Raw genomic sequence first — 57,671 nt, forward strand, 5'->3', positions numbered from 1 at the left:
TATTACTAATATGGAAATTGCACCTATAGCGCAACTGGATAGAGTGTCTGACTACGAATCAGAAGGTTGAAGGTTCGAATCCTTCTAGGTGCATTTAACAAATTAATACTTGTTATTATTTCGGGACGTAGCTCAGTTTGGTAGAGCACCTGGTTTGGGACCAGGGGGTCGCAGGTTCGAATCCTGTCGTCCCGATATTCATTCGCGGTGTAGCTCAGCTGGCTAGAGCGTCCGGTTCATACCCGGGAGGTCGAGGGTTCGATTCCCCCCGCCGCGATTAGCACAATGCGGATGTAGTACAATGGCTAGTGCTCCAGCCTTCCAAGCTGGGAATGCGGGTTCGATTCCCGTCGTCCGCTTTGATAAAACTCCGATAAACATTTATTATCAAGTGTTTATTGGAGTTTTTTTATGTATATACTTTCCTGTGTCATTATAAATTTATCTCAAATGCATCGTAAAAAGCAGCCATGTCTATCTACTAATTAATCATATATTAACAATCTCATATTTTGAATAATTTTCAATGTTTAGGTTAGGTTGATGCATGAAATTTGTGAGTGTTATATACTATACAGTATAAATATTTTTAGGGGAAAATTATGAATACGGTTATTTTTGATGTTGATGGTACGTTATTAAGTACAGAAAGTATGTATATGCAGTCACTTATTCAAACATTTCGTGACCGCGGGGTTGAAAAATCTTACGAGGAAGTGTATAAAATTTTTGGATTACCATCATTAGATGGATTAATTAGAATGGGTGTTGAAAATCCAGAAGAAATGCAATTAGCTTGGCAAAGCCATTATCATGATTTTTGGCATGAGGTTAAATTATTTGATGGTATTACTGAGATGCTTTCCAAACTTAAATTAAGCGGTAAAAAACTTGGCATAGTGACTTCAAATACACCAGAAGAATTTGATAGTCATAGTGATAGTTTTGATTTCAAGAAATATTTTGATGACTTTGTGTTTGCAGGACAGACACCTCATATGAAACCTGCAGCGGATCCAATTTTAAAATCATTGGATAATCTAAAAGCAGATAAAGCAACGGCAATGTATATTGGTGATTCTGTTCATGATATGCAAGCTGCGCATAATGCAGGCATTAAGTTTGGCATGGCTGCTTGGGGAGTTCGTGATCAATCTGTCTTTAACAATCAGGCAGATATGGTTTTTGGAACACCGTCTGACCTGTTAGCTTATATGCTGAATGATAAGTAGATATTATTGAAGGATACGGAAATTTTATAATTTAAAATAACTTTTTGAAAGAAGTGAAAAATATGGATAATCGTGCAATCGGATATTTAGATTCAGGTATAGGTGGTTTGTCCGTCGTCAAACAAGCTCTAAAACAATTACCAGATGAGCAAGTCTATTATATTGGCGATACTGCACGAATGCCGTATGGACCAAGAACATCAGATGAAGTTAAAAAATTTACTTGGCAGTTGGTAGATTTTTTAATGGAAAAAGACATAAAACTATTAGTTGTTGCCTGCAATACAGCTACGGCAGCGACTTTGGATGATTTAATCAAGTACTTACCAATTCCGGTTGTTGGCGTTATCCAACCAGGAGTGGATGCAGCTAGCCAGGTAACAGAGTCAAATAATATTGGTATTATTGCAACCCAGGGAACAGTTAATTCAATGGCTTACTATGATGGCTTGAAGAAGATTAATGCTGATTTTCATGTTTTACAATTAGCCACACCAACCTTAGTTAAAATTGCAGAGCAACCGGAAAAGAATGAACTAACTGTTAACCAGGTAGTTACAAAAGTTTTATTACCGATTAAAGCAAGTGGGATTGATACATTAGTATTAGGATGTACCCATTTTCCCTTGTTGGCAAAGTTTATACAAGAATCTGTGGGCGAACAGGTAAAACTGGTTGATCCAGGAACATCCACAATTGCGGCTGTCGCACAAATTTTGGATGATTTTAAAATTAGACATGAGAGTACAAATGGTCAGAAAAGAAATCTGGACAAGTATTTTACAACTGGCGATCAGAAAATTTTTGATCTTCTTGCAGAAAATTGGCTCCAGATTTCAAATTTAAATGTACAACACGTAAGTATTGTAGGTGAACAGCTAATATCTGTAAAATAAAATTTTTGGGAGAACAAGATAATGACTAAATTAATTTTTGCATCAAAAAATAATGGTAAAATACGTGAGTTTCGTGAATTTTTGTCGCCTTTTGGTGTAGAAGTTATTTCATTAAACGATTTGGAAGATGTACCAGAGATTGATGAAAATGGGTCTACTTTTTTAGACAATGCGACTATCAAAGCGAAGACGATTTCAGACACTTATCACTTGCCGGTGGTAGCAGATGATTCTGGATTGAGTGTTGATGCTTTAAATGGTGCGCCTGGTGTCCATTCTGCACGTTACGCAGGTGATCATGATGATCTTGCAAATAATAAAAAGTTACTATCAGAATTAACTAATGTAAAAAAACCAGATCGCACAGCGACATTTCATACAGTAATTGTTGGATTAAAGCCAACAGGAGAAAAAATTGTGGCAGATGGCTCAGTTAATGGTAGTATTTTATTTGAAGAACAAGGAACCGATGGATTTGGATATGACCCATTGTTCTATTATGAACCATTGCATAAAAGTTTTGCTGAATTGACAGCCACAGAAAAAAACAGTGTTTCACATAGAGGAAATGCTTTAAGACAATTTATCGTGTTATTTAAAGATTGGTGGGGAGATTAATTATGGATTATTTAATTGTATCTGATACACATGGTGATCGACAAATTTTGACTGATATTGTTGCGCATTACAAGGGAAAAGTTCGGGCAATGTTTTATAATGGTGATTCGGAATTACAACGGTCCGATGAACTTTTTGACACATTACTTCCAGTAATTGGTAATATGGATGATGACCCGATGTTTCCTGATGATCGTAACTATGAAGACGAATTTGTTAAAATTTATCAAACTCATGGTCACTTAGTGCATACTGAGATTTCTCTTAATCAATTGAGAGAAGTAGCATCGCATAAAGATGTGGATGTTGTCACGTCAGGCCACACACATATGTTGGGCGCTGAAAAGATTGATGGCAAGTTATTTATTAATCCAGGGTCAATTTCCCTTCCTAAAGGACCATATGCATACCTCAAGGGAACATATGCAATCCTTTCAGTAGAGCCTAAAAAGTTCATTGTGCAATTTTACACACGTGATTTACAGCCGGTACCAGGACTGAAATTTGAGTTTGATAGATAAAATGTATGTTAAATTAAATTAAAAAAAGTAGATCGCAATAAACAATTTACGTTAAATTGTTTATTGCGATCTACTTTTTGATTGTCTTAATTAGTACTTTCTTCATAGTTAACTAAATGAAGTGACGCATTGGTCGTTTTTTGACTCATGGATGAATTGAAGACGTGTGCTAAACCTTGAGATGAAAAATCTGTTGTTTGAAAGGCGTATCTGTTTTCAGTTGAATTATATACGACCATGGTAGGGTAGGTTACAATACCCATATTTGCCGCAATATTTTGATCATCTCTCAAAGCATTTAAGGTTGAAAGTGTATTATAATCTTCCAAAAAAATATTTTCATCTAAATTCAATTCAGCAATGGTCGACAAAACTAAATTTTTAGAGTAAGTTTTATTTGCTAATAATTGCGTCTGCATTTTAAAGTAAAATGCCCTGGCAGCTTTTCTTCCTTGAGATTGGACAGCTTTTGTATCTAATACTAATTGTGATAAATTATTTGCAACAGTTGCGTAATCAATGTTTTTGTAATTACGCTTTAATTCGTGGTACGTATCTCGTACTGACTGCATTGTGACAATTGGAATCAGCTTGTAGGAAACAAATTGATTCATTTCTTCAAAATAACTCATAATCATTTCCTCTGATGCTATACTTTCAGCTGAGAGGGGAGTGACGAAGTGGTACACTTCTAACATAACAAGCGACAACCTCCAAAAACGTTTTTATGCATACCCATCAATAGTACGCTATCATTGCTAGTGTGTCTATATGATCTTTCTTTTTATAACAGAACTAAGGATAACCCTTTTAGTGAAAAAATGCATAATATAAGTTTTCAAATACGGATTATTTATTAAATAACACTGGTAAGAACTCCTTAGTAATTGTAAAATTAAAGCATTGTGTTATTTGTTATAATAAGCTGACTTAATTATATAATTTTCACAACGAATACGATAATATTCCGCTTGTATAACCTATTATAGATACTCTGTGGTTAGTTATTTTAGCGTGTTAGTTTGAAGTTTTAATAGCAGGACACAAATAATAGTGAGACTTATGAAATTTTTGGGGGAGTAAAAATGACACAAGATGAGTGGGAAAAATTACTGCAACCTTATGTTCAAACAGTTGATGAATTAAAGGTTAAATTGCGTGGCATGCGCCAAGAATTTGAATTACAAGGTATACAAACACCGGTTGAATTTGTGACGGGAAGGGTGAAAACAATCCCGGCTATTGAAGAAAAACTTATTCGACGTCATATTAGCATAGATCGTATTGAGCAAGATATGGAAGATTTGGCTGGTGTTCGGATCATGACACAGTTTACCGAGGATATTTATCGAGTGGTTGACTTGTTACGTAAACGCAAGGATATGGTTATTCTGGAAGAACGTGATTACGTGACGAATGAAAAACCATCAGGGTATCGTTCATATCATATTGTCATTGAATATCCTGTTCAGTTAGTTACTGGTGAGAAGAAAGTACTAGCAGAAATTCAAGTTCGAACGATGCAAATGAATGTGTGGGCGACCATTGAACATGCCATTAATTATAAATACGACGGTGAATATACCGAAGAAATGCAAGAAAAATTAAAAAATGCTGCAGAGCTTAGCATAAAAGTTGATGAATTATTTTCTGAACTCCATAATGGACTATCAGAAAATGAAACGAATGGTAATTTATAAAAGCAAAAAGGAAGGCTGCTAAATGAAGATCGCTGTATATAGTAATAATGTACCTCATTCTAGGGCAGTAGTTTCCTTACTGAAAGAAAAACTCATTGCTCGGAGTGAGGGGCGAGTCATATTTGACAATGAAAATCCAGAAGTTGTCATTACGGTTGGTGGTGACGGGACATTATTGGGGGCTTTTCATCATTATACTGATCAATTGGATAAAATTCGTTTTATTGGTGTGCATACTGGGCATCTGGGATTTTATGCAGATTGGCAATATTTTGAATTAGATGAGCTGGTTGAGAGCTTGGTTAATCAAGAAACAACCGCTAAAACAGTTAAATATCCTCTCCTGCATGCTAAAATTCATTACACAGATGGACATGAGGAAAATATTTTAGCTTTAAATGAGGCAGCTATCAAACGCCCTCTTGGTACATTGGTTGCTGACGTTTATATTCAAAATGAATTGTTTGAACGATTTCGAGGAGATGGTTTGACAGCTTCGACACCAACTGGGTCGACAGCTTATAACAAAGCAATTGGTGGAGCAGTTATGCATCCGAGTTTACAAGCAATTCAATTAGCTGAAATTGCTTCAATAAATAGCAGGGTTTTTCGTACATTAGGGTCTCCTTTGATTATTGGTAGTCACGAGGTTGTTAAGGTACAACTAGAAAACGATGGTTCTGCTGTGACGTTTAGTTATGATCATTTAAATAAAATATCTTCGAATATAGATTGGATTTCTTTCCAGGTAGCTGATCAAAAAATTCAATTTGCTGAATACCGGCATATGCATTTTTGGCACCGTGTACAAGCTAGTTTTATTGGAACGGAGGTGAGATAAGTGGCTCATTTTAGTTGGAAAAATCAAAGTGATAGTACATTACGCATCAAAACCTTTTTAGCACAGCGTGGTGTTTCACATCGTATGTTTGCGATTATTAAACGTGGTGGTGGCCAAGTACTACTCAATCATAGACCAGTTAGAACATTAGATGATGTTGAGCCTGGTGACTTGGTTGAGGTGAAAATGCCAGCAGAAAAATCCAATGCAATTGTGGCTGCTTCTGACTTACCAATTAAGATTTTGTATGAAGATGAAAATTGGTTAGTGGTAGATAAGGTGGCAGGTGTCACTTCAGTTCCTGGAAAAGCTGATCGAGAGACAACCATGGTTAATCGTGTCAAAGGTTATTTGATTTCAGAAGGGGCAGAAGATCTTGTACCGCATGTTGTGACTCGATTAGATAGATTTACATCTGGTGTTGCCTTACTAGCCAAGCACCGGTTTGCACATGGTCTGTTAGATAAGCAATTGCAAACGCATACAGTAGATAAGCGCTATTATGCAATTGTTGATGGCATTGTCCCAGATGACCATGGGTTTATTGATGCACCAATTGGTCGGATGGATAATGATTTTATTAGACGTGAGGTACGTGCTGACGGTCGACCATCACAAACAGAATATTGGGTAGTGAATCGGATGCCTAATCAAACATTAGTGAAGGTTCAGTTACATACCGGACGCACACATCAAATTCGTGTGCATTTTAAATATATCGGACATCCATTAATCGGGGATGAAATATATGGTGGTCCTATGGATCGAGGAATCGAACGACAAGCATTACATGCCTATTGGTTGGAGTTCTACGATCCTTTTAGTGAAATAAAGCGCCATATTCAGAGTCCGTTGCCTGAAGATTTAAAGCAAATTTTGACAGATAATTCTACAGAAGATATGGTGAGCAAATCTTAGATAAATAAAAAATGGCGTGGTGAATAATGAAAGAAACATTACAAGAATTGACGGAAGAAATGCGTGATGAGTTATCAGAACAGGCCCATTATTTAGTTCAATATATTGAAAATAACGACAAAGATGCCTTTTTAAATAGTTTTGATGAATTGCATACATTTGATCAAGCGATCTTTTATGTTTCATTAACAGCGCAGTTAAGACATCAAATTATTGACTGGTTAAAACCAGTGGAGCTTGCGGATATTTTTGACGAGATTGATCCTGAAGACGTTGATTTTAATGATCTCTTATCTGAAATGTCTCCGCACTATGCGGCAGAAATGTTAGCTGAAATGTACACCGATAATGCGGTTGATTTGATGTCTGACTTAGACAGTAAACAATTAGCGCTTTATTTATCATTAATGCCGAAAAAAAGTGCTGAAGAAATCAAACGCTTTTTGAAATACGATGATGATACTGCGGGATCTCTGATGAGTACCGAGTTCATTGCTATTAACCAACAGCTATCAATTGGTCAAGCAATGGTAGAGGTTAAGCAAGCCGCCCAAGAAGCAGAACAAATCAATTATATTTATATTTTAGATGACAACGGTGTGTTGGTGGGGGTTATCTCACTGAAATCATTGATTGTGTGGCCAGATGCAGCAAAAGTTGCTGAGGTAATGGATACAAATTTGATTACTGTCAGTCCTGCAGATGATCAAGAGGAAGTTGCCAAAATTATGGCTGATTATAATTTTGTTGCAATTCCTGTTGTTGCCGAACAAAAGATGGTTGGAATGATTACTGTCGATGATATTGTTGATGTTATTGATGAAGAAGCTGCAGAAGATTATTCACGACTGGCTGGTGTGGACGTTGTCACTTTAGAAGATAATCCAATTAAGTCAGCAATGAAACGTTTACCTTGGTTAATTGGATTGATTTTTTTGGGGATGGGAACTGCGTCAGTGATTGATGGCTACAATTATTTAGTAGCAGAGACATCAATTCTAGCGGTTTTTATTTCTTTAATAACTGGTACAGCAGGAAATGCAGGTACGCAATCGTTGGCAGTTGCAGTTCGTCGCATTGCTTTACAGGAAAAGAAATCAATCTTTAAATCATTGTTGATTGAAATTTTGATTGGTGTAATGATTGGTATACTTGCAGGTGTAACGATTTTTCTAGTCATCTTAATTTGGAAAAACAATCTGTTATTGGGAATTGCGGTTGGTTTAGCAATGAGTGTTGCTATTTTGGTCGCTAATGTTGCCGGGGCATTTATTCCGTTAATTATGGATAAAGTTGGCGTTGATCCTGCAGTGGCATCTGGGCCATTTATTTCAACGCTATCTGATTTAACATCCGTTATTATTTACTTTAATGTGGCAAAAGCATTCATTGATCATTTCATGATGCATTGAAATATGAAGAGCTGTTACTTGCCTACAGGATAAATTCGTGATACTATAAAGTTTGTTAATGAATATGCTCTTAATTGAGTGGCCGGATTTCTTCTCGGCCGCTCATTTTTTTAAGGAGTTTATTAAATCGAGCGAATATTGATGCATGAAGGGAGGGTTAGAATGGCAAAAGTTACAGAAAATGTTCAAGCAATTTTAAAACCTATATTGGCTAAAAAGGGTTTTGATCTTTGGGATGTTTTGTATGAAAAACAAGACAGCGATTTTGTTCTTCGAGTACTTGTAGACCGTGTTGATGGAGAAATTAATATGGATGATCTCGTGATGCTAACGGAAGTTATCAGCGACGAGCTAGATATGATTACTCCTGATCCATTCCCACAGGCTTATCTTCTTGATGTTTCATCTCCAGGTGCTGATCGAGAATTACAGCAACCAGGAAACTTTGTTTGGGCAGTTGGAAAATTTATTGAGGTGATTTTAAATAATCCAGTTGCAGGTTTAGAAAAATTTACTGGCCAGTTGGTATCATTTTTAGATGACAAATTGACTATAGATGTTGCATTAAAAACAAAGCACCAATTGATTGAGATTGATTTAGATAATATTCAGAAAGCCAATTTATCTGTCAGCCAAGATCGTATTTTGACTACTGAAGAGGATTATGAATGGGCACGTCATAAATTAGTGCACATCTCAACTTATCAAAAAATTAATGGTCGCAAAGAATTTTTAGGTGAATTAAATAATTTTACACCAGAAGATCTAATCATTACTGATGAGTCCAATGATGAATTGCTGATCCCACGTCGCGCGGTTGCACAAGCACGACAATCAAATGATTTTTAAAAATACGGAGAAACAAAAAATGAGTAAGGAATTAGTATCAGCCCTTGATGCACTTGAAGAAGAAAAGGGTATTAAAGCCGAAGTTTTAATTGCAGCACTGGAAGAGGCCTTAAAAAAGGCGTACGAAAAAAACTATGACGAATCTGAAAACGTCGAAGTTCAATTCGATAAGAAAAAGGGTAGTATTAAGGTATATGCGGTTAAGACAGTCGTAGATGAAATTGAAGAACCCTATGAACAAATTAGTTTAGAAGAGGCCTTAGAATTAAATAAGGCTTACGAAGTTGGTGATGAAATTCGTTTTGAAGTCACACCAAAAGATTTTGGCCGTTTAGCAGCACAAACAGCAAAGCAAATTATTATGCAAAAAGTACGTGAAGCTGAACGTGGCGTTGTTTATGATAACTTTGTCGGTTACGAAGATGAAATTATCACTGGAGAAGTTGAACGGGAAGACTCACGTTACCTGTATATCATTTTGCCAGGTAATCAAATGGCAGCGATGAAGCCAAATGACCAGATGCCTAGTGAAAATTATCAAATGGGTGATAAAATCAAAGTTTTGGTTTCACAAGTACAAAATGAGCAAAAAGGCCCACAGGTTTTTGTCTCTCGTACTCATCCTGATTTGGTTAAACGACTATTCGAAGCAGAAGTACCTGAGGTTTTTGATGGTACTGTTGAAATTAAGTCTATTGCCCGTGAAGCAGGAGATCGTTCAAAAATTGCTGTCTACTCACATAATGAAAATCTGGATGCCGTTGGAACAATGGTTGGTCAACGCGGTGCACGTGTGCAATCGGTTGTTACTGAATTATCAGGTGAGAACATGGACATTGTTGAGTGGACAGAAGATCCAGCTGAGTTTATAAAAAATTCATTGAACCCAGCGGAAGTTGTTGAAGTGATTTTTGATCCAACTAATGATCGCGCAGCAACAGTCTTGGTTCCTGATTATCAATTATCATTGGCTATCGGTAAACGCGGTCAAAATGCACGTTTAGCTGCACGTTTGACAGGATTTAAAATTGACATCAAACCTGAATCAGCACGTGAAGAAGTTATCGCTGAACTAGAAAATCAATCAACAGATAATTCTGTTGCTGAAAATATTGAAGAAGTTGAATTAGACGATAATTCAGAAGAATAGGAGGTCGCATATGAAGCCACGTAAAATTCCAATGCGTAAAGATATTGTTACCGGAGAAATGGTGCCTAAAAAAGAACTTGTGCGTATTGTACGAACACCAGAAGGTAATGTCATTTTAGATCCATCAAATCGAGCAAATGGGCGTGGTGCGTACATCTCTCTATCTGTTGATGTGGCAGAAACCGCTAAGAAAAAGCGTATCTTTGATAAAGTATTTGAAACAAAACTTGAAGAGCAGTTTTATGATGAGTTAATTGCTTATGTTGATCATCAAGCAGCACGTAAGGAGCTTTTTGGCGATGCAAAATAAACAAAAATTATTAAACTTATTAGGCCTTGCTAGGCGTGCTGGTAAGTTAGTTACTGGTGAATCATTAGTTTTGAATGCAATTCGTTCTGGCAAAGTGAGTTTAGTTTTTTTTGCATCAGATGGTGGTCAAGCGAGCAAAAAGAAATTTACAGATAAAACAACGAGTTACAAAGTTTCGTTTTCGACAGCATTAACTCGACAAGAGTTGGCAGATGCAACTGGATTAGCACGAACGGTAATTGGAGTAGCTGATCAAGGATTTGCTAAAAAAATGCGAGAATACTTAGATAATTAGGAGGAAGTTATATGACCAAGCGAATTTATGAGTTGGCGAAAGATTTGAATGTTTCATCAAAGGATTTAGTGTCAATTGCAAATAAAGCGAACATGTCGGTTAAAAATCACATGTCTACATTAGATGATAAAGCAATTCAAACTTTGACTAACGCTGTGAAGAAAAATAATAACTCAGCAAAGTCCCAAGCAGCTGAGCAAAAAGCACCGAAAAAAAATGTGAACCATACCAAGGATAATAAGAAGGAAGAAAGTAAACCTTCTCGTCCACAGCATACAAAGCAAAAGACGCAACAACAAAGCAATAATGAAGGCAATGCTGGACGTAATAATACCCATAATTCTCAAAATAAAAATCGTCGTTTTAATAATAACAACAATAATAATAATCGTAATAATCGACGTGGTAAGAAAGGCCCAGGACGTAATCGGAACAATAATGAACACCGTCCAGCACCAACAGTACGTAAGGATCAGCCACTTCCAGAAACACTAGTATATTCTGTTGGTATGAATGTTCAGGATATTGCTAAATTAATCCACCGTGACGCAACTGAAATTATTAAGAAGTTGTTCATGTTGGGTGTTATGGTTAACCAGAACCAATCATTGGATGCTGACACGATTGAATTATTAGCAGCTGATTATGGTATCAATGCTGAACAAAAAGTTGAAGTAGACATTGCTGACTTGGATAAATTCTTTGAGGATGATGGTGAAGACAGCGAAAACATGGAACCACGTGCACCGGTTGTTACTATCATGGGTCACGTTGATCATGGTAAGACGACTTTGCTAGATTACCTACGTAATTCACACGTTACAGAAGGTGAAGCTGGTGGTATTACACAGCATATTGGGGCCTACCAGACAAAGTTAAATGATCGCGTTGTAACCTTCTTAGATACACCAGGTCACGCAGCCTTTACAGCAATGCGTGCGCGTGGAGCAGATATTACCGATATTACTGTTTTGGTTGTTGCAGCTGATGATGGTGTTATGCCACAAACGATTGAGGCGATTAATCACGCTAAGGCTGCAGGAACACCAATTATTGTTGCTGTTAATAAGATTGATAAGCCAGGTGCTAATCCAGAAAATGTTATCAATCAATTAATGCAATACGAATTAGTGCCTGAAGAATATGGTGGAGATACAATCTTCGTTAATATTTCTGCAAAGTTTGGACAAAATATTGATGAGCTATTAGAAATGATTCTTTTGACTGCTGATGTTTTGGAATTGAAGGCAAATCCTAACAAAAGAGCCGCAGGATCTGTTGTTGAAGCTCGATTAGATAAAGGTCGTGGTACTGTCGCAACTGTATTGGTTCAACAGGGAACAATGCATGTTGGAGATCCAATTGTTGTAGGTAATACATACGGACGTGTTCGAACGATGACTAATGATCGTGGTCGTCGTGTTAAAGAAGCTTTGCCATCTACACCTGTGGAAATTACGGGATTAAATGATGTGCCTTCTGCTGGTGATCGTTTTGTTGTCTTTGAAGATGAAAAAACGGCTCGTGCAGCTGGTGAGGAACGTGCAAAGCGTGCTGTGATTGCAGAACGTAATCGTAATAATATTGTTTCCGTATCTGACTTGTTTAATAAGATGGCTGAGAAGCAAATGAAGTCTGTTCCTGTTATTATTAAGGCAGATGTTCAAGGTTCTGTTGAAGCCCTAGCTGGTTCATTCCGTAAGATTGACGTTGAGGGTGTTAAGGTTGATATTATTCATACAGCCGTTGGAGCTATCAACGAATCAGACGTAACACTTGCGGAAGCTTCTGGCGCAATTATTGTTGGATTTAATGTACGACCAACACCACAAGCAAAACAACAAGCTGATACTGATAAGGTTGAAATTCGTTTGCACAGTGTTATTTACAATGCCATCGATGAAATTGAAGCTGCCATGAAGGGTCAACTAGATCCTGAATTTGAAGAAAAAGTTGTTGGAACTGCGGAAGTTCGTGACTTATTCAAGGTATCAAAGGTTGGTACAATTGTTGGTGGTATGGTAATGTCAGGTAAAATCACGCGCAATTCATCAGTTCGTCTAATCCGTGATGGTATCGTTATTTTTGATGGTAAGATTGGCTCACTACGTCGTTATAAGGATGACGTTAAGGAAGTTAAGAACGGATATGACTTTGGTCTAACAATTGAAAAATACAATGACGAAAAAGTTGGCGATATGATCGAAGCGTATGAGATGGTTGAAATTCCACGCTAATTAATTTCACAATGTATATATATTGATGGGAGGAAATTAATATGGCACAACAGAATTTTCGAGTTGGTCGCTTAGAACAAGAAATTCAACGAGAAATTAATGATTTATTGTTAAAGCGAATTCGTGATCCTCGTATTGAGGGTGTCACAGTCACTGGTGTAGAAGTCACTGGAGATTTGCAACAAGCAAAAATCTTTTATAGTGTGTTATCAGAATTAGCATCAGTTAACAAAAAGGCTGCAGAAGGTCTTGATGCAGCAACTGGATTAATTCGTAAAGAATTAGGTTCACGTTTGCGTATCTATAAAACACCAGAGTTAAAATTTGTTAAGGATGAATCTGTTCAATATGGTAATAAAATTGATGATTTAATTCGTCAATTACACCAAGACTAATCATACTTATTATGAATAGGCATGAGAATAATTAATGAAAGGGCATTTTTTACCAGCTTATTTTGGTACAAAAGCCCTTTTTATATACATATAATTACACAAAAATCGAAGGTGAGAAGTATGGACGGAATTATACCAATTTATAAAGATAAAGGGATGACTTCCCATGATGTTGTTTTTAAATTACGACGTATTTTAAAAATGAAAAAGATTGGACATGCTGGCACGCTTGATCCTAATGTTGACGGTGTCTTACCTGTGGCACTTGGTAAAGCGACAAAGACGATTGAATTTTTGCAAGAAACCGGGAAAATATATACGGGTTCAATCACACTCGGTATTGCAACAACGACAGAAGATATGGATGGAGATGTGATACAAACTCAGCATCTTGTTAAACCATTCTCAAACGATGAAATAAATAAGGGAATGCGCACGTTGACAGGACATATCACTCAAATTCCGCCAATGTATTCTGCGGTTAAAGTTAATGGTCGTCGCTTGTATGATTATGCACGCGCTGGTGAAACTGTTGAACGGCCAAAGCGTGAAGCGGTAATTTATGAATTTAAAATGACATCCGCTACAACGTTTGATGAAAAAAAAGGTACACAAACATTTTCATTTTTAGCTAGAGTATCTAAGGGTACGTATATTAGAACGCTGGCTGTTGATTTAGGTCGGCAGTTACAAGTACCCTCAGTTATGAGCCAGTTAACAAGAATTAGTGCTGGCGGATATGATATTACTCAAGCACATCGTTTAGATGAAATTGCGCAACGTATGACAGAAAAAGGGTCATTAGGTGATTGGCTAATGCCACTTGAAACAGCGGTCGCACAATATACGCACGTCGAATTAAATGATGAACAATGGGAAAAGGTAAAACATGGGATTGGGCAACCGGCAAGTCTGCATGAACCAACGACAGAAAAAATTGTTTTAACATATAAGGGTGATGTGAAATCAGTTTTTGCTTGGCGACCTGATAAAAATCAATATCGAACTTATCGTACTTTTTCAATAGAATGAAATGTTCTTAGAATAACATGTGTTATGATGAATACACTAATACACAAAAAAAGAGAAGAAGGGCTTACTGATGGAAGTTATTTATTTGCATCATCCATATGCGGTTAATCAAATAAAAAAAGAGCCAGTTGTTTTAGCAATGGGATTTTTTGATGGCGTGCATGCTGGGCATCGTATGGTTATTAAACGAGCTGCAGAGGAAGCAAAAAAAAGGGGTATCAAACTAGCTGTTTTAACATATGATCATCACCCATCAATCGTATTTAAAACATATAATAAGCCACTTACTTATTTAACTAGATTACCTAAAAAATTGGCTTTATTGGCTGAATTGGGGGTTGATTTAACCTATGTTGTTAATTTCACATCTGAGTTTGCACAATTAACGCCACAGATTTTTGTCGATCAATATATGTTTGGACTACATGCTGAGGCTGTTGTTGCTGGATTCGACCATACTTATGGTCCTAAAAATGCTGATATGAAACATTTACCTCAATATGCACAAAGTCGCTTTGATGTGATTGAGGTCCAGCAAGTAAATGTGGATGGGAAAGAGAGTGCATCAACTACAGCACGGAAGATGGTTGATGAAGGTCGTTTAGATACATTAACGCACCTATTGATGCGGCCATATGAGACAACAGGTTTAATTGTACATGGTGAGGCGAGAGGACGAGAATTAGGATATCCAACTGCCAATATCGAAACGACGCCGGGTGAGAGATTACCAGGTGTTGGTGTGTATGTTGTAGAAATGAAAATTGACCAAACTTGGTATCCAGGTATGGCTTCAATTGGATATAACGTCACTTTTGGTGAAAATAGACCCAAAACAGTTGAAATTAACTTATTTAATTTTAGTCGTGCTATTTATGGTGAAAATGTACAAATTAAATGGCACCATTACTTACGCGGTGAGGTGAAATTTAATAATGTACAGGAGCTAATTGATCAATTGGCCGAAGACGAAAAAGAGGCGCAGGCATTTCTACTAAACCTTTAGTCAGAAAGGAAAGTGATAAATAACATGTCATTCGATGGACTTTTTACACATGCAATGGTGCATGAGTTAAATGATAAATTAGCTGGTGGACGAATCATGAAAATTCATCAACCATATGCGAATGAAATTTTTTTGATTATTCGACATAATCGACAAAATTTTCCAGTTTTATTGAGTGCCCATCCAGCATTTGCTCGTGCACAGATTTCCAAAATAAAATATACCAATCCGCAAACTGCACCAAATTTTGCAATGATGCTACGTAAGCATCTTGAAGGATCAAAACTAATTAAAATTGAACAAGTTGAAAATGATCGTATTATTCGATTTGTGACGTCAGGACGCGATGAACTTGGTGATGAAGAGCAAACAACATTGATTTTAGAGATGATGGGACGTCATTCAAACTTGTTTTTAGTAGACGAGGCAACGCAACGAATTATTGACTTAATTAAACATGTACCTGCAGATCAAAATCGAGTTCGAACTTTGATGCCTGGGGGAACTTATATTTTGCCGCCTAAGCAAAATGTTATCAATCCATTCGAAAGCTTGGATGGGTTGGCCAATATTATTTTAGATAATCCTAAAACTAATGACTTGGCAAAGGAAATTCAACAACATTTCCAAGGTTTCGCCCATGACTCTGCCAATGAGTTGGCACATGTTTTACAACAATCTGGTGATTCATTAGCAATCACAACTTCGTGGTTAAACCATTTTAACAAACCTGAACCAGAGTTAATCAGTACGGATAAAGGGGTAGCTTTTACACCATTTAATTGGGTAACGATTGATGGCATTAAAGCACCTTACGAGTCTTTAAGTGAACTTTTAGACGCTTATTTTGCGGAGAAATCTGAGCGTGATCGGGTACAGCAACAAGCGGTAATTGTTTTGCGAACTGTTCGTAATGAATTAAAAAAGAATAAGAAAAAAATTCAAAAACAAAAGAATGAATTAGCTAATGCTGACCATGCTGACGAATATCGTGTAAAAGGTGAGTTGTTAACCACGTATATGTCTCAGATTAAACGTGGTATGACAGAGATTGAATTACCAAATTATTATGATGACAATAGGTTAATGAAAATAACCTTGTCTAACCAAATTGGTCCATCTCAAAATGCACAAAAGTATTTCACAAAGTACAACAAATTAAAGAATTCAGTAAAATATTTGCATTCACAGATTGCTTTAGCACAGCAGGAAGTTGATTACTTTGAAACACTACTAGCACAGATAGACATTGCTTCACCAAAAGATATTGCTGAAATCAGAGAGGAACTAACACAAGAGGGTTATCTTCGGGTACAGCGTAAAAAGAAACAGAAGCCAAAAGTTAGCCAACCTGAAAAATTCTATGCCACTGATGGTACATTGATTGAAGTAGGGAAAAATAATTTGCAGAATGAACGATTATCGATGAAGACTGCGGCAAAGTCTGATATTTGGTTGCATACAAAAGATATTCCAGGTTCACACGTTATTATTCACGATAATGAGCCGACAGAGCAAACTTTGTTTGAAGGGGCAATGTTAGCAGCTTATTTTTCAAAAGCACGTGAATCGGCCAACGTTCCAGTAGATTATTTACCGGTCGGACGATTGAGAAAGCCAAATGGTTCTAAACCAGGCTTTGTTATTTTTGAAGGACAAACAACAATGACTGTTACCCCAGAGGCACAATTAGTGCAGAAATTACGACAAAATAATTAAAAAAAACTTTAAAGTCAGGTTAATAACGTGTATTAATCTGTCTTTTTTAGTATCTTATGTATAAAAAGAATTTCATCACATTTTTTAAAATTGGTAGGTCGTGTTCTGGGTGAGTAGATTGGAGGGATCATATATGGAAAAAGAAATTGCATTGGCTGATATACCAACAATGAAAGCCGCAATCTCTGCTGGGGTAAATCGTGTTGAATTAAATGCTAATCTTGAGTTAGGTGGTTTAACACCAGACCCAAAGACAGTCGCAATGGCAGTTCAGCTTGCTGAGAAATCTCAAGTTGATTTAGTTGTGATGATTCGGCCTCGATCAGGTGATTTTAATTATACTTATTCCGAGATTGAAATGATGCGACAATCTATTCTAACTTTTAAAAGTTTGGGTGTTAAAATGGTTACCTTTGGTGTGGTTGATGCTAAGGGCCGTTTAGCTCGTCACCATATGTTAAAACTACTTGAAGCGGCGAAACCAATGAAAGTTGTTTACCACATGGCTTTTGATGCGATTGATGTGAGTTGTCAGTCACAAGCTTTACAATGGCTATATCAATATGGTGTTGTTCGTGTCTTGACGCATGGGGGGACATTACGTACGGGCATCGAAGAAACAATTCCTCATTTACAGGAAATTATTGCAATGGCCCCCAAAGGGCTGACCATCATGCCTGGCGGTGGTGTGACGTATATGAACGCATCTCGGGTGGCAACTGTTCTTGGCGTAAATGACGTTCATGGATCTAAAATTGTAAGACTATCATGATTTATAAATTGGTGGTTATTGGCAAGCGTGCAATCATGTGGAGGTTGAAATGAAAACAATTCTTGAAGCGCTTCGGCAGACTGAAAAACAATATAAAACGGCTTTAACAAAAATTACCAAAGACAATGGTGTAACCATTGCAGAATGGCAGCTCTTACAGCATTTAGATGATGAAATTGATACGCAAGATAAACTATCAGTTGATACGGGCCTTGATAATTCAACTTTATCACGACAACTACACTCATTAGTTAAAAAAGAGTTGGTAGCTAGTGAAGCTATTGGCAAGGATCATAGACAACTGATATATAAACTCACAATTCTCGGATCAGATACCTTAATGGCAATTAATGAAAAACATCGATTTTTTCAAGAAAATGTTTTTAAAGTATGGTCAGAAGAAGAAACTAGTATGTTACAAATTCTATTAAATCGTTTGAATAAATCAATGACAAAACCTTTTTAGACTGCAAATAATTTAATCGAACTGAAAACATTACTGATTTGTGTTATGATTTAATATCGAGTGATTAAGTCATTATATATACAAGAATAAGTTCTTAGAATAGTTAATTACATACACAAAAATTACGTAAGAACAAATTAGGCGTGCGTCTACACGTTAAATGACTTTGAAAGGATTTTATTAAAATGAAACTTGCAGTCGTCACTGATTCAACAGCATATTTGGATCAAGAAGAAATTGATAAATATGATATTAGGGTCATGTCATTACCGGTTATCATTGATGGGACAACGTATCATGAAGGTATTGATATTACAACAGAAGAATTTTATGAAAAATTAGCTAATGCTTCAGAATTTCCAACAACTTCTCAGCCAGCAATTGGCGATTGGCTATCGTTGTTTGAATCGCTAAAACAAGAAGGTTATGATGGTACAATTGTCATAAACTTAGCATCAACAATTTCAGGAACAGTTAATACAGTTGCTGGCTTAGATAGCATGATAGATGATTTTAAAGTTTATGGTTATGACTCAAAGATAACGGTCCGTTTGATGGGACACCTAGTAATGAAGGCCGCACAATTAGTTAAAAAAGGTGAATCTATCGACAACATCATTAAAGTATTGGATGAACTATCAGCAACAATTGATGAGTGTTTTATTGTTGATGATTTACAAAATCTAGTTCGAGGTGGTCGTCTATCAAATGCTTCTGCATTTATTGGGACAATGTTGAAGATTAAACCTTTATTAACTTTTGACGACGAGACCAATCAAATTGTGCCATTTGAAAAAGTGCGTTCAATGAAAAAAGCCATGCAACGTGCAGAAATTTTATTTGCACAGGCGAAAGAAGCAGCAGATTATCCGCTACGTGCAATGGTTATTCAGGGAAATGATAAAGAGGCTGGTCAGGCTTGGCATGATAAACTACAAAAAGAATATCCAGATATGCGTATCGAATTTAGTTATATCGGACCAGTTATTGGTGCACACTTAGGCAAGGGTGCATTAGCTTTGGCTTGGCTACGAGACCCAGATTCCTTATAAGAAATGTCACGAAAGTTGTTGTAATCTTTAAAATAGAATACTGCAACTTTTTTTGTAGCAGGAACGTCATTTAGTTATAAAAACCAGATTATCGGTTTTTATATATCAGATAATTGAAAAATTCTAAAAAAAATGAGATAATTAAGCATAATGAATTACAAGAAAACGGGGAATTAAATATTATGGCCCAAGTAAAAATTGTTACTGATTCAACAGCAATGTTATTACCACATGAGATTGAAAAATATGATATAAAAATTATTCCACTAACAATTACGGTTGATGGTGTAACCTATCAAGATGGTATTACCATATCACCAGTTGAATTTATGGACAAAATGGCTGCATCTAAAAGTTTGCCACAAACTTCTCAACCAGCATTAGGTGTTTTTACAGAAATTTACGAACCATTAGTTGCTGATGGCTCATCTGTTATTTCAATTCACTTAACAAAAGGGCTATCTGGTTCTGTAGATGCAGCACGTCAAGCTGCAATGATGGTTGATGGAGATATAACGGTTATAGATTCTGGTTTAATTGATCGTTCACTTGGTATGGTTGTTTTAGCAGCAGCTGAAAAGGCCGCTAATGGTGCATCGCGAGATGAAGTATTGGCCGAAATTAAATCAGTAAAAGAAAAAACGGAACAGTATTTGACTGTCTCAAAACTTGACAATCTTGTTGCCGGTGGTCGTTTGTCAAAAACAGCAGGTTTGTTAGCAGGTATGTTAAATATTCGTATCGGTGCACATGTTGTTGAGGGAAATATTAATGTTGAGACTAAGGGTCGTGGTGCCAAATCAACTAAAGCCTATATACAAAAAATTATAGAAGTACTTCAAGCAGCACCAAAGGGTGTACATGCAATTGGAATTTCAACTGCCGGTATTCCAGATGAAAGAGAAACATTAGGCGAACAATTACGAACGCTTTTCCCAGAGGTAGAAGTGGTATTGCAACAGACTACGCCAATTGTTGCGACACACACTGGTGATGGCGCAATTGGGTTTAGTTATCAGTTAAATTAATAAGTAATATTAATGTGAACTAGCGAGATGTGTTAATCTCGCTTTTTTCGTGTTGCCATAAAATATGGTAAAATTATTAATTAGGTTATTGTTAATGAACGATAGAAAGGAGCCACCTGTTATGCCAAGAAAGATGTATTTAGTATTGACCAGTTTATTGGCTTTTTTCCTAATCGGGGTCACAACAGTACATGCAGATAGTAAAGATAGCATTAACTTTGTTGCAGTTGGCGATTCACTAACTGAAGGAGTTGGTGATACAACAAAACAACAGGGGTACACCAAGCGAACGGCAAAGCAAATTTCAAAAAAATACAATGTGAAAGTTGATACATCAAATTATGGAAAAGCTGGCGATCGTTCTGATCAAATTTTAGCGCGTATTAAAGCAAATGCCCAGGCTAAAAAAGATATAAAAAATGCAGATGTTATCACTCTGACAGTTGGTGGCAATGATTTGCAACAAACCTTATTTAAGGCAGTATTAGCTAGGTCTGAATCTGCTGTTACAAGGCAAGTTGAAAAAGCAATGCCAGATTATACTGAAAATTTAACGAGGTTGATTAATTATCTAAAGAAACAAAATAAACAAGCGCCTATTTATCTATTTGGTAATTATAATCCACTGTATGTTTATTTAGCTAACCGGAATGATTTAAACGATGATGTAAAAATATATAATGATATAAATGCAAATTTAGCATCTGTAGATGATCGTGTATATTATGTATCTACATTTAGAACATTAACGTTTGGTCAATATAAAACCAAAGCATCACGTGAAAAATTACAAAAGAAATCTGAAGCTGCTAATCGCGGATCATTAAATAATAAGATGGTAACGGAAACACTAACTTCGGGAAAAAATGAAGAACTAAATCAATATATAACAACGCAGGATCACTACCATCCAAATAATTTAGGTTATGATAAGATGAGTGCTTTATTGGTAAAAAAAATGTCATTAAGTGAACAAGAATGGTTGAAAAAATAAGATGAAACAAGACAATGTACGGTCAAATATAGATGAGATTATTCGTCAATCACAAAAAAGAGGCTTTTTAAAAGGAATATTAGGAACGATACTTGTATTAGTTATTTTAAGTACAGTTCTGTTATTCCTGCCACAGAGCCATCAACATGTAACGGATTCACGACCAGAAATTGGTCAGGCATCGTTTGAGGTTAGTGTTAGTCGCAAGGAGTTGAATGCTCTTGTTGAAAAATACATTAATGCTGATCCATCTTTACGTCATCAATTTCGCTTTGAAATGCAAAAGAAAGGTATGATGTTGTACGGCACATATAAGCTTTTTGGTCAATCTGTTGATTTCGGTATGAGAATGACACCAGAAGTTACAAAGCATGGTGGAATATTACTTCATGCAGATTCAGTTGCTGTGGGACAATTACCTTTGCCTGTGAAATATGTGATGGACTATTTTGGTAAAAAAGTCGATCTACCTAATTGGTTGACATTGGATGCACAGAAAAAAACGTTGTTAATTGATTTAGGTAGGGCACCAAAGGTACAAGGTGTCCATGTGAAGGCAGTTCAAATTAATCCCGAAAAGGATAAGTTTGTGTTCAGAGGAGGATTTTCAGACAAATGAGACGCCCATTTTTCCAATGGCTAATGACTCAGCGTAATCCAGTGACGAGTGATGAAGTTGAAAATTTTGCCAATGCAGCTTTTTATGATACACAGTTTCCAAAACAATCTGATGACTTTGACTTAATTTCAAGATATTTGGAAGAAAATGCCACTTATTTATACAATATGTCAATATTTGATCAAGCCTGGTCAGAATATAAAGCGTCAGAAGAATAAAAGAATTTAAAGGAGAATAACATGTCTCAAATTATACAATGGTTTCCAGGACATATGGCCAAAGCCTTTCGCCTTATGCGTGAGAATTTAAAGCATGTGGATATTGTTTTTGAATTAGTTGATGCACGTATCCCATTGTCATCTCGTAATCCAGAGTTAGATGATGTACTTGGAGATAAACCTCGATTATTAATCATGACAAAAACGGATTTGGCAGATCCTGAACGGACAAGTATTTGGCGGAGTTATTTTGAATCACAGGGATTAACAGTTGTATCTTTGGATACGCGAGGACATAAAACACCTCAAATTATTACGAAAGCAGCACGTGTTGTACTGGCAGATAAGTGGCAAAATTTGGAAGAAAAGGGTGTTCAAGATAAAGCAATCCGTGCATTAGTAGCAGGAATTCCAAATGTTGGTAAATCAACGTTACTGAATCATTTGGTGACCAAAAATGTTGCAATAACTGGTGATCGCCCTGGTGTCACTAAAAAACTACAATGGTTAAAGACACCAACCAATCTTGAACTGCTGGATACACCAGGTGTTTTATGGCCAAAATTTGTTGATCAACGGGTTGGCCAACATCTAGCCATGACTGGTGCAATAAAAGATCAGTTAATTAATTTGGATGATATTGCTTTGGCGGCATTAAAATTCTTTAGGGACTATAACGCAGAGGCAATTACGACACGTTACCACCTAAATTCATCAATTTGGGAAGAAAAGTCTGATGTAGATATTTTACTTACGATAACTGAAAAATTAGGATTTAAAGATGATTATGATCGAGCATCTGAAAGATTATTGATTGACTTAAGACGTGGTAAATTAGGGCGATATACATTAGAATTACCAAGTGATCATATTGGTGAGGTAGTGGATGACTAAAACAGAGACAATTATTGAAATTAAACGGTTATTATTTCAGCAACCATCTTCTGAAGATATTGCCCGATGGCAAGCTGATGAGCGTATTGGTGTACAAAAGTTGTTGCGTCAATATGAAAAAAAACAAGAAAAAATTTTATTCCAACAAAGAGCGTTTAATAAGCGATTAAATTTTGAAAGAAAAGCATGGCAACAGGGGAAAGTTGTAGCTGGTATCGATGAAGTTGGGAGAGGTCCACTGGCAGGCCCAGTTGTTGCGGCAGCTGTTGTCATTGATGATAGTTTTGATATGACAATCGTTCATGACTCTAAACAACTTTCTGAAAAAACACGCCAATCCATTGATACAGAAATACGTGAAAAAGTTGTGGATTTTGCATTTGGGGTGGTAGATGCAAAAGATATTGATCGATTAAATATTTATGAAGCTTCTAGAGTGGCTATGCGTCAATCTGTAGAAGCCTTGAGTGTTCCAATTGATGGGTTACTTATTGATGCGATGACAGTTGATTTAGAAATCCCACAAGAAAAATTAATTAAAGGTGATGATCGAAGTATCTCGATTGGCGCTGCATCAATTTTGGCTAAAAATTATCGAGATAATTTAATGAAAGATTTTGCACAGCAATTTCCAGGTTATGGATTTGAGCACAATGCAGGGTATGGTACTGCTGAACATTTAGCGGGATTAAATACATTAGGTATTACACCAATTCACCGCAAATCATTTGCGCCAGTCAAAAAATTTTTGAATTAATGAACAAATCACGTTGCCAAGTGTCCTTTTAATAAAGGAGACGTATAATGGCACAACGTGATTTTTTATTATGGTTATTAATGATTCCAGGATTAAGCATAAAAGGACGTTACCGCATTTGGATTTACTTAAAAGAAAATAAATTATCAAAATTATCTTGGCAACAGATATTAACTATTAGTAAAATGCGGCAATCACAGCGAAATGAGGCAACTTACTGGTTTAAAGAAATGAATTGGCAGGTCGAGTGGCATAAATTGCAAGACCAGACGTATATTGCAATTTGTGATGCGGCGTATCCAATAACGTTATCTGAATGTATTGATGCACCTATTTGTTTATTCTATAAAGGCGATTTATCATTATTGGTACAACCATTAGTTGCTATTGTAGGATCTAGGCAAGCCACAGCATATGGTATAAGTGTTTTAAAATCATGGATACCAGGTTTAACTGCGGCAGGACTAACCACAGTTTCGGGGCTGGCAGCAGGGATTGATGAGTTGACGCATCGTGAAACCCTCAAAGCGAATGGTCAAACAATTGCAATTATAGGTACGGGATTTGATTATGCCTATCCAAAACATTGTGAAGATCTTCAAAATACGATTAGTCAGTTAGGGTTATTATTATCTGAATATTTACCGTGGCAAGGACCAAAAAGACATCATTTTCCAGAAAGGAATCGAATTATTTCAGGTTTATGTCAGGTTTGTTTGGTCATTGAGGCTAAAAAAAGGTCTGGATCACTTATTACAGCTATGTTAGCGTTAGAACAGAATCGCACAGTTATGGCATTACCTGGACGGATTGATGGACAATATTCTGTCGGAACAAACGAACTGATTTTAGCTGGTGCGACACCAGTTTTATCGGTTGATCAAATCGTTTTAGAATTTGCAAATTTTTACTGATTTTTGTATGTATCATACAATGAGTATTTGGCAAAGTTTCGTTGTATAGTGTATAGTACAATATTGTTAGGAACTTAGACTAATGAAAATAATAAATTAAACTACAAGAAAAGAGGTGCACGCAAATGGCTTCACAGACTGCTGTTAAAGAAAAAAAGGCGCGTGCGGTGAAATCAACGACGACAAAAACTAAATCTCGAGCGAAGACAAAGGCAAAGCAAAAAAAGAATTTAGTGATTGTTGAATCACCATCAAAAGCAAAAACAATTGAAAAATATCTGGGACGAAACTATAAAGTAGTCGCAAGTATTGGTCATATTCGTGATTTACCTAAGTCAACTATGGGTGTGGATATCGAAAACGATTACCAACCAAAGTACATTAATATACGCGGTAAGGGCGATATTATTAAATCTTTAAAGAAAGAAGCAAAGGCTTCTAAACATGTCTACCTGGCATCCGATCCGGATCGAGAAGGGGAAGCGATTGCTTGGCATTTATCACATATTCTAGATCTTGATGTAGACGCAAGCGATAACCGGGTGGTATTTAATGAAATCACCAAAGATGCAGTGAAAGACGCCTTTAAACATCCTAGAAAAATTAATATGGATCTTGTCGATGCACAACAAGCTCGACGTATCTTAGATCGTTTGGTTGGGTATTCATTATCACCTATTCTATGGAAGAAAGTTAAAAAAGGATTATCTGCAGGTCGTGTACAATCAATAGCTTTAGGGCTTGTTATTAAACGTGAGCAAGAAATTCAGACATTCCAACCAGATGAATATTGGTCATTGGACACAATGTTCAAAAAGGATCGTACAAAATTTAAGGCTGTGTTTTATGGCCTTGATGGTAAAAAGGCAGCTTTACCAGATAATGATGCTGTTCAAGAGGTCTTGAAAAAGCTGGATCGAACAGCACCATTTAATATTACTAATGTTGTTACGAAGGATCGCAAGCGCAATCCACAACCACCTTTTACCACTTCAACAATGCAACAAGCAGCTAATACGCAGTTGAATTTTAAAACTCGTAAAACCATGATGGCAGCCCAACAGCTGTATGAAGGAATTAATTTGGGTGGTAAAAATGGCACGGTTGGGTTAATTACTTATATGCGTACTGATTCGGTTCGATTATCTGATACTGCCAAAACAGAAGCAGCATCATTTATTAATGATGAGTATGGTTCAGAGTATGCGGCTACTAAGCCAGTTGAGGGAAAGCAACAAGAAGGTGCGCAAGATGCGCATGAGGCTATTCGACCAACATCAGTTTTCCGTACGCCATTATCTGTAAAAGATAAATTAACGAATGATCAATTTAAGTTATATCAGTTGATTTGGTCACGATTTGTTGCCAGTCAAATGACACCAGAAATTTTAGCTACGATGGCAGTAACCATTGAACAAAATGGTGTGACTTTCCGTGCTAATGGTTCACAAACTAAGTTTGCTGGATTTACAAAGGCATACCCAGCTGCAAAAAATAAAGATAATAAATTACCTAGCTTGGTAACTGGCGATGCTGTGGATATGGTGTCAATGTCACCTGAGCAGCACTTTACACAGCCACCAGCCCGATACACTGAAGCAACCTTGGTGAGAGCGTTGGAAGAGAATGGTGTTGGACGCCCATCTACATATGCGGCAACGATAGAAACGATTCAACGTCGAGCCTATGTTCGGTTAGACACCAAAAAATTTGTGCCAACTGAACTGGGAGAACTGGTTCAAAATACTGTTCAAGAGTTTTTCCCAGATGTAACCAACATTAAATTTACAGCTCAAGTTGAGACAGACTTAGATAATGTGGAAGCTGGTCAAAAATATTGGGTGAAAGTAGTTGACGATTTCTTTACACCTTTCTCAAAAGAATTAGAGACAGCTGAAAAAGAGATGGAAAAGATTGTCCTAAAGGATGAGCTGGCAGGTTTTGATTGTGATATTTGTGGTGCACCAATGCTTAAGAAATTAGGTAGATATGGCAAGTTTTATGCTTGCTCTCGCTTCCCGGATTGTCGCAATACTAAAACAATTGTTGAAGAGATCGGGCTACTTTGTCCTAAGTGTAAGATGGGGCAAATCGTTGAGCGAAAGACAAAACGTGGTCGCAAGTTTTATGGATGCTCACGTTATCCTGAATGTGACTTTGTCTCATGGGACAAGCCAACGGAAAAAACGTTACCAGATGGTACAACACCTAAAGATGAAACCGATGATAAAGAAAATTCAGTAGAGACATCAAAAACTTCGAAATAGCATTCATATTTAGTGAGGGGTTGAAGTTATGACTGTAAATGAAGCTGAGCGTGCAAAGCAACTTTTTTTAGATTATTTACGTATTGAGAGACAATATTCACTTGAAACACAAAAAGCTTATGAGGGCGATATTGCCGAATTTTTGACATTTTTGTCAGGAACACAAGCTACTAAAAGTATCGTTTTATCAAATATTACGTCATTTGATGTACGTGTATTTTTATCTGAACTTTACGAAAAAGGGGATGGCTCAAGGACAATTGCTCGAAAAGTTAGCTCTTTGCGTAGTTTTTATCGATTTTTAATTAACAATGAAATGGTGGCTGAAAACCCTTTTGTTGGTATTGTTTTAAAAAAGCCAGGACAACATTTACCACGCTATTTTTATCAAAAAGAATTAACGAAAATGTTTGATGTGGTGATGACAGATCAATCCGCACTAGGACTTAGAAATCATTTATTGTTAGAAATGCTTTATGGTACAGGGGCACGAGTATCAGAGATCGCAAATATGACTTTACAGAATGTTGATAGTCATGCACGTGTTGTAACCATTACTGGAAAAGGAAATAAAACACGAATTGTGCCTTTTGGTCGTTATGCGGCCGATGCGTTAGCAAAATATTTGAAAACGGGGCGCCCTGTATTAGCAAGTAAGCAAGCTGATACGTCCAATAAATTATTTTTGAACCAACGCGGTGCACCAGTTACTACGGCAGGTATCGAATATATTTTAAAGCAAATTGGGAAAAAGTCAGGACTGACACAAGAAGTAACTGCGCATATGTTTAGGCACACTTTTGCAACTGACCTTTTAAATAACCAAGCTGATTTGAGAACTGTTCAACAATTATTAGGACATAGTAGTCTAAGTACAACACAAATATATACGCATGTGACGACAGATGCTTTACAAAAGAGTTATCGTAACTTTTTTCCCAGGGCTTCAGAGTAAGCAGATAATAAATTGGTAAAGACCAATTTTATTTGGTATCATTATGGTATTACCTAGTTATTTTGGAGGGGTTATGTCAGTCAAACTTGAAAATGAAAATATAATTGTAAAAATATCAGAAATGGGTGCAGAACTTACAAGTGTTAAGCGACGGGACTCTGGTATGGAATATATGTGGACAGCGGATCCTAATTTTTGGGGTCGACATGCACCAAATCTATTTCCGATTGTTGGTCGTCTGAAAGGAGACCGCTATAAATATCGAGATAAGACGTACTTTATGACACAACATGGTTTTGCCCGTGATAATGAATTCGATTTAGTGGAAAAAACCAGTACAATGGCTAGACTTCGTTTAGTAGATACAGAAGAAACTCAGTCAATTTATCCATTTCATTTTCAGTTTGATATCATTTTTAGATTAACTGATCAAGATATGCTGGGAATTACTTATGTTGTTACGAATACTGATACTCATGATATTTACTTTTCAGTAGGTGGTCACCCAGGTTTCCGTGTACCACTTGAAGCAGGTGATAAATTTACAGATTATTATGTCAATGTCGATCCAAAACGTAAATATGCGCGCTCAAAGCTTGTGGGTCCTTATTTAGACAATAATTTAGATACCACGTTTAATTCAGATATTCCACTTCGTTTACGATATGATGATTACAAAGATGATGCCATTATTTTACGACTAGATGGTAATCCTGTATCCATTATATTGGCTAAATTACGAGAGTCACATGGGATAACGATGCATGTCCAGGATGCCAAGTATTTGGGTATTTGGACGCCATATGGTAAGGATGCACCTTTTGTTTGCTTGGAACCATGGTGGGGAATTGCGGACACTGTTGACGCTGATGGACTAATAAATCATAAATATGCAATCAATAGTTTGGCGCCTGCACAAACATTTACGGGGTCATACTCACTATCATTTTTCTAAAATTATTAAATAAAAAAGCTCTCTCAAAGGCTAGAATGAAAACACATTAAAATGTGTATTTTAATTAACTAGCTTTGAGAGAGTTTTTTATGAGTGTTATGATTTTTTTGATAACCAATAGATGAGTCCAAAGGGTACTTTTGATTCTGTACCATTTAAAATTCGTTTAACATTGCTACGGTGTCGGTAGAATACAAATACGGTTAATACAAGCGCTATAGTTGCTAAAAACCAATCGTGAAGCCAGAATACTGATAGTAGGGTAACGACTGTAAAACCAAGCATTGAGCCAACAGAGACCATACTAGTGAGCAATATTGCTGTTATAAAGGCAATCACAGCGGCGAGGAACATAACTGGACTATAGAGTAATAACACCCCAACAGAAGTAGCAACGGCCTTGCCACCCTTAAATCCAATCCATATAGAGAATGTATGTCCCAAAATGGCACCTAATCCAACCACCATAAACATCCAATGTGGTGCTGATCCCCAGATAGTTGCCATTGAAGCACCTAAGATTCCTTTACATAAATCTAAAATCAAGACCACTACACCAGGAATTGTGCCAAGTGTTCTAAAAGTATTCGTTGTGCCGATATTTCCAGATCCCAACTCCAATATATTCTTTTTGTAAAAAATTTTTCCAATCCAATATCCTGATGGAATTGATCCAAATAAGTAAGCCAACACAAAACTAATAATAAAATGAAAAATCGTCACGACGATATCTCCTTAAATGTATTTTAATAATTGCATGGTTCTATTTTATTAAAGAACGTTATCTATTCTAGCATGTTTCTAAAGTTTGAGACTTTAAATTTTTTTAATAGTATTGCGTCAGAGGTCAGTTTTGAGCTATTATGAAATTTGAAACGCGTTAAAACGCACGTTAAATTATATGAAAGGGAAACGTCCATGACAAAGAAAAATGATTATTCGGATGATTCCATTACAGTTTTAGAAGGGCTCGAAGCAGTTCGTAAACGACCGGGAATGTATATTGGTTCGACAGATGGTAAAGGCCTTCATCACTTAGTGTATGAGATCTTTGATAATGCTGTTGATGAGGCATTGGCCGGATATGGTGATGAAATCAATGTAACCATTCATGAAAACAATGCCATTACAGTGGTAGATCATGGCCGTGGTATGCCTGTGGGGATGCATTCGTCTGGTAAACCAACACCAGAAGTTATTTTGACAGTTTTACACGCTGGTGGAAAATTTGGTCAGGGTGGTTATAAAACATCCGGTGGGTTGCATGGTGTCGGCTCATCAGTCGTTAATGCATTATCTAGTGACTTAGTTGTCACAATTGTACGTGATGGGGTAAAATATCAGGAACATTTTATAAATGGCGGGCATCCTGATGGTACCCTAAAGAAAATCGGTAAAACAAAAGAAACTTCGGGTACTACCGTTACTTTTAAACCAGATTCAAAGATTTTTTCAACAACGATTTATAATTTTAATACGTTAGCTGAAAGGTTACGTGAATCTGCGTTCTTACTTAGAAATGTAAAAATTACCTTGACTGATGAACGACCAGGACAAGAACAAACAGAAACTTATCATTTCCCAGAAGGTATCAAGGCGTTTGTTGATTATCTAAACGAAGATAAGGATACACTAGGCGATATCATGTATTTTGAAGGTATCGCACAAGGGGTCGAAGTTGAAGTATCAGCACAGTATAATGATGGTTTCTCTGAGACAATGATGTCTTTCGTGAATAATGTGCGTACCCCAGATGGTGGGACCCACGAAGCTGGGTTAAGATCAGCATGGACAAAAGCATTTAATGAATATGCCCGACGAGTAAACCTTTTGAAAGAAAAAGATAAGAATCTTGAAGGATCAGATGTTCGTGAAGGATTATCTGCAGTTATTTCTTTACGAATTCCAGAGAATATTCTTCAGTTTGAAGGCCAAACAAAAGAAAAATTGGGGACGCCGGAAGCTAGAACAATTGTTGATAATATCATTACGGAACAGCTTGGTTTCTATCTAATGGAAAATGGTGAATTTTCCCAGAGTTTAATTCGAAAGTCGCTTCGTGCTCGAGAGGCTCGAGAGGCTGCTAGAAAGGCGCGTGATGAAGCCCGATCTGGAAAAAAGAAGGGTAAAAGTGAGCGTTTATTATCTGGAAAATTGACCCCAGCACAATCGAAAAATGCTAATCAAAATGAGCTTTTCCTAGTTGAGGGTGATTCTGCCGGTGGTTCTGCTAAGCAAGGACGAAACCGTAAATTCCAAGCCATTTTACCTTTACGAGGTAAAGTGTTAAATACTGAAAAAGCCAAGTTACAAGATATCATGAAAAATGAAGAGATATCGACGATTATTTATACCATTGGTGCTGGAGTTGGCCCAGAATTTAAAGTAGCTGATGCAAATTATGATAAGATCATTATCATGACAGATGCGGATGATGACGGTGCACATATTCAGACGCTATTACTAACATTCTTTTATAAGTATATGCGTCCATTAATTGATGCTGGTAAAGTATACATTGCCTTACCGCCGTTGTATATGTTACGTAAGGGTAAAGGAAAACAACAAAAAATTGAATATGCGTGGACAGATAGTCAGTTAGCTACGGCAGAAGAAACGATTGGTCGCGGTTATACACTACAACGCTTTAAGGGGCTTGGAGAAATGAATGCCGAGCAACTTTGGGCAACAACAATGGACCCAACGCAACGTACATTAATTCGAGTTAAAATTGATGATGCGATGTTAGCTGAAAAAAGGGTGACAACATTGATGGGTGATAAGGTAGAACCACGTCGTAAATGGATTGAAAGTAACGTAGCCTTTAACTTAGTCGAAGAGGGTGATACCTTGCTTGACGAAGCTGCTCAAGGCGAAGAACTTGATTCACAAAGTAAAGAATTTGTTGCGCCAATTATAGAAAGCTGGCAAGACAAAAAGGAGTAATCTGAATGGTAGAAACTGGAAATATTCAAGAATTAAGTCTAGAAGCGGTAATGGGTGACCGTTTTGGACGATATTCAAAGTACATCATTCAAGAGCGTGCATTACCAGATATTCGTGATGGGTTAAAACCTGTACAGCGTCGTATTTTGTACGCTATGAATAAGGATGGCAATACTTTTGATAAACAATTCCGTAAATCTGCGAAGTCAGTTGGGAATGTTATGGGTAATTTCCACCCACACGGTGATTCTTCAATTTATGAGGCGTTAGTACGAATGTCGCAAGATTGGAAATTGCGTGCACCACTAATTGAAATGCATGGAAACAATGGTTCTATTGATAATGACCCGCCTGCAGCAATGCGTTATACAGAAGCACGTTTATCTAAGCTAGCGGGGGAAATGTTACGTGACCTGGATAAAGAAACTGTTGATATGGTATTGAACTTTGATGATACCGAATATGAACCAACCGTTTTACCAGCTCACTTTCCTAACCTATTAGTAAATGGGGCTACGGGTATTTCGGCCGGATATGCAACAGATATTCCACCGCACAATTTGGGTGAAGTGATTGATGCTTTGATCTATTTATTAGCACATCCTAATGCTAGCTTGGAAGATCTAATGGGCTTTGTTCAAGGACCTGACTTCCCAACTGGCGGTATTATTCAAGGGGTTGACGGTATTAAGTCAGCCTATAAAAATGGTCGTGGACGAATCGTCGTGCGATCAAAAACTGAAATAATAGCCTTAAAGGGTGGTAAATCACAGATTCAAATTAGTGAAATTCCATACGAAGTAAATAAAGCAACCTTGGTTAAAAAAATTGATGAAATTCGTTTGAATAAGGATGTGTCAGGTATTGTTGAAGTACGAGATGAATCTGATCGTGATGGTTTGTCAATTGCCATTGAGTTAAGTAAAGATGCAAATGTTCAAGGAATCTTAGCATATTTGTTAAAGAAGACTGATTTGCAGGTAACTTATAATTTTAATATGGTGGCAATTCACAATTTACGTCCAGAACGAGTTGGGTTAAAGACGGCTTTACAAGCATTTTTAGATCATCAAGTTGAAATTATTACAAAACGAACTGAGTATGATTTACGTAAAGCGAAAGAACGACAACATATAGTTACCGGGTTAATCAAAGCACTTTCAATTCTTGATGAAGTGATTGCAACGATTCGTAGTTCTGAAGATCGTAAAAATGCCAAACAAAATTTGGTTGATAAATATGAGTTTACACTAGAACAGGCTGAAGCAATCGTTACTTTACAATTGTATCGGTTAACGAATACAGATGTGACTCAATTGCAGGCGGAGTTTGAAGAACTTTCCGACAGAATCATGCATTTTAATGCTATTTTGTCTGAACCAAAAGTATTACGTCAAGAATTACGCCAAGAATTTAAGTCAATTAAGAAGGAATATAATTCACCTCGATTAACGACAATCGAGGCAGATGTTCAGGAATTAAAGTACGATTCAACGGTGACAGTAGCCGATGAGGATGTTGCAGTACTCGTTTCAAAAATGGGTTACGTTAAACGGTCCTCATTACGGTCATTTAAGGCTTCAGGGGATGAAAATGGGCTGCGTGATGATGATGAACCGCTATTTATTGAACGTGTAAATACTTTACAACACATGTTTATTTTTACAAATAAAGGTCATGTGATTTACCGACCTATACATGAGTTGCCAGAATTTAAATGGAAAGAACCTGGTGAACATTTATCACAGTCGGTTAGCGGATTTATTTCTGATGAAGAAATTATTCATGTTGAGATTGTGAATGATATAAATTCACTTGAAGGAACTTGGTTGAGTGCAACCAATGATGGTTACATTAAGCAGTTTAATTTTGAAGATTTAACTCCTAGAAGTACGTATAAAAAGCGTAGTACAGTCTATATGAAGTTAAAGGCGGATGATTCATCAATCATTGGTTTGGAGTATCTATCAATTGGTGCAGCAAGTGATCGGACAGTGATTCTAACGACAAAGCATGCTGTTGGATTACGTTACGATGTTACTGAAGTGCCACTTTCTGGTAATCGGACAGCCGGAGTAAAGGCAATGAATCTCGCGGATAGTGATAATATTGTTAACATGTCTACTGCTACAGAAAAACAAGCGTTGGCGATTATTACCCATCGGGGAGCTTTTAAATGGATGCCAGTGAGTGAGATTCCGATTACTAGTCGTGCTCGTAAAGGTGTGGCAATCATGCGTGAGTTAAAGAAAGACTCTCATGAGATTATTGCAACGATCGTCATTGATCAGCAAGCGCCAGCAGCATTGTCAATTTATACTAGTCGAGGCAAAAGATTTGATGTGTCGCCGAAAGATCATGCGTTAAGTCAACGTTATAGTAATGGCAGCTTCATTATTGATACGGATACAGATGGACAGCCAACGACTATCAAATTATATGATGAAACAAAAGTTGAAAATTAATGTTTTCTAGATGTTTCGCAATTAAAAATGGTGTATTATTAGAATAATAAAGAAATAATGAATTGGAGAATTATCTGATGACTAAAACATTGGTTTTTGGACACCAAAATCCTGACACAGACACAATTGCATCTGCTGTTTCTGCAGCATACTTTTTGAATAAAGCATATCAAGTTGAGACTGAAGCTGCTGCATTAGGTACACCTAACGCAGAGACTGAGTACGCATTAAACTATTTTAAAGTAGACGCACCACGTATCATTGAAAAAGCTGATACTGACGAAGTAATTTTGGTTGATCATAATGAAGCAAGTCAATCAGTTGCAAATTTGGCTGATGTGACCGTAGCCGGTGTATATGATCATCATAAAATTAATTTTACTTCTGCTGCGCCATTATGGTTCATTAACAAGCCTCTTGGCTCTGTGGCGACTGTACTTTATTATGAGTACAAAAACGCAGACATTGAGATTCCAGCAAAAATTGCTGGGTTGATGCTTTCAGCGATTATTTCTGATACGCTTTTGCTAAAGAGTCCAACAACGACACCATTAGATAAGCCAGCATTGGAAGATTTGGCAAAGATTGCAGGCTTGGATGACTGTGAAGCCTATGGTTTGGAAATGCTAAAGGCTGGTACAGATTTATCAACTAAGACAGCAAAAGAGCTAATTGATGGCGATGCGAAGTCATTTGAGTTAGCTGGTAAAACTGTTCGTATTGGTCAAGTTAACACCGTTGATGTCAATGATGTCTTTGCTCGCCGTGACGAAATTGTTGCCGCAATTGAAGCAGAATTATCAGATGATGGCTACGATACTTTCGTATTTGTTGTTACCAATATCTTGGATTCAGACTCAGATATTCTTGTACTGGGAGAGGATCAAGAAAAAGTTGCATCAGCATTTGGCGTAAAGTTAGTTGATGGTCGCGCTTCATTACCAGGAGTTGTTTCTCGTAAGAAGCAAGTTGTACCACCACTTACCACTGCGTTTGAAGGATAAAAAAGAATTGCTGGTTAAAACCCTAATAAGGATTTTAACCAGCAATTTTTTGTTTGTAGTAAACTGAACAGTTATTCATAAAAGAGATTATAGACATTTTGTACGCTTAATTCGTCACCAACAAAGTATAGTGTATCGTTTCTCTGTATCTTGGCATATGGTCCAGGAGATAGGGTTAAGCGATTTTCATGTAAAATACCGACCAGTGTTGTCCCGGTTCGATGCCAAAAATTCAATTCACTAACAGTTTGATCAAACATAGGTGAGTCATTAACTAACTGTAATTCATACGGCCTAAACGGATTATGTTTCTTGTAGTATTGTGTTTGTTCAATAAAAGCGTTTAGTGATTGGGTTAATGTCATAAGACCAGCTTTCTGGTCTTCAATTTGTTTGGACAGATCCGTCTGTAAGTTTTGCAGGTTTTGTGCATCACTTTCAGAGTTGATGAATTCTTGGGCCTTATCACGTGAAATGATAATTGCGCCGCTTCCGTGACGAGTCTCAACAATACCTAAATCTTCCAAAATGCTGATTGCACGGCGAGCTGTTTCTGAAGACACACCATAACTAGTTGCAAGGGTAGATCGCGCATGAATTTTTGTGCCTACTTGTAATTGACCATTACTAATCTGTTCAGCAATCCTTAAAGCGATTGTTCGATAGCGAGGTTGCTTAATTGCTGGCATAATATTCTCCTAAAATTAGTCATATAAATAAAGAATACCATATATTTCAGAAAACGGATGTTATTAAAAATTATAAAAAAATAATTGGTACAGCTTTTACTTCGCTGTTTATTATTTAAGTTTTAACATTTTCATGTGATTGGTATAGTTTATATAATTTGACCAAAGTGACAACCTTATGTTTACAATAGAATTGTCACTTAGCGAAAGTAATTGTCTTTCGAGCGAGTAGGAGGAGAAAATATATGTCAAAGGTAAAAATTGAACACCTGACTAAGATTTTCGGAAAGCGTGTTAAGCCAGCATTACAACTGGTTGAACAACATGAATCAAAAACTGAAATCTTAAAAAAGACAGGAGCAACTGTTGGTGTATATGACGCTAACTTATCTGTTGAGGAAGGTGAAATTTTCGTTATCATGGGTCTGTCTGGATCAGGTAAATCAACATTGATTCGATTATTGAATCGATTAATTGAGCCGACATCAGGCAATATTTACATTGATGATGAAGATGTGTCAAAACTAAATAAAGAAAAACTGTTGGATGTGCGACGGAAAAAAATGAGCATGGTCTTCCAAAGTTTTGGATTGTTCCCACATCGTACGATTTTACAAAACACGGAGTATGGACTTGAAGTAAAGGGTGTACCAAAGGCCGAACGACGTGAAAAGGCTGAAAAAGCTTTAGAAAATGCAAATTTGTTGGCTTTCAAGGATCAATACCCAGATCAATTATCTGGAGGAATGCAGCAACGTGTCGGACTAGCTCGTGCGTTAGCTAATGATCCTGAGATTCTACTAATGGATGAGGCCTTCTCAGCCTTAGATCCTTTGATTCGTCGGGATATGCAAGATGAATTGTTGGATTTGCAAGAACAATATCAGAAGACGATTATCTTCATTTCCCACGATTTGAATGAAGCACTTCGTATTGGTGATCGTATTGCGATTATGAAAGATGGGGAAGTCGTTCAAGTGGGTACCGGAGAAGAAATTGTTACACAACCTGCTAACGATTATGTTCGGGCCTTCGTTGAAGATGTGGATCGGTCAAAGGTATTAACGGCTGAAAACATTATGATTACACCTTTCTTTACAAATATTGAGGTCGATGGTCCTAATGTTGCCTTAAAGAAGATGCGTACAGAAGAGGTTTCTGGTTTAATTGCTGTTGATCGTCGCCGTCAGTTCCGCGGTTATATTACTAGTGAGGATGCAATCCGAGCTCGTACGGAAGGACTAAAGCTGGCTGATGTTGCGACACAGATTCCGACTGTTGAACCAGATATGTTAGTAATGGACATTATGCCAATTATTTACGATTCACCAACACCATTAGCTGTTGTGGAAAATGGACGATTGCGTGGTATTTTAATTCGTGGTCGTGTTCTTGAAGCGTTGGCTGAAAATGGTCAGTCAGACGAAGCTGAAGCGGTTGAAGAAGAAATCGAAAAAAATTATGCGAAATCTGAGTCCAATCAAGTAGAGACAAAGGAGGAAGTATAAAATGTTTGTTTTAGCAAATTTATTTCCTAAAATACCTTTAGGCCCTTGGGTTGATTCAGGAATTGATTGGTTAACAGCACATTTGAGTGGCCTCTTTGATGCGATTCAAAAAGGTGGTAACGCCGTCATGGATACGATGACTGGTGCGTTATCAGCAATTCCAGTCTGGTTATTTATTATAGGAATAACCATCTTTGCAATTCTAATGTTTGGTAAAAAGTGGGGAGTCCCATTTTTTACGTTTATTGGGTTAATTATTGTTGAGAATCAGGGCTTGTGGTCTGATTTGATGAGTACGTTTACCTTGGTCATTATTTCTAGTTTGATATCAGTGATTATTGGTGTGCCACTTGGAATTTGGATGGCTAAAAATGAAACGGTTAATAAAATTATTCAGCCAATCCTAGACTTTATGCAAACGATGCCGGCCTTTGTTTATTTGATTCCAGCAGTTGCATTCTTTGGTATTGGTGTTGTTCCAGGTGTGTTTGCGTCTGTTATTTTCGCATTACCACCAACAGTTCGTATGTCAAATCTTGGTATTCGTCAGGTACCAACTGACTTAGTTGAAGCAGCGGATTCTTTTGGATCGACTGGAAAACAGAAGTTGTTTAAGGTTGAATTGCCACTGGCTCAAGGAACTATTTTTTCTGGAATTAATCAAACATTGATGCTAGCTCTTTCAATGGTGGTTATCGCATCTATGATTGGTGCACCAGGATTGGGACGTGGTGTTCTCTCAGCCGTACAAAATGCTGATATTGGTAAAGGGTTTGTTAATGGATTCTCATTAGTTGTATTGGCAATTATTATTGATCGATTTACACAAAAACTTAATCGAACACCAGCAGACAAATCAACACCATCAAAGCACCATTGGAAAGGTTGGACTGCTCTTGCAGTTGCAGTCGCCATGATTGGTGGAGGTGTTGTGACTTCATTAACTTCTGCAAGTTCACAGAAAGAGTCAGTTAAATTAGTTTATGTACAGTGGGATTCAGAAGTTGCATCAAGTAATGTTTTGGCCCAAGCTATGCGTCAACATGGATACCAAGTCGATTTAACACCACTAGATAACTCAATTATGTGGCAGTCAATTGCTAATGGACAAGCAGATGCCTCTGTATCAGCTTGGTTACCAAATACGCATAAGGCACAATATAAGAAGTACAAGAACGATATTGATCTTCTTGGACCTAACTTGAAGGGTGCCACAACTGGATTAGTTGTCCCTAAGTACATGAACGTTGATTCAATTGCTGATTTGAAGAGTGAAGCTGGTAAGAAGGTAACGGCGATTGAACCAGGTGCAGGTGTTACTAAAGGTGCTGAGAAGGCAATTAAGGATTACGGTCTAAATAGTCAAGGATGGCAAGTTACACCGTCATCATCAGGTGCAATGGCAGTTGCCTTAGGTAAAGCGATTAAGGCAAAGCAAGATATTGTTGTTACTGGTTGGGAACCACATTGGATGTTCCAAAAGTACGATTTGAAGTATCTAAAGGATCCAAAGAAATCATTTGGTGGTGCTGAGACTATTAACACAATGACTCGTAAAGATTTGAAGCAAGATAAGCCGGACGCATACAAGGTCTTAAAGAAGTTTAAGTGGACTAAAGAAGATATGGGTAAGGTCATGCTTGATATTCAAAATGGTAAATCAGCAAAGCAAGCCGCAAACACTTGGATTAAGAATAATCAATCAAAGGTTGATTCTTGGTTCAAGTAGGGGAGAAAATATATTATATGTTAACCGAACAGATTGAAGATGCCTGTATTTATTTTATGGTTCTTGTACTAGCGCTTGTTGTTAGTATGACGATTATGGCAGACAAGTCACTATTTGCCCAAATCATGATGACGCTAGGTTCAATTACTGGTACAGTTATGTTGGTAAGACAGTGGCGAAACAATTAATGAGGTTGTGACCATGATGATCAAAAGTCATCATGGTTTTTTTGTGCCTTAAATTTGAATATTTATTGACTTTATTGTGAAATAAGATACAATATATTTGTGAAATAAATAACTTTTTGATGTGTTATTTTACGTATTAACCTATGTATATTGTTTTTACGGTATTTTTATATTGTGAATAATAAATCAATCGATAGTTTATAAGTTAACAATGAATTTTGAAAGGAATTTTTGGTGGCAGAATTATGAAAGTAGCAATTATTGGTAGTACTCATGCAGGGACGTTTTCGGCAATTCAAGTAAAAAAACAACATCCTGATGCCGAAGTAACAGTGTTTGAACAACATTCAACAGTTTCATTTTTATCATGTGGTATTGCACTGTGGTTAGGAAATCATGTATCAGATGAACAACGGATGTTCTATGAAACACCCGCTTCAATGAATGCGCAAGGCATCGAAATGAAAATGCAGCATGAAGTGGTAGCTGTTAATTTAGCTAAAAAGAATATACAGGCTAAAAATCTATTAACTGGAGAATTGCTGTCAGAAACATTTGATAAGATTGTCATTACAACTGGCTCAAAGCCGTTGAAGCCCAATATTAGCGGGATTGATAGCGACCGTATCTACATGGTTAAATCATGGGAAGATGCAAAGGCCATTAAGGCCATTGCTAATGATGTAAAACGTGTAATTGTTATTGGTGCTGGATATATTGGTGCTGAAATTGCAGAACAATTTTCAGTAACGAACAAACAGGTTACATTAATTGATGGTTGTGATCATGTTTTACCCAAAAATTTTAGTCCCGTTATTTCAGAGCGTTTAGAAAAATCATTTAAAGAACACAAAGTTGAACTTGCGCTAAATCAGATGGTTACATCATTTGATGAATTACCTAATGAAGGTATTCGAGTCAATACAGATAAGGGAAGCTATGAGGCGGATATTGCAGTCTTAGGGATTGGTTTTTTGCCAAATACGCAGCTTTTTAATGGTCAAGTTGATATGTTAAAGAATGGTGCAATCATTACTAATGAGTATATGGAGACTAGTGTACCGGATGTATATGCTGCTGGCGATGCAACTACTGTATACTATAATCCAACACAGTCTTATGATTATTTGCCACTTGCAACAAACGCAATTCGACAGGGAATGTTGGTTGGCCAAAATATAGATGGTCATCAATTAGCATATACAGGTACACAGGGTACTTCAGCTGTTGAATTATATGGCTTTGCCCTGTCGGCAACTGGCATGACTAAGGCAACAGCTGAACACCATGGTTTGGAAGTTGAGGAAACAATCCATGAAGAAAACTATCGACCTGATTTTATGTTGTCAACAACGCCAGTACTATCAACTTTAACTTGGGAAAAACAAACTCATCGAATTGTGGGTGCAGCATTTATATCAAAACATGATATTTCGCAAGCAGCAAATGTTGTATCGTTGGCAATTCAAAATAATATGACGATTGATGATTTAGCAATGGCTGATTTCTTTTTTCAACCTAATTTTACTCAGCCCGTCAATTTTGTTGGTGCAACGGCTTTAAAGGCGATTGATGAAATGAAAAATTAAATTGATGTTTATAAAACTGTTGACTAAAAAATTAGAATCGTCTAATATATTTGACGTACACAAAATATTTTTGAAACAAATTGATCAGGAAAGTACATCATCGTCCGATGTTTAGAGAGCTGCAATTGGCTGAAATGCAGTCTGAGGGAGATAATGGAAAATGGCCTGTGATTGGGTTTTATAAATGGCAAGTCCATGAGTAAGACACGGGTTGGTCTTCGTTATTAGACACACGTATAGGCATTGCATCATATCGCACCCTGCTTGCACGTTCGGAGTTTTTATTGAGCAATCATTAGAAAAAAATAGAATGGTAACACGATTTGTCGTTTCTAGGTATATCCTGGAAACGACTTTTTTTATGGAGGAAGATATGTATATTGGGAAAGTACGTACTGTATCAGCAATAGTTGGCGCACTAGGCGTTTCTATTTTGATGATAAACACGGCTAGTCAATCAGTTTCTGCAAATAGTCAAGAGAAGACAGTAACTGTTGGTCTTGTGGGTGATTCTGACAGACAACTTTGGGAATATGTAAAAAAGGATGCAGCAAAAAAATATCATATTAATGTAAAGCTAAAGGTATTTACTGATTATGTAAAACCAAATCAGGCGCTAGTTGATAAGTCAATTGATTTAAATGCAATGCAAACAATTAATTATTTCAAAGAACAAAATAAACATTTAGGTAATAAATTGGTGTCAATTGGTAAAACTTATGTTACACCGATACGAATTTATTCTGAAAAATATAAGAGTTTGGCTGATTTACCGAAAAATGCAACAATTGTGGTTCCAAATGATGGTTCCAACGAAAAAAGAGCATTAGACGTATTAGAAGCAGCAAAACTAATAAAATATGATCATTCTAAAAAAATACCGGGTGTTGAGGATATTACCACCAATAAAAAGCACTTTAAGATTAAAGAAGTTAATTCTGAACAAACAGCATCAGCGTTGAAAGGTGTTGATGCTGGCGTGGTTAACACAAATTATGCACTGGATGCAAAACTCGATATCAACAAAGCGCTCTACACAGAACCAATTAATAAAGCGAATAAGGGTTACATCAATATAATTGTTTCCCGTAAGGATAATCAGCACAAAAAAATATATCGTGAAGTTGTTAAAGCCTATCAAACGGACAAAACAAAAGCTCACATGAAGGATCTATATGGTTCTGCTGAGAAGGCAGCTTGGGATATTAAACTAAAATAAGGAGAAAAGATAATGGCAGAAGAGACAGCAATTTTTGCAGGTGGATGTTTTTGGTGTATGGTTGAACCCTTTGAAACGCTGCCAGGTATTTTAAAGGTTCGTTCTGGATATACTGGTGGTTTTTTGGAAAATCCAACTTATGAACAAGTGAAGGCTCATGAAACGGGGCACACTGAAGCGGTAAAAGTTTGGTTTGATAACAACGTTGTTACATACCAGGATCTTGTTGAACTATATTGGCAAACAGCTGATCCCACAGATGCTATGGGGCAGTTTCAAGATCGTGGTGATAATTATCGACCAGTAATTTTTGTGAATTCTGATGAACAAGAGGAGATTGCTAATAAGTCTAAAGCATTATTGGCAGCATCTGGTATATTTGGTGATGATGCAATTGTGACACAAATTGAAAAAGCTGACATTTTTTGGGATGCTGAGGATGAACATCAACAGTTTTATAAGAAGCATGCAGATATTTATGCTGATGAGAAGCAAGAACGTGATGCGTACAAGGCAAAATTTTGGGGCACTCACACGAAATAATGAGTTAATAGGCAAACCTTGCAGAATTCGTTATACTAGTAGTTAGCGATTTTACGAAGGAGTAGCTATCAACATGGCATATCGTTTTTTTGTTAATCCAACTGCGGGCAATGGCATTGCTGAGAAGAAATGGCGAAATTTACAAATTTATTTAGATGAGCAGGCAATCGCTTATAGTGTGTTTTTTTCTAAAACATCAGGGGCTATTGAAGAACAAATGGGTCAGTTGAATCAAGATCAATCACAGTTTGTGATTATTGGTGGGGATGGAACGCTGCATGAAGCTATTAATGGTTTGATGAAAAATAGAGCACAAGGGATACAAAGACCACTTGCATATATTTCAGCAGGTTCGGGTAATGATTTTGCTAGGAGCCATCATTTAGCGGGCGATCCTATTACCGCATTTAAACGTATTCATCAGCAAATAAATAATCAAGATGTGACTTTATTAGATGTTGGTGAATACACCAATGAGTCCACTGGCATGGTTCGTTATTTTGTAAATAACATTGGTATTGGGATTGATGCAACTACAGTGGCTTTTGCAAACCAATCAAAAATCAAGCGTTGGTTGAATAAATATCATTTAGGTGGCCTGAGTTATTTTTTAGCGATTTTTCAGAGCCTTACTAAGCAAGATGCTTTTGATGTTGTATTTACTCTAAAAGATCAGCAGAAAAACTTTCATACGGAGAAAGCTTTTTTGATAACTGTATCTAATCAGCCATATTTTGGTGGGGGAATCAAGATACTGCCCGATGCGAGTTCAGTGGATGGCATGTTTGATATTATTTTAGTTGATCGGCCTAAAAATTTAGGCCGTTTAATTTGGTTGATTGGTGCCTTACTACGAGGGAATCACTATCAATATTCTGAGGTGCATCATTTTAAATCTTCACAGATTGGACTACAGTCTGAAAAGGATGAGTATAGTCATTTGGATGGTGAAGTTGTACCTGCTAGAAAAAATAGTTTGCGTTTAACTTCGAAGAAATATCCGTTTTATATATGAAATAAGGCCTCGCCTAACTTTTGACTATGACAGTCAGTGTTAGGCGAGGCCTTATTTTATTTTTTAAATCATGATAAACATCGGTAAGATTAGTGGCCGACGCTTCGTTTGCTCAAATAGGAATCGTTGTAATTGTGAGACAACGGCATTTCGAATAATATGTTCGTTAGCAGTTGGCTCATGCATTGCAGAGAGGATAGCGTGGAAGATAACCTTACGCCCCTCATTTATTAAATCTTCAGATTCACGCATATAGATGAATCCACGTGATAAGATGTCCGGTCCGGCAGTAATTTCTTTATTCTTTAAATCAATTGTTGCAACGACGACAACTAAGCCATCTTCAGATAACATCTGTCGGTCACGTAACACAGCTGTACCAACATCACCAATACCATTACCATCGACGTAAGTATCTTGTGCTGGAATATGTCCAGCCACTCTGGCTTCATCTGGAGAGACTGCGAGAACATCACCATTGTCTAAAACAAAAGTATTTTCTTCAGGGATACCAATATCATGGCCAAGTCCTTCGTGAACTTTTAACATTCTATACTCACCGTGGATGGGCATAAAGAATTTTGGCTTCATGAGTGAAAGCATCAACTTTTGCTCTTCTTGACCCCCGTGACCAGAAGCGTGGATGTTATTAATTTTACCATGAATAACATTCGCACCAGCTTCTTCTAGTTCGTTGATAACACGGTTAACAGATTGTGTATTACCAGGAATTGGAGAACTAGAAAAGATGACGGTGTCATTTGGTTGGATAGAAATCTGTCGATGCGTACCATTAGCGATACGTGCTAGAGCAGCCATTGGCTCACCTTGAGAACCAGTAGACATAATGAGTACTTCTTCTGGTGGTAAGCGATTGATTTCATGGGCATCTACTAGCATGTCTTCTGGAATATCCAGGTAGCCAAGAGCTAGGCCATTGGTTACAGCACTTTCCATTGAACGACCAAAAATAGCAATTTTACGACCGTGTTCAATAGCAGCTTTTGTTGCCATTTGAATTCTTGACATATTTGATGCAAAAGTTGCAAAGATAATTCGACCATCAATTTCATTAAACAATTTGTCAATTGTTTTACCAACCCAACGTTCAGATTTTGAGAATTCTGGACGCTCGGCGTTGGTTGAGTCAGACATCAATAATAAAACACCTTCTGAACCAATACGTGCCATTTTCTGTAAATTAGGCGGCTGTTTTGTTGTTGGTGTCAGGTCAAATTTAAAATCACCTGTTTCAACAATGGTTCCAGAAGGAGTATGAACAGCTACACCAAATGTATCAGGAATTGAGTGGGTTGTGCGGAAAAATTCAACACTCATTTTGTCGAATTTTAGGACAGTATCTTCATTAATCTCATGAAGTTCCGTACTATTTAAAAGACCATGCTCATCTAATTTATTTTTGATTAGGGCGATTGCTAGTGGTCCAGCATATACGGGTACATTGACAGCATTCAAAAAGAAATGAATGGCGCCAATGTGATCTTCGTGCCCATGAGTGATAACGAGTGCTTTGATTTTATCTTTGTTTTCTTTTAGATAGGTATAATCAGGGATAACGTAATCAATTCCTAGGAGATCGTCCTCTGGAAATTTGACACCAGCATCGACGACGATGATTTCATCGCCATATTCAATACCATACGTGTTTTTCCCGATTTCACCTAATCCACCCAAAGCATAAACCGCTGTTTCATCGGGCCGAATAGTTAAATCAGTTGTCATATATTAAAACTCCGTCAACTTAAAGTCTGGACCTTGTTGCTCGTAGGCAAGGGCCTTTTCTGATAATTGTTCGATATGCTCGACGTTATAGTCAGTATTTGATTCAACAGCCAAACGAGCAGCTGGTAAATCTTGTGCATCTAAATATAGAGAATGTGTGTTTTCACGTTCAGGACTTTGAAAATTATTTGGTTGATAGTAAACTTTAAAAATCATAGTAATAAAGTATCTCCTTATTTTTTATTCCGATTATTCGTATACAGTTAGTTTAGCAGAAAAAGGCATTGTCTGCTACTAAGGCAAAATTTCCTATTTACAAAAATATACATAAGATACATAATCCGTACGTTTTAACTCAGTTTCTTTAAATACTGAGTTTCAGATACTTAATAAATCGTTTTTTACTTTGAATTCAGGTACACTAAATATAGTAATGATTAATAATTAAAATAATATATAATTTTTTGAGAGGAGCCTATAATGTGGATTCTATGGATGCTGGTAGTTATAATAAGTATTATTATCGCAGTCACAATTTATCGACGCTATGGTCGCCGACTAACAGAACGACAAATTATTGCATCTCAGCAAGTAGTGAACAAAGGTTTAACGTATGCATTGAGTGATTTGGGTGATGCACTGTACTTAGTTCCTGAACGACGTATTTCCTCTACTTTGGTCGCAAACATTTGGGGGCATGAAGTGATGGCTTTTGAATTTGTGTTACCCGTATCGGATATGCAGGAAGTTGTTGTGGTAAGGCAGGCAGTTAATAATGCACTAAAAGAATATGCAGAAAAAAATAATTTAAAGAGTGCATCTGAGACAGACATGGCTTTATTGGTAACAGATGTTTGGTATGATACACGAGTTTCAGAATTACATATTGATATTGCGCATATTGTTAATCAGGAAACTGCTGCGTATATAAGAGATTTAAGGAAATTAAATCAACCCGTTTAGAATTTGGTATACTAAAATTAACTTAAAAAAATAGGAGATTCTGAAGATGTATTTGATGAATGAAATTGTACGTGATGGTGATAAGGTTTTGCGTGAGCGTGCTGCTAAGGTTGAATTTCCTTTGTCTGATGAAGTGAAAGAAGCTTCAAAGAATATGATGGAGTATCTTGTGGTCAGCCAGGATGAAAAAGAAAATGAAAAATATGGATTACGCCCAGGCGTTGGCTTGGCAGCTCCACAAGTAGGTATTTCACAACAGTTTACGTCAATCTTAATTCCATCAGATGACGTAGAAGAATTACAAGATAAAAAAACAACGGATAGTGATTACTTCTTCAAAGGGACAATTTATAATCCAGTAATTACTCGCCAATCTGTTAAAAAGGGTGCCTTATCAATGGGGGAAGGTTGTTTATCAGTTGATAATGATTTGCCTGGGTATGTCGCACGTTCATATCGAATCACTGTAAAGTTCCAAGATGAGAATGGAGATAAACAAGAATTACGTTTGGAAGGGTACCCAGCAATTGTCTTTCAACATGAAATCGATCATTTACATGGTACGTTATATTATGATCACATTAATAAAACTGAACCATGGGCAGAGACAGAAAATACGCGTTACTTAGGGTGATGAATATGTCAAATTCTGATAAAAATTTCACCTATCCAATTTTACCTGGCTGGGAAAAAGAAGACATTATTACGGCAAGTAATCTGTATTCAGCAGTGGCCAATGCTTATGAAGTTGGAATTGAACGGGATACACTTCTAAATGCCTACAATGCATTTAAGCTAGTTGTTCCTAGTAAAAGTGAAGAAAAACAAATTGGACGTGAATTTGAAAGAACCTCTGGCTATAGTATCTACAAGACTATAAAATTAGCTCATCAGACAACTAGTCATCGTCTCAAAATGGAGGACTAGCTTTTATGGATCAGACACAACTACAAAAGATGGATGAAACGGTGCTGGATTGGCTAGATGATATTAGTCACCTTGTCATGAAACGAGTTCAGCAAAGAATGCAGATTGAGACAAAATCAAGTCATCGTGATTTAGTAACCAATGTTGATCGAGAAGTCGAACAGTACTATGTACAGCATATACGAACGTTTGATCCTGAAGCTCAAATTTTAGGTGAAGAAGGTTTTGGGGATGCTGTAAAGTCAACAGAAGGTCGTATTTGGTATGTTGATCCAATCGATGGCACAATGAATTTTGTAAAGCAACAAGATGAGTTTGCGACAATGGTGGCCGTTTATGAAGATGGTGAGCCGGTGATGGCATGGATCATGGACATTACCAAACACGATGTGGTCCACGGAGGTCCTGATTTTGGTGTCTTTCATAATGATGAACCGCTTCATGCGCCAACAGATACGGCACTAAAAGATGGATTGATTATTTTATCAGGTGCACGGTTGTTATATGAAGAAAAGGGATTTACAGAGCTAGCAAAATCAGCACTTGGTTATCGTGTGTATGGATCAGCAGGAATTTCATATTTACATGTATTGACAGGGAAAGCGGTTGCATATCTTAGCCGTATGCGTCCGTGGGACTTTGCTGCTGGTGTTGCACTTGCAAAATCTTTGGGCTTGAAGGTTGGAACGATTGACGAACACCCTTTGAATATGTTAGTATCAGGTTCAGTACTTGTGGCAACAGAGAAAACATTTGATGATATCAAGTTAATTCAAAAGGAATGGACTTAGATTTATTAGGTTTGTTTTTCGATTGTTACACCGATTACAGAAAAAAGTGACGTATGCGTCAAGGAGAATAGGATTTTGGCAAAACGCGAAAATATCCGCAATATTGCAATTATTGCTCACGTCGATCACGGAAAGACAACGTTGGTTAATGAATTACTAAAGCAGTCTGATACGCTAGATTTGCGTACAGAATTAAGCGACCGTGCGATGGACACAAACGATCTTGAAAAGGAACGTGGTATCACAATCTTGTCAAAAAATACGGCTGTCAAGGTTGGAGATAAGCAGATTAACATCATGGATACGCCAGGACACGCGGATTTCGGTGGCGAAGTTGAGCGTATTATGGGTATGGTTGATGGAGTTTTGCTTGTAGTTGATGCCTTTGAAGGAACAATGCCACAAACTCGTTTTGTTTTAAAGAAAGCTTTCGAACAAAACTTGACACCAATTGTTGTTGTGAACAAGGTGGACCGTCCAGGTGCTCGCCCATCAGAAGTTGTTGACGAAGTCTTGGACTTGTTCATCGAACTTGGTGCTGATGAAGAACAATTGGACTTCCCGGTTGTTTATGCTTCAGCAATGAACGGAACATCTTCATATGATCCAGATGTTGAAACGCAAGAACACACAATGGCACCAATCTTTGAAACTGTCTTCAAGACAATTCCTGCTCCTCAGGATACTTCAGATCAACCATTACAGTTCCAAGTGTCACTTTTGGACTACAATGATTTCGTTGGTCGTATTGGAATTGGTCGTGTATTTAACGGAACAATCAAAGTTGGTGATTCAGTTGCCGTTATGAAGGTTGATGGATCAGTTCAAAACTTCCGTGTTACAAAGTTGTTTGGTTACATTGGTCTAGATCGTATTGAAATTGATGAAGCACAAGCTGGTGATTTGATTGCTATTTCAGGAATGGATGAGATTTCCGTTGGTGAAACTGTTGTTGATCCTGCTCACCCTGAAGCTTTGCCATTACTTCACATTGACGAGCCAACATTACAAATGACTTTCCGTACAAATGATTCACCATTTGCTGGAAGAGAAGGTAAGTTTGTGACTGCCCGTCAAATTGAAGATCGTTTGAACCGCGAATTGCACACTGACGTTTCATTGCGTGTTGAAGACACTGATGAAGCTGGTGCATGGTTGGTTTCAGGACGTGGTGAGTTGCACCTTTCAATTTTGATCGAAACTTTGCGTCGTGAAGGCTTTGAGCTTCAAGTATCACGTCCACAAGTTATTATCAAAGATGTTGATGGTGTTCAATCAGAACCATTTGAAGCAGTTCAAGTTGATACACCTGATGAATATTCTGGTGCGGTTATCGACTCATTGAACCAGCGTAAGGGTGAAATGCGCAACATGGAGCCAACTGGTACAGGAACAACTCGTATGGAGTTCCTTGTGCCATCACGTGGTTTGATTGGATATTCAACTGAATTCATGTCATTAACTCGTGGATATGGTATTTACAACCACACATTTGAGACATATGCACCAGTTGTTAAAAACTGGAACCCTGGTCGCCGTAATGGAACGTTGGTTTCAATCAACCAAGGTCAGGCAACAACTTATGCAATCATGGGTGTGGAAGATCGTGGAACGATGTTCATTCACCCAGGTGATGATATCTATGAAGGTATGGTTGTTGGTATGAACAGCCGTGACAACGATATCTCTGTTAACGTTACTAAGGCTAAGAATCAAACTAACGTCCGTTCATCTAACAAGGATCAAACGGCCTCAATCAAGACACCACGTGATATGACCCTTGAAGAGTCATTGGAGTTCTTGGATGATGATGAGTACGCTGAGGTAACACCAGAAAATGTTCGTATCCGTAAGCAAATTTTGGTTACAAACGAACGTGAAAAGGCTGCAAAGCGTCGTAAGATGTCACAACAAGGTTAGTTAAAATAGTATTAAAGAAGCGGTTGTTACCTAGTGATAGGAAGCAACCGCTTTTTAATGAATTTTTTGATAGAAATGAGTTATCTATTTGAAGAATAAAGGTTGGGCGTTATCAGATGTGATAAAATAGAAAAAGCTATTTATAAAAGGAGCTCATTGATATGGAAGCAAAAATGACTCATCAACATCGTGATGAGAAAAGACATCTGAGCTTAATGGGACGAATAAAAAATAAGTTTCGTTATTTAGATTTATGGTTGTTAATTCCAATTATCGCAATAATGATTTTTGGTGACGCAATGGTTTATACATCAAGTACTAACATGGCCATTGGATCTGCCAGTAGCTTTCTAATTAAACAAGCTGTATTTGGTTTCATGAGTTTAATAATAATGCTATTTATTTTTACACTAAAAATAAATTGGCAGTCAAAATTTATTATTAGGACGATTTTAGGAATCAATATTATTTTATTGATAAGTTTGGCTTATGCTTTGCTATTTGGACAAGTTACTTCAGGAGCAAAGGGTTGGATATATATCGGTTCTTTTGGAATCCAGCCTGTTGAGTATTTTAAAATTAGCATGATTTTATATATTGCTCATCGTTTCTCCAGAAAGAAGCCAGATAAAAATGGCTGGTTTCCCAAGATTAAAATGCAAGATCTGTTTATTCCTTTTTTAGGAATGATGCTGGTTTTTTTGATGCCAGATTTTGGTGGAATTGTTATTCTGCTACTAATATTTTTAATTGTTTTAATGATGGCTGGTGTTAGGATGCGCAGTCTTTTAGCGTTAATGGCAGGTGTGCTCGCAATTTACATTGCCATTCCATTTTCGTTGCCATTACTTGAGAAGTTACCTTTTTTTCATTATCAAATTGCTAGATTTGAAGCCTACGTTAATCCATGGGTCGCCGGCGATTCTGGACATCAACTAATTAACTCATATTATGCGATTAGTAATGGTGGTTTGTTTGGTCGTGGCTTGGGTAATAGTATCCAAAAAACGGGCTATTTACCAGAACCAAATACTGATTTTATTATGGCTATTGTTGGTGAAGAACTCGGAGCTATAACAATTTGTATTGTCTTAATCGTTTTTGCGGTTATCATTTGTCGATTAGTAATTATGGGGATCCATGCCCATCGTATGCAACAAAGATTAGTACTCTATGGTATTGCAACGTATGTTGTGGTCCAAATTCTAATTAACTTAGGTGGTGTGGTTGGTATTTTACCAATTACTGGGGTTACTTTCCCAATGGTTTCTTACGGTGGTTCTTCTTTGCTTTCTTGGGGAATAACGTTTGGTGTTGCACTAAATATTATTGGTCAAATAAAATACGAAACGGAATTGGAAGAGGTAGATTAAATGACATTTGTTGTAAAGCCAAGGCGCAGTGTGATTGTCTATTTAAAAAATGTTCGACAAGCTCGTCAATTGCGCCGTTTTGGTGTTGTTAACTATATATCTGAGAAAATGAAATACGCTGTGATTTACATGGATGAGCAAGATATTGAAACAAAAACAAAATTGATTGAAAGATTGGGTTTTGTTTCCTCTGTTAGTTTGTCGCATTGGCCAGAGGTTGATACAACTGTTGGTGGTGATGGTGAGTCATTTGAATTAATGATTGATCCTGATGAATTATCAGATGAACCTGTTGATGAAGAGGAATTGTGATGCGAATAATAAGTGGTGATTTTGGAGGGCGGCCTTTAAAGGCTGTTCCAGGTAATGCAACCAGACCAACAACCGATAAAGTAAAAGAGGCATTATTCAGCATGATTGGCCCTTATTTTGAAGGCGGCAGGTCTTTGGATTTATATGCTGGTTCGGGTGGATTGAGTATTGAAGGTGTTTCGAGAGGAATTGACGAAGCAGTCTTAGTAGATCGACAATACGCTGCAATCAAAACCATTAAAGAAAACATTGCAGTTACGAAACAGCCAGAAAAATTTCATGTTATAAAAAGTACGGCTGAAGCTGCTATTCATCGCTTACAAGGTAGTTTGCCATTTGATATCTTGTATTTTGATCCACCATACGCTAAACAAACAATTATTAAGGATCTGGAAGCACTGGTTGTTGCAAATCTTGTTGCACCTCAGGCTTTAGTAGTAGCTGAAACTGATCAGTTTGCTGATTTACCAGAAACTGTACCTGGATTTGAGTTAATTAAGCAAAAGGATTACGGTATTACTGTCATTACTTTATATCGTTACACCGGGAGGTAAAATATGGTAAAAGCATTGTTTCCAGGTAGTTTTGATCCATTTACAAATGGGCATTTAGATGTTGTACAGCGTGCTGCAAATCTTTTTGATGAGATTGTTATTGGTGTTGGTACTAATTTGAGCAAACAGTATCTTTTCCAACCTACCGAAAAAATTGCCATGATTGAAAAAGTGACCGAACAACTAGCAAATGTCACAGTTCTTGAAATGTCAGGGTTAACAGTTGAATTTATGAAACAAATCAACGCTGATTTGTTAGTCCGTGGCTTAAGAAATGAAAAAGACTATCTATACGAGCGTGATATCGCACAGATGAATCATGAGTTAGGTGATGTTGAGACGGTATTCCTTTTAGCCAAACCTGATCATCAATTCCTATCAAGCTCGTTACTAAAAGAGGTAGCTAGTACCGGTACAGATATTTCAAAATATGTACCTAACATTATAGAAAAAGCTTTATATGAAAAGTTAGGTAAATAATATGGAAATAAAAAAAGTAAATAAAAAACATAAGCGTTTAAAAATAATTGGACTAGTTGGTCTTGTGTTAGTTTTAATCGGACTAATTAGTCCCTTACCACTCTATGCAGAAACGCCTGGAGAGGCCGATAATCTGAAATCATATATCAAGGTAGATGGCAAAAAGCCAAAAGTTGATGGGCAATACATGATTACTGCTGTTTATTTGTCTAGAGTGAATGGACTGGGTGCAATTATTGCAGCGTTGAACCCAACAACAACCTTGATGACAAGTCGTGAAGCCAATGGTGGATCAAGTGAATCAGATAGCCAAGCTATCAACAAAATATACATGGATTCTGCCGTAAATGAGGCAAAGGCTGTTGCATACAAGGCAGCAAAGGTTCCATATCAGCGAACTTTCAATGGTATTTATGTGATGTCTATCCAGGAAAACTCGACCTTCAAAAAGAAACTGCATGTTGGAGATACAGTGACTGCTGTTGATAACAATCAGTTTAGTTCTGCAAAAGGTTTTCAAAAATATATTCGATCGCATAAAGTCGGCACATCAATGACAATTACTTATAAACAGAATAACAAATCAAAAACTGCTACTGGAAAATCAGTTGCTTTAGCTGGTACAAAGAAACTTCCAGGAATTGGTATTGCTTTGACAGATTCTGTTGATGTGACTTCACCTCGTAAAATTACGGCTAATATGGGCAGCATTAGTGGTCCATCTGGTGGATTGATGTTTGCATTGGAAATGTATGATAGTTTGTCTTCAGAAAACTTGGCTAATGGTCGTAAAATAGCCGGCACTGGTACTATTGATAAAGATGGACGTGTGGGCGAAATTGGTGGTATTGACAAGAAAGTCATTGTTGCTCATGAAGCCGGTGCAAAAATATTTTTCGCCCCATATATTAAACCAACTAAGCAAAATTTGAAATATGAATCAGACGGTAAAACGAACTACCAAGAGGCAGTCAAAACTGCCAAAAAATATGCACCAAACATGAAGATAGTTCCTGTTAAAACTTTTTCAGATGCTGTAACATACTTACGCAATTCCTAAAATAAAAGTAGTTGCATATATGGTACACATTAAATACAAAAATAGGTAAAAAAATGTCGCTATTCTAACACATCTATATGTGTTAATAGTGGCTTTTTTTATTTCAAAAAAATATTTATTGTTTGTTTATAACATAAATAAAAATGCTATATATATAAAATATAGCACTTTTTCAAATTTAAAATTCTTGTTTTGTATGATACATAAATAGTGCTATAATAAAACTTGTAGAAAGATGTAAGCGCTTTCTTGGAGGGGGAATATATGTAGTGAGGTACATTAATTATTTAGGCACAGATGCCTACCAGAATATTGCTATGGATAGCTGGTTGTTATACAACCTTAAGCCAAAAGAACCAGTATTTACTTTATGGCAGAATAAGAAAGCTGTCATTGTAGGACAAAATCAAAATACTTTTGGAGAAATCAATCAAGAGTATGTTGATAAAGAAGGTGTACAGGTTGTTCGCCGAATGTCTGGTGGTGGCGCAGTTTACCACGATTTGGGGAATATTTGTTTTACTTTCTTTGTGCCAGTTGAGAGTAGTAGTCAGGTCAATTTTAAGCAATTTGTTGAACCAATGTATGACGCACTACACGCAATTGGCATTGATGCCAAAATTACTGGTCGAAATGACTTAGAAGTTGATGGAAAGAAGGTCTCAGGTAATGCACAACGTTACGTCGGTGGCTACCTAATGCATCACGGTACGTTGATGTGGGACACCGATGTTGAGGCAATGGTTCGTTCTTTAAATGTTGCTGATGAAAAGTTTATTTCAAAAGCAGCAAAATCCGTTCGTGCGCGAGTGGGTAATATTAAGAACTATGCACCTGAAGGCCAAACTTTAGAAGGCTTTATGGAAGCTTTACGTTACTATCTAACCAATGAGGGAAAAGATAGTGAGTTGGTACTAACTGATGATCAAATTGCCGACATTAAACGTTGGCGTGATGAACGGTTCTCAACTTGGGAATGGAATTATGGTAAGAGTCCTGAGTTTGATTTCATGAATCATGCCAAATATGATGGCGGTAGTATTGACGTTAAGGCGAATGTTAAGGAAGGTAAAATTCAAGATATTGATTTTACAGGGGATTTCTTAGGTGTTCGTGACTGGCGTGAGATTAAAGATAAGTTCATTGGTCAGGTATTCTCGCCTGAGGCAATCCTTAAAGTTTTGGAATCTAATTCAGATGGCCAATATTTTGGTGGTATTACCAATGATGAGTTAGCGGTATTGTTTACTGGAGACAGTGATAAGTAGAAAGGGGCTACATGCAATGGCAAGTATCGCAGATGCAAACAAGAAGGTTTTAGATTTTGATGGACAATTGCAAGCGCAAGATGATTTTTTCCCAACATTGAAGTTGTTGGACAATGATGGAAAATTGTTGGATAAAGCAGCTTACAAGCGTTCTGAATTAACAGATGAAGATTTAGTTGCAATTATGAAGAAGATGTTGTTTAGCCGTCAGCTTGACATCCGTTCAACAAAGTTGGCTAAGCAAGGACGTTTTGGTTTCTTCGCACCAACTGCTGGACAAGAAGCTTCACAAATGGCTTCAGCATACGCCTTTGGTAAGGAAGACTGGCTATTCCCAGGATATCGTGATATTCCTGAAATTGTTGATAAGGGCTGGCCAGTTTGGAAAGCTATTCTTTGGTCACGTGGTCACGCAAAGGGTAATGAGTTCACTACAGAAGATGGTGAGCCAGTTAACTCATGGATGCCACAAATTATCATTGGTGCTCAATATGTTGAGGCAGCTGGTGTTGCTCTAGGTTTGAAGAAGCGCAAGCAAGATGCTGTTGCCTATGCTTATACAGGTGATGGTGGAACTTCGCAAGGAGACTTCTATGAAGGTGTTAACTTTGCTTCAGCCTATAAGGCAAACGCTGTCTTCTTCGTACAAAACAATGGTTATGCTATTTCAACACCACGTGCTTTGCAAACAGCCGCACCTCATTTGGCAGCTAAAGGATGGGGATCAGGTATTCCTAGTCTAGTTGTTGATGGTATGGATCCATTGGCAATGTACTTAGCAGCTAAAGAAGCTCGTGCATGGGCTGCTGCTGGTAATGGTCCTGTATTGATTGAAACGTTGACTAATCGTTTGGAGCCGCACTCAACAGCTGGTGATGATCCACTTCGTTATCGTACAAAGGAAGATATTGCCGAATGGTGGAAGAAAGAGCCATTGATTCGTATGCGTAAGTTTATGAGTGAAAAGGGTATCTGGGACGACAAGAAAGAAGACGATTACATTGCTGAAGTAGATAGTTATATTGACGATCAAATCAAGATTGCTGATAACATTGAAAAGCAAAAGATTTCTGATTTCTTAAAGAACACGTTGGAAGTTCCAGGACAAGCGATGAAGGAACAAATTGAGCACTTCGAGAGCGAGGGTAAGTAATTATGGCTAAGAAAACATATATTGCAGCAATTCAGGATGCTTTAGATTTAGCTTTGGAGAAAGACGAGAACACCCTAATTTTTGGTGAAGATGTTGGAGAAAACGGTGGTGTGTTCCGTGCAACTGATGGTTTGCAAGCAAAGTATAGTGATGAACGTGTATTCAATACACCATTGGCAGAATCAGGAATTGGTGGTTTAGCTATTGGGTTAGCAACAACTGGTTATCGTCCAATTATGGAAATTCAATTCTTTGGATTCCTATTTGAGGTCATGGACTCAATTGCTGGTCAAATGTCACGTGCTCGTTTCCGTTTCAATGGCACACGTAATATGCCAATTGTGGTTCGCTCACCATATGGTGGTGGTACCAAGACACCAGAAATGCACGCTGATAACTTGGAAGGTATTGTTGCTCAGGTACCTGGACTTCGTGTTGTCATGCCAGCCAACCCAGCTGATGCTAAAGGATTGCTATTAAGCTCAATCGAGTCTGATGATCCCGTTGTTTTCTTAGAGAACTTGCACTTGTATCGTTCAATGAAGGGTGAAGTTGCTGATGGTTATTATACAACGCCATTGGATAAAGCAGCGATTGCTCGTGAAGGTTCTGATTTAACCATCGTTTCATATGGTGGTGCTGTTCCTGTATCATTAAAGGCTGCTGATGAGTTGGCCAAAGAAGGTATTGAGGCAGAAGTTGTTGATCTTCGTACCGTTTCACCAATCGATATTGAAACTATTGGTGAGTCAGTTAAGAAGACAGGTCGTGTTGTTGTTGTACAAGAAGCACAACGTATGGCTGGAGTTGCAGCTACAGTGATGGCTGAAATTTCAGAGCGCTTTATCTTGAGTTTGAAAGCACCAATTGGTCGTGTAGCTGCACCTGATACAGTTTACCCATTCGCTCAAGCAGAAAATGACTGGATGATGAAGGCTGATGACGTTGTTGCTAAGGCCAAGGAGGTTGTAAACTATGACTGAAATTTTTAAGATGCCTGATATCGGTGAAGGAATGGCCGAAGGTGATATCACAAACTGGTTAGTTAAGGTTGGTGATACAGTTAAAGTTGATGATTCCGTTGCTGAAGTACAAAATGATAAGTTAGTTCAAGAAATTCTTTCACCTTATGCGGGAACTGTTACAAAGTTGTTTGTCGAGCCTGACACAACAGTCGCTGTTGGTGATCCATTAATTGAGTTTGACGGTG

At 37.2% G+C, this 57,671-nt stretch carries 59 protein-coding genes and 4 tRNA genes (1 of these 63 running past the window's edge); 58 read left to right on the top strand and 5 right to left on the bottom strand.

All coding sequences use genetic code 11. From position 1 onward, the window contains the following. Positions 1 to 19: 19 nt before the first annotated feature. From HMPREF0877_RS00005 to HMPREF0877_RS00040, 8 genes are all read left to right on the top strand, one after another. A tRNA-Arg gene (locus tag HMPREF0877_RS00005) sits at positions 20 to 93 on the top strand. Positions 94 to 121: 28 nt separating this feature from the next. Beyond that, positions 122 to 195: transfer RNA gene (locus HMPREF0877_RS00010), tRNA-Pro, on the top strand. 8 nt (positions 196 to 203) lie between these two features. Then, positions 204 to 277, top strand: a tRNA-Met gene (locus HMPREF0877_RS00015). Between the two features lie 10 nt (positions 278 to 287). Further along, positions 288 to 359 (top strand) — tRNA-Gly (locus tag HMPREF0877_RS00020). A 243-nt stretch (positions 360 to 602) separates the two neighbouring features. Further along, positions 603 to 1,232 (top strand): HAD family hydrolase, encoded by a 630-nt coding sequence (locus HMPREF0877_RS00025; RefSeq protein WP_002826973.1) that lies wholly within the window; start codon positions 603 to 605, stop codon positions 1,230 to 1,232. A 62-nt stretch (positions 1,233 to 1,294) separates the two neighbouring features. Then, on the top strand, positions 1,295 to 2,128 hold the full coding sequence (gene murI / locus HMPREF0877_RS00030; RefSeq protein ID WP_002826974.1) for a glutamate racemase: 834 nt from the start codon (positions 1,295 to 1,297) through the stop codon (positions 2,126 to 2,128). A 21-nt stretch (positions 2,129 to 2,149) separates the two neighbouring features. After that, entirely contained in the window at positions 2,150 to 2,746 is a 597-nt protein-coding gene (locus HMPREF0877_RS00035; RefSeq protein WP_002826975.1) for an XTP/dITP diphosphatase, read from the top strand. Between the two features lie 2 nt (positions 2,747 to 2,748). Continuing rightward, positions 2,749 to 3,267: a YfcE family phosphodiesterase gene (locus HMPREF0877_RS00040; RefSeq protein ID WP_002826976.1), complete on the top strand. Its 519-nt coding sequence runs from the start codon at positions 2,749 to 2,751 to the stop codon at positions 3,265 to 3,267. Between the two features lie 86 nt (positions 3,268 to 3,353). Here HMPREF0877_RS00040 and HMPREF0877_RS00045 read toward each other — a convergent pair whose 3' ends face one another. Beyond that, positions 3,354 to 3,965 (bottom strand): DsbA family protein, encoded by a 612-nt coding sequence (locus HMPREF0877_RS00045; RefSeq protein ID WP_002826977.1) that lies wholly within the window; start codon positions 3,963 to 3,965, stop codon positions 3,354 to 3,356. Between the two features lie 387 nt (positions 3,966 to 4,352). Here HMPREF0877_RS00045 and HMPREF0877_RS00050 point away from each other — a divergent pair, with 387 nt between their 5' ends. The 26 genes from HMPREF0877_RS00050 to HMPREF0877_RS00175 all read left to right on the top strand — a co-directional run bounded on the left by HMPREF0877_RS00050 (position 4,353) and on the right by HMPREF0877_RS00175 (position 29,022). Next, on the top strand, positions 4,353 to 4,967 hold the full coding sequence (locus HMPREF0877_RS00050; RefSeq protein WP_002826978.1) for a GTP pyrophosphokinase: 615 nt from the start codon (positions 4,353 to 4,355) through the stop codon (positions 4,965 to 4,967). A gap of 22 nt (positions 4,968 to 4,989) precedes the next feature. Beyond that, positions 4,990 to 5,808: an NAD kinase gene (locus HMPREF0877_RS00055; RefSeq protein ID WP_002826979.1), complete on the top strand. Its 819-nt coding sequence runs from the start codon at positions 4,990 to 4,992 to the stop codon at positions 5,806 to 5,808. Continuing rightward, entirely contained in the window at positions 5,809 to 6,726 is a 918-nt protein-coding gene (locus HMPREF0877_RS00060; RefSeq protein WP_002826980.1) for an RluA family pseudouridine synthase, read from the top strand. It abuts the gene before it with no gap. 26 nt (positions 6,727 to 6,752) lie between these two features. Beyond that, on the top strand, positions 6,753 to 8,138 hold the full coding sequence (gene mgtE, locus HMPREF0877_RS00065; protein WP_002826981.1) for a magnesium transporter: 1,386 nt from the start codon (positions 6,753 to 6,755) through the stop codon (positions 8,136 to 8,138). A 162-nt stretch (positions 8,139 to 8,300) separates the two neighbouring features. After that, positions 8,301 to 8,987, top strand: coding sequence for a hypothetical protein (locus HMPREF0877_RS00070; protein ID WP_040760030.1), 687 nt, complete (start codon positions 8,301 to 8,303; stop codon positions 8,985 to 8,987). Between the two features lie 19 nt (positions 8,988 to 9,006). Beyond that, the gene (gene nusA / locus HMPREF0877_RS00075) at positions 9,007 to 10,137 is read left to right on the top strand and encodes a transcription termination factor NusA (protein ID WP_040760032.1); all 1,131 of its coding nucleotides are present in this window, start codon (positions 9,007 to 9,009) and stop codon (positions 10,135 to 10,137) included. A 10-nt stretch (positions 10,138 to 10,147) separates the two neighbouring features. After that, on the top strand, positions 10,148 to 10,447 hold the full coding sequence (gene rnpM / locus HMPREF0877_RS00080; RefSeq protein WP_002826984.1) for an RNase P modulator RnpM: 300 nt from the start codon (positions 10,148 to 10,150) through the stop codon (positions 10,445 to 10,447). Beyond that, positions 10,437 to 10,742, top strand: coding sequence for a YlxQ-related RNA-binding protein (locus tag HMPREF0877_RS00085; RefSeq protein WP_002826985.1), 306 nt, complete (start codon positions 10,437 to 10,439; stop codon positions 10,740 to 10,742). Before rnpM ends, HMPREF0877_RS00085 begins: the two co-directional genes overlap by 11 nt. A gap of 11 nt (positions 10,743 to 10,753) precedes the next feature. Further along, positions 10,754 to 12,979: a translation initiation factor IF-2 gene (infB, locus tag HMPREF0877_RS00090; RefSeq protein WP_002826986.1), complete on the top strand. Its 2,226-nt coding sequence runs from the start codon at positions 10,754 to 10,756 to the stop codon at positions 12,977 to 12,979. Between the two features lie 41 nt (positions 12,980 to 13,020). Then, on the top strand, positions 13,021 to 13,374 hold the full coding sequence (gene rbfA / locus HMPREF0877_RS00095; RefSeq protein WP_002826987.1) for a 30S ribosome-binding factor RbfA: 354 nt from the start codon (positions 13,021 to 13,023) through the stop codon (positions 13,372 to 13,374). A 120-nt stretch (positions 13,375 to 13,494) separates the two neighbouring features. Continuing rightward, positions 13,495 to 14,406 carry a tRNA pseudouridine(55) synthase TruB gene (truB, locus tag HMPREF0877_RS00100; RefSeq protein ID WP_040760035.1) on the top strand — a complete coding sequence of 304 codons (912 nt, stop codon included), beginning with the start codon at positions 13,495 to 13,497 and terminating at the stop codon, positions 14,404 to 14,406. 70 nt (positions 14,407 to 14,476) lie between these two features. Next, a complete protein-coding gene (gene ribF / locus HMPREF0877_RS00105; protein WP_002826989.1) occupies positions 14,477 to 15,412 on the top strand; it encodes a riboflavin biosynthesis protein RibF in 936 nt (311 codons plus the stop codon). A gap of 24 nt (positions 15,413 to 15,436) precedes the next feature. Then, positions 15,437 to 17,131, top strand: coding sequence for an NFACT RNA binding domain-containing protein (locus tag HMPREF0877_RS00110; protein ID WP_002826991.1), 1,695 nt, complete (start codon positions 15,437 to 15,439; stop codon positions 17,129 to 17,131). A gap of 133 nt (positions 17,132 to 17,264) precedes the next feature. Next, positions 17,265 to 17,903, top strand: a complete 639-nt coding sequence (locus tag HMPREF0877_RS00115; RefSeq protein WP_002826992.1) for a copper homeostasis protein CutC — start codon at positions 17,265 to 17,267, stop codon at positions 17,901 to 17,903. Positions 17,904 to 17,952: 49 nt separating this feature from the next. Further along, on the top strand, positions 17,953 to 18,369 hold the full coding sequence (locus HMPREF0877_RS00120) for a MarR family winged helix-turn-helix transcriptional regulator (protein ID WP_040760037.1): 417 nt from the start codon (positions 17,953 to 17,955) through the stop codon (positions 18,367 to 18,369). Between the two features lie 185 nt (positions 18,370 to 18,554). Beyond that, entirely contained in the window at positions 18,555 to 19,421 is an 867-nt protein-coding gene (locus tag HMPREF0877_RS00125; RefSeq protein WP_002826995.1) for a DegV family protein, read from the top strand. Between the two features lie 182 nt (positions 19,422 to 19,603). Continuing rightward, complete coding sequence (locus HMPREF0877_RS00130; RefSeq protein ID WP_040760041.1) at positions 19,604 to 20,449, top strand: DegV family protein; 846 nt, start codon at positions 19,604 to 19,606, stop codon at positions 20,447 to 20,449. A 121-nt stretch (positions 20,450 to 20,570) separates the two neighbouring features. Beyond that, entirely contained in the window at positions 20,571 to 21,443 is an 873-nt protein-coding gene (locus HMPREF0877_RS00135) for a GDSL-type esterase/lipase family protein (protein ID WP_040760042.1), read from the top strand. 1 nt (position 21,444) lies between these two features. Then, positions 21,445 to 22,062 carry a YpmS family protein gene (locus HMPREF0877_RS00140; protein ID WP_002826998.1) on the top strand — a complete coding sequence of 206 codons (618 nt, stop codon included), beginning with the start codon at positions 21,445 to 21,447 and terminating at the stop codon, positions 22,060 to 22,062. Continuing rightward, positions 22,059 to 22,280 carry a YozE family protein gene (locus HMPREF0877_RS00145; RefSeq protein ID WP_002826999.1) on the top strand — a complete coding sequence of 74 codons (222 nt, stop codon included), beginning with the start codon at positions 22,059 to 22,061 and terminating at the stop codon, positions 22,278 to 22,280. Before HMPREF0877_RS00140 ends, HMPREF0877_RS00145 begins: the two co-directional genes overlap by 4 nt. A 21-nt stretch (positions 22,281 to 22,301) precedes the next feature. Continuing rightward, positions 22,302 to 23,174: a ribosome biogenesis GTPase YlqF gene (gene ylqF, locus HMPREF0877_RS00150; RefSeq protein WP_002827000.1), complete on the top strand. Its 873-nt coding sequence runs from the start codon at positions 22,302 to 22,304 to the stop codon at positions 23,172 to 23,174. Beyond that, positions 23,167 to 23,931: a ribonuclease HII gene (locus HMPREF0877_RS00155; RefSeq protein WP_002827001.1), complete on the top strand. Its 765-nt coding sequence runs from the start codon at positions 23,167 to 23,169 to the stop codon at positions 23,929 to 23,931. The genes ylqF and HMPREF0877_RS00155 overlap by 8 nt, the downstream gene beginning before the upstream one ends. Positions 23,932 to 23,978: 47 nt before the next feature. Then, positions 23,979 to 24,845 (top strand): DNA-processing protein DprA, encoded by an 867-nt coding sequence (gene dprA, locus HMPREF0877_RS00160; protein ID WP_002827002.1) that lies wholly within the window; start codon positions 23,979 to 23,981, stop codon positions 24,843 to 24,845. 125 nt (positions 24,846 to 24,970) lie between these two features. Then, on the top strand, positions 24,971 to 27,112 hold the full coding sequence (gene topA / locus HMPREF0877_RS00165; protein WP_002827003.1) for a type I DNA topoisomerase: 2,142 nt from the start codon (positions 24,971 to 24,973) through the stop codon (positions 27,110 to 27,112). A gap of 28 nt (positions 27,113 to 27,140) precedes the next feature. Then, on the top strand, positions 27,141 to 28,067 hold the full coding sequence (gene xerC / locus HMPREF0877_RS00170; protein ID WP_002827004.1) for a tyrosine recombinase XerC: 927 nt from the start codon (positions 27,141 to 27,143) through the stop codon (positions 28,065 to 28,067). 73 nt (positions 28,068 to 28,140) lie between these two features. Then, complete coding sequence (locus tag HMPREF0877_RS00175; protein ID WP_040760045.1) at positions 28,141 to 29,022, top strand: aldose 1-epimerase family protein; 882 nt, start codon at positions 28,141 to 28,143, stop codon at positions 29,020 to 29,022. Positions 29,023 to 29,118: 96 nt separating this feature from the next. Here HMPREF0877_RS00175 and plsY read toward each other — a convergent pair whose 3' ends face one another. Further along, entirely contained in the window at positions 29,119 to 29,745 is a 627-nt protein-coding gene (plsY, locus tag HMPREF0877_RS00180; RefSeq protein ID WP_002827007.1) for a glycerol-3-phosphate 1-O-acyltransferase PlsY, read from the bottom strand. Between the two features lie 195 nt (positions 29,746 to 29,940). Here plsY and parE point away from each other — a divergent pair, with 195 nt between their 5' ends. The 3 genes from parE to HMPREF0877_RS00195 all read left to right on the top strand — a co-directional run bounded on the left by parE (position 29,941) and on the right by HMPREF0877_RS00195 (position 35,437). Beyond that, entirely contained in the window at positions 29,941 to 31,968 is a 2,028-nt protein-coding gene (gene parE / locus HMPREF0877_RS00185) for a DNA topoisomerase IV subunit B (protein WP_002827008.1), read from the top strand. Positions 31,969 to 31,973: 5 nt separating this feature from the next. Beyond that, on the top strand, positions 31,974 to 34,433 hold the full coding sequence (gene parC / locus HMPREF0877_RS00190) for a DNA topoisomerase IV subunit A (protein WP_002827009.1): 2,460 nt from the start codon (positions 31,974 to 31,976) through the stop codon (positions 34,431 to 34,433). A gap of 77 nt (positions 34,434 to 34,510) precedes the next feature. Further along, entirely contained in the window at positions 34,511 to 35,437 is a 927-nt protein-coding gene (locus HMPREF0877_RS00195) for a manganese-dependent inorganic pyrophosphatase (RefSeq protein ID WP_002827011.1), read from the top strand. Between the two features lie 71 nt (positions 35,438 to 35,508). Here the strand turns inward: HMPREF0877_RS00195 and HMPREF0877_RS00200 are convergent, their stop codons facing one another. After that, a complete protein-coding gene (locus tag HMPREF0877_RS00200) occupies positions 35,509 to 36,126 on the bottom strand; it encodes a GntR family transcriptional regulator (protein ID WP_002827013.1) in 618 nt (205 codons plus the stop codon). Between the two features lie 245 nt (positions 36,127 to 36,371). Here HMPREF0877_RS00200 and HMPREF0877_RS00205 point away from each other — a divergent pair, with 245 nt between their 5' ends. From HMPREF0877_RS00205 to HMPREF0877_RS00235, 7 genes are all read left to right on the top strand, one after another. Next, positions 36,372 to 37,634, top strand: a complete 1,263-nt coding sequence (locus tag HMPREF0877_RS00205; RefSeq protein WP_002827014.1) for a quaternary amine ABC transporter ATP-binding protein — start codon at positions 36,372 to 36,374, stop codon at positions 37,632 to 37,634. A 1-nt stretch (position 37,635) separates the two neighbouring features. Beyond that, entirely contained in the window at positions 37,636 to 39,363 is a 1,728-nt protein-coding gene (locus tag HMPREF0877_RS00210) for an ABC transporter permease/substrate binding protein (protein ID WP_002827016.1), read from the top strand. A 17-nt stretch (positions 39,364 to 39,380) separates the two neighbouring features. Next, positions 39,381 to 39,551, top strand: coding sequence for a hypothetical protein (locus HMPREF0877_RS10220; protein WP_164223358.1), 171 nt, complete (start codon positions 39,381 to 39,383; stop codon positions 39,549 to 39,551). Between the two features lie 245 nt (positions 39,552 to 39,796). Continuing rightward, positions 39,797 to 41,140 (top strand): FAD-dependent oxidoreductase, encoded by a 1,344-nt coding sequence (locus HMPREF0877_RS00220; RefSeq protein ID WP_002827018.1) that lies wholly within the window; start codon positions 39,797 to 39,799, stop codon positions 41,138 to 41,140. 373 nt (positions 41,141 to 41,513) lie between these two features. Beyond that, on the top strand, positions 41,514 to 42,359 hold the full coding sequence (locus HMPREF0877_RS00225) for a MetQ/NlpA family ABC transporter substrate-binding protein (protein ID WP_040760047.1): 846 nt from the start codon (positions 41,514 to 41,516) through the stop codon (positions 42,357 to 42,359). Positions 42,360 to 42,371: 12 nt separating this feature from the next. Then, on the top strand, positions 42,372 to 42,902 hold the full coding sequence (gene msrA, locus HMPREF0877_RS00230) for a peptide-methionine (S)-S-oxide reductase MsrA (protein WP_002827020.1): 531 nt from the start codon (positions 42,372 to 42,374) through the stop codon (positions 42,900 to 42,902). 73 nt (positions 42,903 to 42,975) lie between these two features. Continuing rightward, entirely contained in the window at positions 42,976 to 43,917 is a 942-nt protein-coding gene (locus HMPREF0877_RS00235; protein WP_002827021.1) for a diacylglycerol/lipid kinase family protein, read from the top strand. A gap of 63 nt (positions 43,918 to 43,980) precedes the next feature. On the opposite strand, the gene rnjA is transcribed toward HMPREF0877_RS00235, so the two are convergent. Both rnjA and HMPREF0877_RS00245 read right to left on the bottom strand, forming a co-directional pair. Further along, positions 43,981 to 45,660 (bottom strand): ribonuclease J1, encoded by a 1,680-nt coding sequence (rnjA, locus tag HMPREF0877_RS00240; RefSeq protein WP_002827022.1) that lies wholly within the window; start codon positions 45,658 to 45,660, stop codon positions 43,981 to 43,983. Positions 45,661 to 45,663: 3 nt separating this feature from the next. Next, positions 45,664 to 45,876, bottom strand: a complete 213-nt coding sequence (locus tag HMPREF0877_RS00245) for a DNA-directed RNA polymerase subunit epsilon (protein WP_002827023.1) — start codon at positions 45,874 to 45,876, stop codon at positions 45,664 to 45,666. Between the two features lie 264 nt (positions 45,877 to 46,140). Between HMPREF0877_RS00245 and HMPREF0877_RS00250 the strand changes: the two genes are divergently transcribed. The 14 genes from HMPREF0877_RS00250 to HMPREF0877_RS00315 form a co-directional block, all read left to right on the top strand. Beyond that, positions 46,141 to 46,623 (top strand): hypothetical protein, encoded by a 483-nt coding sequence (locus tag HMPREF0877_RS00250; protein WP_002827024.1) that lies wholly within the window; start codon positions 46,141 to 46,143, stop codon positions 46,621 to 46,623. Between the two features lie 46 nt (positions 46,624 to 46,669). After that, positions 46,670 to 47,257: a peptide deformylase gene (gene def, locus HMPREF0877_RS00255; RefSeq protein WP_002827026.1), complete on the top strand. Its 588-nt coding sequence runs from the start codon at positions 46,670 to 46,672 to the stop codon at positions 47,255 to 47,257. Continuing rightward, entirely contained in the window at positions 47,257 to 47,550 is a 294-nt protein-coding gene (locus HMPREF0877_RS00260; protein ID WP_002827028.1) for a UPF0223 family protein, read from the top strand. The genes def and HMPREF0877_RS00260 overlap by 1 nt, the downstream gene beginning before the upstream one ends. Before the next feature lie 5 nt (positions 47,551 to 47,555). Continuing rightward, the gene (locus HMPREF0877_RS00265; RefSeq protein ID WP_002827029.1) at positions 47,556 to 48,341 is read left to right on the top strand and encodes an inositol monophosphatase family protein; all 786 of its coding nucleotides are present in this window, start codon (positions 47,556 to 47,558) and stop codon (positions 48,339 to 48,341) included. A gap of 75 nt (positions 48,342 to 48,416) precedes the next feature. Continuing rightward, positions 48,417 to 50,261 carry a translational GTPase TypA gene (typA, locus tag HMPREF0877_RS00270; RefSeq protein WP_002827030.1) on the top strand — a complete coding sequence of 615 codons (1,845 nt, stop codon included), beginning with the start codon at positions 48,417 to 48,419 and terminating at the stop codon, positions 50,259 to 50,261. A 161-nt stretch (positions 50,262 to 50,422) separates the two neighbouring features. Next, positions 50,423 to 51,634: an FtsW/RodA/SpoVE family cell cycle protein gene (locus HMPREF0877_RS00275; protein ID WP_002827031.1), complete on the top strand. Its 1,212-nt coding sequence runs from the start codon at positions 50,423 to 50,425 to the stop codon at positions 51,632 to 51,634. Further along, positions 51,635 to 51,946, top strand: coding sequence for a YlbG family protein (locus tag HMPREF0877_RS00280; RefSeq protein WP_002827032.1), 312 nt, complete (start codon positions 51,635 to 51,637; stop codon positions 51,944 to 51,946). Further along, positions 51,946 to 52,500, top strand: coding sequence for a 16S rRNA (guanine(966)-N(2))-methyltransferase RsmD (rsmD, locus tag HMPREF0877_RS00285; protein WP_002827033.1), 555 nt, complete (start codon positions 51,946 to 51,948; stop codon positions 52,498 to 52,500). The genes HMPREF0877_RS00280 and rsmD overlap by 1 nt, the downstream gene beginning before the upstream one ends. A 3-nt stretch (positions 52,501 to 52,503) precedes the next feature. Further along, complete coding sequence (gene coaD / locus HMPREF0877_RS00290) at positions 52,504 to 52,980, top strand: pantetheine-phosphate adenylyltransferase (protein ID WP_002827034.1); 477 nt, start codon at positions 52,504 to 52,506, stop codon at positions 52,978 to 52,980. Between the two features lies 1 nt (position 52,981). Next, on the top strand, positions 52,982 to 54,040 hold the full coding sequence (locus HMPREF0877_RS00295) for a SepM family pheromone-processing serine protease (protein WP_002827035.1): 1,059 nt from the start codon (positions 52,982 to 52,984) through the stop codon (positions 54,038 to 54,040). Positions 54,041 to 54,309: 269 nt separating this feature from the next. Continuing rightward, entirely contained in the window at positions 54,310 to 55,308 is a 999-nt protein-coding gene (locus tag HMPREF0877_RS00300; RefSeq protein WP_002827036.1) for a lipoate--protein ligase, read from the top strand. Positions 55,309 to 55,324: 16 nt separating this feature from the next. Beyond that, positions 55,325 to 56,461, top strand: a complete 1,137-nt coding sequence (locus HMPREF0877_RS00305; protein ID WP_040760057.1) for a thiamine pyrophosphate-dependent enzyme — start codon at positions 55,325 to 55,327, stop codon at positions 56,459 to 56,461. 2 nt (positions 56,462 to 56,463) lie between these two features. Beyond that, positions 56,464 to 57,444: an alpha-ketoacid dehydrogenase subunit beta gene (locus HMPREF0877_RS00310; RefSeq protein ID WP_002827039.1), complete on the top strand. Its 981-nt coding sequence runs from the start codon at positions 56,464 to 56,466 to the stop codon at positions 57,442 to 57,444. Beyond that, positions 57,437 to 57,671 carry the 5' end (the start) of a 2-oxo acid dehydrogenase subunit E2 gene (locus HMPREF0877_RS00315; protein WP_002827040.1) on the top strand. It continues 1,064 nt past the right edge of the window, so only the first 235 of its 1,299 coding nucleotides appear in the window; its start codon is at positions 57,437 to 57,439; its stop codon lies beyond the right edge, outside the window. Before HMPREF0877_RS00310 ends, HMPREF0877_RS00315 begins: the two co-directional genes overlap by 8 nt.

It is taken from the genome of Weissella paramesenteroides ATCC 33313 (assembly GCF_000160575.1).
GTDB lineage: Bacteria > Bacillota > Bacilli > Lactobacillales > Lactobacillaceae > Weissella > Weissella paramesenteroides.

What these genes read in the sequence shown, in the direction of transcription:
- HMPREF0877_RS00025 (WP_002826973.1), top strand. Translation starts at nt 603, where the DNA reads ATGAATACGGTTATTTTTGATGTTGATGGTACGTTATTAAGTACAGAA.
- murI (WP_002826974.1), top strand. Translation starts at nt 1,295, where the DNA reads ATGGATAATCGTGCAATCGGATATTTAGATTCAGGTATAGGTGGTTTG.
- HMPREF0877_RS00035 (WP_002826975.1), top strand. Translation starts at nt 2,150, where the DNA reads ATGACTAAATTAATTTTTGCATCAAAAAATAATGGTAAAATACGTGAG.
- HMPREF0877_RS00040 (WP_002826976.1), top strand. Translation starts at nt 2,749, where the DNA reads ATGGATTATTTAATTGTATCTGATACACATGGTGATCGACAAATTTTG.
- HMPREF0877_RS00045 (WP_002826977.1), bottom strand. Translation starts at nt 3,965, where the DNA reads ATGTTAGAAGTGTACCACTTCGTCACTCCCCTCTCAGCTGAAAGTATA.
- HMPREF0877_RS00050 (WP_002826978.1), top strand. Translation starts at nt 4,353, where the DNA reads ATGACACAAGATGAGTGGGAAAAATTACTGCAACCTTATGTTCAAACA.
- HMPREF0877_RS00055 (WP_002826979.1), top strand. Translation starts at nt 4,990, where the DNA reads ATGAAGATCGCTGTATATAGTAATAATGTACCTCATTCTAGGGCAGTA.
- mgtE (WP_002826981.1), top strand. Translation starts at nt 6,753, where the DNA reads ATGAAAGAAACATTACAAGAATTGACGGAAGAAATGCGTGATGAGTTA.
- HMPREF0877_RS00070 (WP_040760030.1), top strand. Translation starts at nt 8,301, where the DNA reads ATGGCAAAAGTTACAGAAAATGTTCAAGCAATTTTAAAACCTATATTG.
- nusA (WP_040760032.1), top strand. Translation starts at nt 9,007, where the DNA reads ATGAGTAAGGAATTAGTATCAGCCCTTGATGCACTTGAAGAAGAAAAG.
- rnpM (WP_002826984.1), top strand. Translation starts at nt 10,148, where the DNA reads ATGAAGCCACGTAAAATTCCAATGCGTAAAGATATTGTTACCGGAGAA.
- HMPREF0877_RS00085 (WP_002826985.1), top strand. Translation starts at nt 10,437, where the DNA reads ATGCAAAATAAACAAAAATTATTAAACTTATTAGGCCTTGCTAGGCGT.
- infB (WP_002826986.1), top strand. Translation starts at nt 10,754, where the DNA reads ATGACCAAGCGAATTTATGAGTTGGCGAAAGATTTGAATGTTTCATCA.
- rbfA (WP_002826987.1), top strand. Translation starts at nt 13,021, where the DNA reads ATGGCACAACAGAATTTTCGAGTTGGTCGCTTAGAACAAGAAATTCAA.
- truB (WP_040760035.1), top strand. Translation starts at nt 13,495, where the DNA reads ATGGACGGAATTATACCAATTTATAAAGATAAAGGGATGACTTCCCAT.
- ribF (WP_002826989.1), top strand. Translation starts at nt 14,477, where the DNA reads ATGGAAGTTATTTATTTGCATCATCCATATGCGGTTAATCAAATAAAA.
- HMPREF0877_RS00110 (WP_002826991.1), top strand. Translation starts at nt 15,437, where the DNA reads ATGTCATTCGATGGACTTTTTACACATGCAATGGTGCATGAGTTAAAT.
- HMPREF0877_RS00115 (WP_002826992.1), top strand. Translation starts at nt 17,265, where the DNA reads ATGGAAAAAGAAATTGCATTGGCTGATATACCAACAATGAAAGCCGCA.
- HMPREF0877_RS00120 (WP_040760037.1), top strand. Translation starts at nt 17,953, where the DNA reads ATGAAAACAATTCTTGAAGCGCTTCGGCAGACTGAAAAACAATATAAA.
- HMPREF0877_RS00125 (WP_002826995.1), top strand. Translation starts at nt 18,555, where the DNA reads ATGAAACTTGCAGTCGTCACTGATTCAACAGCATATTTGGATCAAGAA.
- HMPREF0877_RS00130 (WP_040760041.1), top strand. Translation starts at nt 19,604, where the DNA reads ATGGCCCAAGTAAAAATTGTTACTGATTCAACAGCAATGTTATTACCA.
- HMPREF0877_RS00135 (WP_040760042.1), top strand. Translation starts at nt 20,571, where the DNA reads ATGCCAAGAAAGATGTATTTAGTATTGACCAGTTTATTGGCTTTTTTC.
- HMPREF0877_RS00140 (WP_002826998.1), top strand. Translation starts at nt 21,445, where the DNA reads ATGAAACAAGACAATGTACGGTCAAATATAGATGAGATTATTCGTCAA.
- HMPREF0877_RS00145 (WP_002826999.1), top strand. Translation starts at nt 22,059, where the DNA reads ATGAGACGCCCATTTTTCCAATGGCTAATGACTCAGCGTAATCCAGTG.
- ylqF (WP_002827000.1), top strand. Translation starts at nt 22,302, where the DNA reads ATGTCTCAAATTATACAATGGTTTCCAGGACATATGGCCAAAGCCTTT.
- HMPREF0877_RS00155 (WP_002827001.1), top strand. Translation starts at nt 23,167, where the DNA reads ATGACTAAAACAGAGACAATTATTGAAATTAAACGGTTATTATTTCAG.
- dprA (WP_002827002.1), top strand. Translation starts at nt 23,979, where the DNA reads ATGGCACAACGTGATTTTTTATTATGGTTATTAATGATTCCAGGATTA.
- topA (WP_002827003.1), top strand. Translation starts at nt 24,971, where the DNA reads ATGGCTTCACAGACTGCTGTTAAAGAAAAAAAGGCGCGTGCGGTGAAA.
- xerC (WP_002827004.1), top strand. Translation starts at nt 27,141, where the DNA reads ATGACTGTAAATGAAGCTGAGCGTGCAAAGCAACTTTTTTTAGATTAT.
- HMPREF0877_RS00175 (WP_040760045.1), top strand. Translation starts at nt 28,141, where the DNA reads ATGTCAGTCAAACTTGAAAATGAAAATATAATTGTAAAAATATCAGAA.
- parE (WP_002827008.1), top strand. Translation starts at nt 29,941, where the DNA reads ATGACAAAGAAAAATGATTATTCGGATGATTCCATTACAGTTTTAGAA.
- parC (WP_002827009.1), top strand. Translation starts at nt 31,974, where the DNA reads ATGGTAGAAACTGGAAATATTCAAGAATTAAGTCTAGAAGCGGTAATG.
- HMPREF0877_RS00195 (WP_002827011.1), top strand. Translation starts at nt 34,511, where the DNA reads ATGACTAAAACATTGGTTTTTGGACACCAAAATCCTGACACAGACACA.
- HMPREF0877_RS00200 (WP_002827013.1), bottom strand. Translation starts at nt 36,126, where the DNA reads ATGCCAGCAATTAAGCAACCTCGCTATCGAACAATCGCTTTAAGGATT.
- HMPREF0877_RS00205 (WP_002827014.1), top strand. Translation starts at nt 36,372, where the DNA reads ATGTCAAAGGTAAAAATTGAACACCTGACTAAGATTTTCGGAAAGCGT.
- HMPREF0877_RS00210 (WP_002827016.1), top strand. Translation starts at nt 37,636, where the DNA reads ATGTTTGTTTTAGCAAATTTATTTCCTAAAATACCTTTAGGCCCTTGG.
- HMPREF0877_RS10220 (WP_164223358.1), top strand. Translation starts at nt 39,381, where the DNA reads ATGTTAACCGAACAGATTGAAGATGCCTGTATTTATTTTATGGTTCTT.
- HMPREF0877_RS00220 (WP_002827018.1), top strand. Translation starts at nt 39,797, where the DNA reads ATGAAAGTAGCAATTATTGGTAGTACTCATGCAGGGACGTTTTCGGCA.
- HMPREF0877_RS00225 (WP_040760047.1), top strand. Translation starts at nt 41,514, where the DNA reads ATGTATATTGGGAAAGTACGTACTGTATCAGCAATAGTTGGCGCACTA.
- msrA (WP_002827020.1), top strand. Translation starts at nt 42,372, where the DNA reads ATGGCAGAAGAGACAGCAATTTTTGCAGGTGGATGTTTTTGGTGTATG.
- HMPREF0877_RS00235 (WP_002827021.1), top strand. Translation starts at nt 42,976, where the DNA reads ATGGCATATCGTTTTTTTGTTAATCCAACTGCGGGCAATGGCATTGCT.
- rnjA (WP_002827022.1), bottom strand. Translation starts at nt 45,660, where the DNA reads ATGACAACTGATTTAACTATTCGGCCCGATGAAACAGCGGTTTATGCT.
- HMPREF0877_RS00245 (WP_002827023.1), bottom strand. Translation starts at nt 45,876, where the DNA reads ATGATTTTTAAAGTTTACTATCAACCAAATAATTTTCAAAGTCCTGAA.
- HMPREF0877_RS00250 (WP_002827024.1), top strand. Translation starts at nt 46,141, where the DNA reads ATGTGGATTCTATGGATGCTGGTAGTTATAATAAGTATTATTATCGCA.
- def (WP_002827026.1), top strand. Translation starts at nt 46,670, where the DNA reads ATGTATTTGATGAATGAAATTGTACGTGATGGTGATAAGGTTTTGCGT.
- HMPREF0877_RS00260 (WP_002827028.1), top strand. Translation starts at nt 47,257, where the DNA reads ATGAATATGTCAAATTCTGATAAAAATTTCACCTATCCAATTTTACCT.
- HMPREF0877_RS00265 (WP_002827029.1), top strand. Translation starts at nt 47,556, where the DNA reads ATGGATCAGACACAACTACAAAAGATGGATGAAACGGTGCTGGATTGG.
- HMPREF0877_RS00275 (WP_002827031.1), top strand. Translation starts at nt 50,423, where the DNA reads ATGGAAGCAAAAATGACTCATCAACATCGTGATGAGAAAAGACATCTG.
- HMPREF0877_RS00280 (WP_002827032.1), top strand. Translation starts at nt 51,635, where the DNA reads ATGACATTTGTTGTAAAGCCAAGGCGCAGTGTGATTGTCTATTTAAAA.
- rsmD (WP_002827033.1), top strand. Translation starts at nt 51,946, where the DNA reads ATGCGAATAATAAGTGGTGATTTTGGAGGGCGGCCTTTAAAGGCTGTT.
- coaD (WP_002827034.1), top strand. Translation starts at nt 52,504, where the DNA reads ATGGTAAAAGCATTGTTTCCAGGTAGTTTTGATCCATTTACAAATGGG.
- HMPREF0877_RS00295 (WP_002827035.1), top strand. Translation starts at nt 52,982, where the DNA reads ATGGAAATAAAAAAAGTAAATAAAAAACATAAGCGTTTAAAAATAATT.
- HMPREF0877_RS00305 (WP_040760057.1), top strand. Translation starts at nt 55,325, where the DNA reads ATGGCAAGTATCGCAGATGCAAACAAGAAGGTTTTAGATTTTGATGGA.
- HMPREF0877_RS00310 (WP_002827039.1), top strand. Translation starts at nt 56,464, where the DNA reads ATGGCTAAGAAAACATATATTGCAGCAATTCAGGATGCTTTAGATTTA.